This is a genomic window from Pseudomonas sp. PVC-3-1 (assembly GCF_057444315.1).
The window spans coordinates 1,424,893-1,482,563 of sequence record NZ_CM172023.1; the positions used below are offsets into that span (position 1 = coordinate 1,424,893).

The following is a 57,671-nucleotide window of genomic DNA, read 5'->3' on the forward strand; positions in this document are numbered from 1 at the left end:
CGCACCGCCAGCGATCAGCGGACCGACGAAGTTGAAGCTGGTGCCCTGGACGATCAAGAGGCCCGCGCCGAACGGCCCGAAGCGCTTGCACTGGACGAAGGTGGCGATGCCGGAAATCACCAGCGACATCGACACGATCAGGTTGGTATCGCGCGGCGAAACCCCCAGCGCCTGGCAGATCAGCAGGCCGGGGGTGACGATCGGCACGATGATCGCCAGCAGGTGCTGCAGCGCCGCCAGCAGGGCGATGGGCAGGGCGGGGCGGTCTTCCAGGCCGTAGACCAGGTCGGGCTGGTCCTTGGCGGCGGACGGGTTCTCGAGGGAGCTCATGGGCGGCGGTCCGGGAAAAAAGAGCGCGATTTTACTGGCCCACGGCGGGATCGCACAGTGCCATGAGGCAAGGAGGGATGAGTGGACTGGCGGAACTTGGCTGCGGCTCTGTCAGATACGCCCGGCTGTGGGCCTCGTCGGGCCGTAATTCGCTGAAATTTCAGCGCTGCATGGGAGAGCGATCTGAATGATGGCTTGAGCGGGCGTGGCTTCACTGCACTGCATCCGGCGCCAATGACGGTTCCGGCTCCATCCCAAGAAGGATTTAGCGATGAAGAAAGTGCAGAACGGTTTCACCCTGATCGAGTTGATGATTGTTGTGGCGATAATCGGAATCCTCGCCTCCGTTTCACTTCCGCTGTATTCCAACTACTCCTCGCGTTCCCACGCCGCTGCGGCGATCGCGGAGCTCTCCGGTGCGAAAACGTCGGTGGGCGTTTGCATTGCGGAGAGCGGAGGCAAGAAAGACTGCAATAGCGGCGAGTTCGGGATTCCTGCCAGCATTTCCACTGAAAACGTTTCCGGGTACTCCGTGGTGCAGGGTGTCATCGAGGTTACAACTAGTGCGACTGATGCTGGTGGCAACAATCTGAAAATGAAGATGACTCCGTCAGTGGACAAGGCAAACATTCAGTGGGATGTAGAGGGTACGATCTGCAATGAGGATCGTGGCATCAAGCCTGGCACCGGCGGCTGCGCCAAAGCGAAGGAGGGCTGATCAGAGTCTTCATCGAGCAGGAAAGGCCCGGCAGTTGCCGGGCCTTTTACATGCAGATCTCGGAGTCGCAGGAACCTGTAGGAGCGAGCTTGCTCGCGAACAGTGCTTGCCGGTGCCCCGAGGCTGGGCCGGTTCGCGAGCAAGCTCGCTCCTACGAAAAAGCGCCGCGATCCGAATAAAAAAGCCCGGCGTATGCCGGGCTTTTTCATGTCACCACAGGACTCAACCGTCCAGCAGCGCCTTGTCGCGCACCGCGCCCTTGTCGGCGCTGGTGGCCAGCAGGGCGTAGGCCTTCAGTGCGGTGCTCACCTTGCGCGCGCGCGGTTGAGCCGGCTTCCAGCCCTTCTTGTCCTGTTCGGCACGGCGGGCGGCCAGTTCTTCATCGCTCACCAGCAGGTTGATGCTGCGGTTGGGGATGTCGATCAGCACCTTGTCGCCGTCCTGCACCAGGCCGATGGCGCCGCCAGCGGCAGCTTCCGGCGAGGCGTGGCCGATGGACAGGCCCGAGGTGCCGCCAGAGAAGCGGCCGTCGGTGAGCAGGGCGCAGTCCTTGCCCAGACCCTTGGACTTCAGGTAGCTGGTCGGGTACAGCATTTCCTGCATGCCCGGGCCGCCTTTCGGGCCTTCGTAGCGGATGATCACGATGTCGCCCGGCTTCACTTCGTCGGCGAGGATGCCCTTCACGGCGCCGTCCTGGCTTTCGAAGATCTTCGCGCGGCCTTCGAAGACGTGGATGGATTCGTCCACGCCAGCGGTCTTCACCACGCAGCCATCGAGGGCGATGTTGCCGTACAGCACGGCGAGGCCGCCTTCCTGGGAGTAGGCGTGCTCGACGCTGCGGATGCAGCCTTCGGCGCGGTCATCGTCCAGGGTGTCCCAACGGGTGCTCTGGCTGAAGGCCACTTGCGTGGGGATGCCGGCAGGGCCGGCCTTGAAGAAGGTGTGGACCTTCTCGTCCTGGGTCTGGGTGATGTCCCACTCGGCGATGGCGTCGGCCATGCTCGGGCTGTGCACGGTCGGTACGTCGGTGTGCAGCAGGCCGCCACGGGCCAGTTCGCCGAGAATGGAGAAGATGCCACCGGCACGGTGCACGTCTTCCATGTGGTACTTCTGGATGTTCGGCGCGACCTTGCACAGCTGCGGTACCTTGCGCGACAGGCGATCGATGTCGCGCAGGTCGAAGGCGATCTCCGCCTCCTGGGCGGCGGCCAACAGGTGCAGGATGGTGTTGGTCGAGCCGCCCATGGCGATGTCCAGGGTCATGGCGTTCTCGAACGCCTTGAAGCTGGCGACATTGCGCGGCAGCACGGACTCGTCGCCTTCGCCGTAGTAGCGCTGGCACAGCTCGACGGCCAGGCGGCCGGCGCGCAGGAACAGCTGCTCGCGGTCGGCGTGGGTGGCCAGGGTCGAACCGTTGCCCGGCAGCGACAGGCCCAGGGCTTCAGTCAGACAGTTCATCGAGTTGGCGGTGAACATGCCGGAGCACGAACCGCAGGTCGGGCAGGCGCTGCGCTCGTACTCGGCGACTTTTTCGTCGGAGCAGGAGTCATCGGCGGCGACCACCATGGCGTCCACCAGGTCCAGGCCGTGGTTGGCCAGCTTGGTCTTGCCGGCTTCCATCGGGCCGCCGGAGACGAACACTACCGGGATATTCAGGCGCAGGGCGGCCATCAGCATGCCGGGGGTGATCTTGTCGCAGTTGGAGATGCAGACGATGGCGTCGGCGCAGTGGGCGTTGACCATGTATTCCACGGAGTCGGCGATGATCTCGCGCGACGGCAGGGAATAGAGCATACCGTCATGGCCCATGGCGATGCCGTCGTCCACGGCGATGGTGTTGAATTCCTTGGCCACGCCGCCGTGCTTTTCGATCTCGCGGGCGACCAGTTGGCCCAGGTCCTTCAGGTGCACGTGGCCGGGCACGAACTGGGTGAAGGAGTTGGCGATGGCGATGATCGGCTTCTTGAAGTCTTCGTCCTTCATCCCGGTGGCGCGCCACAGAGCACGGGCGCCGGCCATGTTGCGGCCATGGGTGGAGGTTTTCGAGCGGTAATCGGGCATGACAGGTTCCTGCGCATCAGGTCACGGTGGGAGTCGATCCGGGTCTTCTGTGCGGCGGCGTACAGCGGGTAGGGCTGGCCGGCGAGACCTTGAGCAGACTCTAAGTCGTATCGTGAGCGCGGTACGCACCGGATGCAAACAGCAGATGGCCTTGCATGGGCGAGGTCGGCACGGGGCGTGGCGGGGTCACCGCCTGCTCGGCCGGGGCTCACAGGCCCGCCGGGGGATAAATGGCAGGAATGGGCCCGATTCTACGCCGGCCCTTGCTGCCAGGGAAAGGCTGGCGGTCGGCGCGGGCCATAGACTTTCGCCGCGCTGGCGTGGTCAGAATGGCCATTGATGCGTCTTGGTCCCGTTCGTTGAAGGAGCAATCCATGAAAATCATCCCCATCGCACTGCTGGCCGCAGTCTTCGCCGGTAGCGTGCAGGCCTCGTCCGACGCGGCCTGGCAGGCGCAGGACAAGCAGCAGCGCGCGGCCTGCCTGGCGCTGAGTCATCTGCAGAACAAGCAGGTGCTGGGCGCGCCGGTGCTGTTCGACGACAGCGTTGGCTACACGGCGCTGATGATTGGTGGGACTTATGCGCAGAAGCACCTGAAGGGCAAGCCGGGCCGCGAGCTGTGCCTGTTCGAGCGCAAGACCGGCAAGGCGGTGATCAGCGAGGCGGATTCGCTGATGCCGATCAAGTGACGGGGTTATCCGCCAAACCCGCCGGCCGCTGGTAGCAGCCGGCTGATAAGGCGTTCCGCTTTAATCGCCCTGCGCCGAGAAAAGAAGAACGGGGCGCTTCCGTCAGGAGGCGCCCCGTTTTCCGTGCCGTTCAGCCTCAGCCGTTGGGCAGCAGGCGGACGGTCAGGCTCTTGATGTAGCGGGTTTCCGGGATCGCCAGGTGGACCGGGTGGTCCGGGCCCTGGCCGCCGCGCTCGAGCAGCTGGATGTTGCGGTCCAGGTGGCGGGCGCTGCCGAGCAGGATGTTCTGCAGGTCGTCCTCGGGCAGATGCATCGAGCAGGACGCGCTGACCAGCACGCCGTCCTTGGACAGCAGGCGCATGGCTTGTTCGTTGAGGCGGCGGTAGGCGGCTTCGCCGTTCTTCAGGTCCTTCTTGCGTTTGATGAAGGCGGGCGGGTCGGCAACGATCACATCGAAGCGCTCGTCGGCGGCCTTCAGCTCGCGCAGGGCATCGAACACGTCGCCTTCCACGCAGGCGACCTTCTCGGCCAGGCCGTTGAGGGTGGCGTTGCGCTCCACGCCATCAAGGGCGAAGCCGGAGGCATCGACACACATCACTTCGCTGGCGCCGAAGGCCGCGGCCTGGATGCCCCAGCCGCCGATGTAGCTGAACAGGTCGAGTACACGCTTGCCCTGCACATAGGGCTGCAGGCGGGCGCGGTTCATGCGGTGGTCGTAGAACCAGCCGGTCTTCTGACCGGCCAGTACAGGGGCCTCGAACTTGACGCCGTTCTCTTCCAGGGCGACCCATTCCGGGACTTCGCCGTAGGCGTTCTCGACGTAGCGCTCCAGGCCTTCGGCGTCACGGGCGCTGGAGTCGTTTTTCCACAGCACGGCGCTGGGCTTGAGCACTTGCAGGAGGGCGGCGAGCACGTCGTCGCGGTGCTTCTCCATGGTCGCCGAGGCGAGCTGGAGCACCAGCACGTCGCCGAAACGGTCCACTACCAGACCTGGGAGCAGGTCGGAGTCACCGTAGACCAGGCGATAGAAGGGCTTGTCGAACAGGCGGTCGCGCAGGCTAAGGGCGACGTTCAGGCGATGAACCAGCAGGGATTTGTCGAGAACGTGCTTGGTATCGCGGGAAATCAGACGGGCGCAGATGAGGTTGTTCGGGCTCATCGCGACGATGCCCAGCGGCTTGCCGTTGGCCATTTCGAGGATGGCCTGCTCGCCGGCGCCGAAACCGTTCAGCGGGGTGGCGGCGACGTCCACCTCGTTGCTGTAGACCCACAGGTGGCCGGCGCGCAGGCGGCGCTCGGCGTTGGCTTTCAGACGCAGGCTGGGCAGGGTCATGGGGAAGGCTCCGGCAAAAGAGCGGGATTATAGCGCAGCGGCGTGCGCCGCCGGAGCACGGCGCACGCGCTTTTGATCGGGTCAGGCGGCCAGGGTTTCGATCAGCTGCTTGTTGAAGGCGGGGATATCGTCGGGCTTGCGGCTGCTGATCAGATGCCCGTCCTTGACCACCTGGCGGTCGACCCAGTGGCCGCCGGCATTGTTGATGTCGTCCTTGAGCGAGTTCCAGCTGGTCAGGGTCTTGCCCTTCACCAGCCCCGCGGAGACCAGCAGCCAGGCGCCATGGCAGATCACCGCGATGGGTTTGTCGGCCTGGGCGGCCTTCTGCACGATTTCCTGGGCCTTGGGCAGGTTGCGGATCTGGTCGGCGTTGATCACCCCGCCCGGCAACAGGACGGCGTCGTACTCGTCGATACGGGCGGTTTCGAAGGTGCCGTCGACCTTGAAGCTGTCCGCGGGCTGGTCGTGGTTCCAGCCGCGCACCTTGTCCTTGCTGTCGGAGAGGATCTTCACCTTGGCGCCGGCCTTTTTCAGGGCGTCGCGGGGGCCGGTCAGCTCCACCTGCTCGAAACCGTCGGTGACCAGGATGGCAATGGTCTTGCCTTTGAGTGTCTGGCTCATGGCTTGTCTCCCATTTCTTCCGTTTGGGTGTAAAGGTTCCGACACAGTCGCCGATGAAAGTTCAATCAAAAGCAGTCCTTCCAGACGCCTCGGCTCTGGGTAAACTGTGCACCCTGTCAACTTTCATCAGCGCACCCATGTCCCAAGAACTCTCCGCCGAACAGATCCGTCAGGCCCTGCAGGGCATCAGCGTGCCGCCGCAGCCGCAGATCATGGTTGACCTGCAGATGGAGCAGTTCATGCCCAACCCGGACCTGAAGGCGATCGCCAAGCTGATCAGCCAGGACCCGGGGCTGTCCGGTGCACTGCTGAAGCTGGTGAACTCGCCGTTCTTCGGCCTGGCCAACCGCATCACCTCGATCCAGCGCGCGGTGAACCTGCTGGGTAGCCGCTCGGTGATCAACCTGATCAACGCCCAGTCGATCAAGGGCGAGATGACCGACGACACCATCGTCACCCTCAACCGCTTCTGGGACACCGCCCAGGACGTGGCCATGAGCTGCCTGACCCTGGCCAAGCGCATTGGCTACGAGTCGGTGGACGAGGCCTACGCGCTGGGGCTGTTCCACAACTGCGGCATCCCGCTGATGCTCAAGCGCTTTCCGCACTACATGTCGGTGCTGGAGGAGGCCTACGCCAGCGCGAGCGATGAGCGTCGCGTGGTGGACACCGAGAACCGCGTGCTGAACACCAACCATGCGGTGGTCGGCTACTTCACCGCGCGCTCCTGGCGCCTGCCTGAGCACGTCTGCGAGGCCATCGCCAACCATCACAACGCGCTGTCGATCTTCAGCGAGGACAACTGTCGCGATACCCAGCTGAAGAACCTGCTGGCGATCCTGAAGATGGCCGAACACATCTGCGGCTCCTACCGCGTGCTGGGCAACCAGGACGAGGACCACGAGTGGGAGAGCGTGCGCGCGCTGGTGCTGGATTACGTCGGGCTCAGCGAGTACGACTTCGAGAACCTCAAGGCGAGCATTCTCGAGTTGGGTGTGGGGCAAGGGACGTACTGACCTGCGACCCTGGAGCGGTGACTGGTCATCGCGGATAAATCCGCCTTACGCGGCGTGAGGCTCCCTTCTTTCGTGTAGGAGCGAGCTTGCTCGCGAACCGCTCAGCGCCGTAGCCACCGGGAAATCTGTTCGCGAGCAAGCTCGCTCCTACAAGGTGGGCAGAGCGCCGAATTAGCCTTCAGATATGAAAAAGCCGGGCATCTGCCCGGCTTTTTCGTTCAACGTCGGCGATCAGTCGAGCATGTCGCTGAAGCGCGCGTCCTTCTTGTAGGCAATGGTCTGGCTGAAGCCGGGGACCTGGATGCCCTGGTCGCTGATCTCGATGGATTGCTCGTCGATCATGTCGTTGCCGAAGTTGTAGATGATCTCGAAGCGGCCCTGGGTGGCGGCTTCGTCGTACTGCCGGGCGGCAGCACGAGTCGCTTCGCGGCGGCTCTGGTAGTCGGCGAAGGCAGCGTCGCCATGGCGCTTGCGCAGCATCTTCTCGGTGATGGCCGGCGACAGCAGTACGCCGGTGGCGTTGTTGCCGCCGAAGCCCTTGGAGTTGATGAAGCACACTTCCAGGTCGTCGCGGCGCACGTCGCTGTTGGACAGGGCGATATGGTCCTTGAAGACGTCGTCGGCGAAGGTGTCCACGGTCTTGATGCCGGGAATCACGCCGTAGCGGAAGGTGCCCAGGGCGGAGATCAGCTGGTCGGCGCTGGCGGTGGCCAGAGAGTGGCCGACGAAGGCTTTCACTGCGGTGACTGGCCAGCCTTCGATGCCGAAGGCGGTAGCGACGCGGTCGAGGATTTCCGATTCGGTGACGCGGTTGGCCGGGGTGCTGGAACCGTGTGCATGGACGAAGCTGTGCTGGCGCACGCTCTTCTCGCCAACGATCTGCGCGGCGGCGGCCACGGCTTTGGCCATGGTCAGGTAGTTGCCCGGGCCGGGAGCGGAGATGGACTTCTTGAAGCCGTCGGCGTTGATGAATACGTCCGGCACCGAACCGTGGATGTCGGCGCCCAGCTCCAGGGCCAGGGCGTCGTCCATCAGCACCACGTACTGCGCGGACTCGGCGAGGGAGAAGCCGCAGTTGTCGCCGAACGGGCGGCTGGCGCGGCGGAAGTCGACGTCGTCGCGGCCTTCGATCAGGCGGAGGCCTTCTTCGGTGGCCAGCGCGCCCATGGCGGCGTAGCCCTCGATGATCTCGGAGGTAATCGGCGCTTCGGCGTTGCCGACGATGGCCACGCGGGCCTGGCCGGTGGTGATGACGTCGATGCCTTTCTGCAGGTTGTACAGGAAGGTGGCGCAGGCGCCGGTGACGCTGCCGGTCATGCCGACACTGCCCAGTACGTAGGCGTTGATGAAGTCGGTGGGCATGCTGTTGAAGCCCAGCGGCAGCTGCTTGGCCGACACGCGATGGCCACGCAGGCGCGATTGCAGCAGGCCGCCGAAGCCGTTCTCGTCCAGCTGGCTCATGATGCTGCTGGAGAACACGGCAATTTCGTCAGGCTGCACGGCGTTGCAGATGGTCTTCCAGTCGATGCCGGTCGAGCGCACCGCGTCAGTCGCGGCAACTACGGACATCTGCAGGCCGCGCGGATGGAAGCGCGAGTTGTACAGCTCGCCCGGCTCGAAGCCGGTGGGCAGCTGGCCGGCGGACTTCACCGGCAGTGCGCGGTAGCTGTCGACCTTGAACTCGCAGCTGTCGTGCAGGGTAACGCGGACTTCGCCGCCTTCGAGTTCTTCCACCGACCAGTTGGCCGGCAGTGGCTCGGGCAGTTGCTTGCGCAGGGTGGTGAAGGTCACCGGGCCGCCGGCCGCGCTGACGGTCAGGCTCTTGTGGCAGTGCGCGGCGTCGACGTCGAGGTATTGCAGCTCGATGCGACGGATCAGGGTGGACTGGCGAATCTGCTGCCCGAAGCGCTGCTCGATGGCGGCGAGGTCGAGGCTGTTGCTGTCGGCGTCCTGGTACTGGCCATCGACGACCTTGACCAGTTTCATCATCACCGCGAGACCGGCGAGGGTTTCCTGGCGGGCGGCGCTCTCCATGGATTCGAGAACGGTGCGGCGGAACCCATGGTGGAAGGAACTGCGGCCTGCCGCGTTATATCCACCAAAACCAACGATGACCGGTAGTCGAGACATCTCTCGGAAACTCCTTCAGCAAGTGCATCTTGCGCACCGGACGACGGTGGCCCATGGAGGGGCAGCCCGGTGGCACAAAGCCAGGCGGTGGCTTCTAGTGATTCGGAATGCTTTAGCTGACGAGGATCATGACCGCCGAGTCACGCTCGCGCCAGGAATTGTCGGAAGAAGGCGACGAGTTTCCGGGCAGATCGTGCAGGAGTCTCCTAACGAAAACGGGAGCCTTGAGGGCTCCCGTTTCGATGTTGCCTTTGCTGAGCAGGGGCTTAGCGGTACTCGATGCCAGTCTTCTTGGTGCTGACACGTGTGCCGGATTTGCCCTGGGTAATGGCGACGATGTTTTCCAGCGAGCCGATCACCGCGTCCTTGCCGGTGGCGCGGGCAAATTCCATCGCGGCCATGACTTTCGGCCCCATGGAGCCGGCGGCGAAGCCGAGGCGCTCCAGTTCGTCCGGGTGAGCCTGGGCGATGGCTTTCTGGGTGGGTTTGCCCCAGTCGATGTAAGCCGCGTCCACGTCAGTGGCAATGATCAGGATGTCAGCCGACAGTTCCTGGGCCAGCAGCGAGGAGCACAGGTCCTTGTCGATCACCGCTTCGACGCCGGAGAGTTTCTTGCCGGATTCGTCGTACATGGTCGGGATGCCGCCGCCACCTGCGCAGATGACGATGGTGCCTTTCTCCAACAGCCACTTGACCGGGCGAATCTCGAAGATGCGCTTCGGGCGCGGGCTGGCGACTACACGACGGAACTTGTCGCCGTCCGGAGCGATGCTCCAGCCTTTCGCCTTGGCCAGGGCTTCGGCTTCTTCCTTCGAATAGACAGGGCCGATCGGCTTGGTCGGGTTCTGGAAGGCCGGGTCCTTGGCGTCCACTTCAACCTGGGTGAGGATGGTGGCGAACGGTACTTCGAACGGCAGCAGGTTGCCCATTTCCTGTTCGATCATGTAGCCGATCATGCCTTCGGTTTCGGCGCCGAGGACGTCCAGCGGATACGGGGCGACTTTCTCATAGGCTGCACCCTGCAGGGCGAGCAGGCCAACTTGCGGCCCGTTGCCGTGGGCGATCACCAGTTCGTTGCCGGGGGCGACCTTGGCGATCTGCTCGGCGGCGATCCGAACGTTCAGGCGTTGATTGTCAGCAGTCATGGGCTCGCCACGACGCAGCAGGGCATTACCGCCCAATGCGACGACGATACGCATATTCAGTACCTCCGAAAGAGTGGAAACGCCCCCGGACCGGCTCTCTGGCGCGGCCCGGGGGCGGCCCGGCATTACATGTCGGCGAGGGTCGAAACGAGGATTGCCTTGATGGTGTGCATGCGGTTTTCCGCTTGCTCGAAGGCAATGTTGTACGGGGATTCGAAGACGTCTTCGGTCACTTCGATGCCGTTCTTCAGGTTCGGGTACTTGGCGGCGATTTCCTTGCCGACCTTGGTCTCGCTGTTGTGGAAGGCGGGCAGGCAGTGCATGAACTTCACGCGCGGGTTGCCGGCGGCTTTCATCATGTCCATGTTGACCTGATAGGGCAGCAGTTCAGTGATGCGTTCGCCCCAGGCTTCCACCGGTTCACCCATGGAAACCCAGACATCGGTGTGGATGAAGTCCACGCCCTTGACGGCTTCTTTCGGGTCTTCGGTGATGGTCAGGCGGGCACCGCTTTCCTCGGCGAATTTCTTGCAGGCGGCGACGTGTTCGTCGGTCGGCCACAGCTCCTTCGGTGCGGCGATGCGTACGTCCATGCCCAGCTTGGCGCCGATCAGCAGCAGGGAGTTACCCATGTTGTTGCGGGCGTCGCCCAGGTAGGCGTAGCTGATGTCGTGCAGCGGTTTGTCGCTGTGCTCACGCATGGTCAGCACGTCGGCCAGCATCTGGGTCGGGTGGTACTCGTCGGTGAGGCCGTTGAACACCGGTACGCCGGCGTATTTGGCCAGTTCTTCGACGATTTCCTGCTTGAAGCCACGGTACTCGATGGCGTCATACATGCGGCCCAGTACGCGGGCGGTGTCCTTCATCGACTCCTTGTGGCCGATCTGCGAGGAGTTCGGGTCGATGTAGGTGACATTGGCGCCCTGGTCATAGGCGGCGACTTCGAAGGCGCAACGGGTGCGGGTCGAGGTCTTCTCGAAGATCAGCGCAATGTTGTTGCCTTTCAGGTGCTGTTGCTCGGTACCGGTGTACTTGGCGCGCTTCAGGTCGCGGGACAGGTCGAGCAGATAGCGCAACTCGCGAGTGCTGTGGTGCATCAGGCTGAGCAGGTTGCGGTTGTGCATATTGAAAGCCATGTTCGTTCTCCTTGTGGGATGGAATCTTGGCCTCGTCAGTACAGCTCGTGGCTGGCGGGGCGGGCGGCCCTGGCTATAGGGCCGCCTCTTCAGTACGTTGCGCTCTGTTGGGTGTAGCTGGTTTCTTAGTAATCGACCGGATCGCGGATGATCGGGCAGGTCATGCAGTGACCGCCGCCACGGCCCCGGCCCAGTTCGCCGGCGCTGATGGTGATGACTTCCACGCCAGCCTTGCGCAGCAGGGTATTGGTGTAGGTGTTGCGGTCATAACCGACTACCACGCCCGGCTCCAGGCAGACCACGTTGTTGCCGTCGTCCCACTGCTCGCGCTCGGCGGCGAAGCTGTTGCCGCCGGTTTCGACGACGCGCAGTTTCTTCAGGCCCAGGCTCTCGGCAACGACGGTCATGAAGTCCTTGTCTTCGCGCTGGACGTTGATGCCGTAGGGGCTCTTCTCGTCCGGGCGCAGGGTGAAGGCAACGATCTCTTTCACCACTTCCGGGAAGACGGTGACCAGGTCGCGGTCGCAGAAGGTGAAGACGGTGTCCAGGTGCATCGCGGCGCGGGACTTGGGCAGGCCGGCAACGATGACTTTCTCGGCAGCGCCTTTGGCGAACAGTGCCTGGGCAACCTGGCCGATGGCCTGGCGGGAGGAACGCTCACCCATACCGATCAGCACGACACCGTTGCCGATGGGCATGACGTCGCCGCCTTCGAGGGTGGACATGCCGTGATCCTTGTCCGGATCGCCGTACCAGACTTCGAATTCGGCGTTGGTGAATTCCGGGTGGAACTTGTAGATCGCGGTGGTCAGCAGGGTTTCCTGACGTCGCGCCGGCCAGTACATCGGGTTCAGGGTCACACCACCGTAGATCCAGCAGGTGGTGTCACGGGTGAACTGGGTGTTGGGCAGCGGCGGCAGCAGGAAGCTGGAGTGGCCCAGGTAGTCGCGGTACATCTTCAGCGCCTTGGCGCCTTCGCTTTCCGGGATGTCATCGGAAGCCACGCCGCCAATGAGGAACTCTGCCAGCTTGCGAGGCTCCAGGCTTTCGAGCCAGCCGCGCAGTTCCTGGGTCAGGCCCACGCCAACGCTGTCATTGGTGATCTTGCGATCGAGGATCCATTTGAGGGCTTCGGGGTTCTGGACGGTCTCGGTCAGCAGGTTGTGCATTTCGAGGACGTCGATGCCACGCTCGCGCATCTTGGTGACGAAGTCGAAGTGGTCGCGCTTCGCCTGATTCACCCAGATAACGTCGTCGAACAGCAACTCGTCGCAGTTGCTCGGGGTCAGGCGTTGATGGGCGAGTCCAGGCGAGCAGACCATCACTTTGCGTAGTTTGCCAGCTTCAGAATGGACGCCAAGTTTGGTTTTTTCCGTGCTCATGAGATGTCTCCAGGAGTTACAGAGTGAGGAAGCCGTCGTAGAGGCCATAGGCCGCGATCAGTGCACCGATCACGACTACTGCGAAGATGAGCTTCTCGACATTGGTGAAGATGGGTTGACCCACTTCGTGTTTCGCTTTGGCGAAGAGGATGACGCCGGGCGCGTACAGCAGCGCCGACAGCAGCAGGTACTTCAGGCCACCTGCATAGATCAGCCACACCGCGTAGAGAACCGAGATACCGGCGATGATCAGGTCTTTGGTGCGGTCAGCCGAGTCGGTCTCGTAGGTCTCGCCCTTGACTGCCAGCAGCAGGCCATAGGCTGCGGACCAGAAGTACGGGATGAGGATCATCGAGGTCGCCAGCAGCAGCATCTTGGTGTACGGGTCCATTTCGCCGTCGGCACTGCCGGAGGTGAAGAACACGATGACCAGGAAGACCTGCACGCAGATGTTGGTCAGCCAGAGGGCGTTGGCCGGCACCTGGTTGGCGTTCTCCTTGCGGAGGAACTCCGGCATGGTGTGGTCCTTGGCGGCGGCGAACATGATCTCGGCGCACAGCAGGACCCAGGAGAGCAGGGCACCCAGCAGGGAGATGAGCAGGCCGACGCTGATCAGGACCGCGCCCCAGTGGCCGACCACATGCTCCAGCACCAGCGCCATCGACGGGTTCTGCAGCTTGGCCAGTTCCGGCTGGGTCATCACGCCCATGGACAGCACGTTCACCAGTACCAGCAGCAGCAGGACGGTGATGAAGCCGATCACGGTGGCCTTACCGACGTCCGAACGTTTTTCCGCACGGGAGGAGAAGATGCTCGCGCCCTCGATGCCGATGAACACCCACACGGTGACCAGCATCATGTTGCGCACCTGGTTCATCACGCTGCCCAGGTCAGGATTGCTCTTGCCCCAGATGTCGGCGGTGAAGATGTCCAGCTTGAAGGCGAACAGGCAGATCAGGATGAACAGGAACAGCGGGACGATCTTCGCCACCGTGGTGATGGTGTTGATGAACGCCGCTTCCTTGATACCGCGCAGCACCAGGAAGTGCAGGGCCCACAAGAGGATCGACGCACAGACGATCGCCGCGACGGTGTCACCTTTGCCGAAGATCGGGAAGAAGTAGCCCAGGGTGCTGAACAGCAGGAGGAAGTAACCGACGTTGCCCAGCCAGGCGCTGATCCAATAACCCCAGGCCGAGGAGAAGCCCATGTAGTCACCGAAACCGGCCTTGGCGTAGGCGTACACACCACCGTCAAGTTGGGGTTTGCGGTTGGCCAGGGTCTGGAAGACGAAGGCCAGGGTCAGCATGCCGACCGCGGTGATGGCCCAACCGATGAGAATGGCGCCAACGTCTGCGCTGGCGGCCATGTTTTGCGGAAGGGAGAAAATGCCCCCCCCGATCATGGAGCCTACGACCAGGGCTGTCAGCGCGCCGAGTCGTAGTTTTTGGCTGCTTTCTTGCGACATTTAGGAATCTCCCTATAGGAAGTTGGAGAGTGGGGCTATTAGGCGCCTGTCCCCGGGGCTTGCCCCTGATTCAGGTCAATAGCTTGCTATCCAATGTATTGGGCAGTACTTCCTGCTCTGCCCACCCCGGATAAACCATAGGAGAGGTTTTGCATTAGCGCCCGATTTAGAGGGGATTTCGTGAAGATTTGAGCGCGGTTTCATGACCGCAGAATGGCAGTCGATTTTGCAGGCCCGCGGCGGGCGCGCCGTTGCGCTTGATTCACAGGTGCACGCAGGCACAGGACCGCTATGTAGGAAAGTCCTGAACGAAGGTGCGGAAGGTGAGAATTGGCCGGGGCAGGATCACTGCACCCGGCGATGCGCCTGTCGAATCGAAGGCACGAGATGGCAAGAAGCCCGAAGGACACCGCCGGGTTCGTGGCCCGGCGGGCGCGACGTGACGGGCACGCCGCGAGATGCGACGCACAAGGCAATCGCACCCGTGTCGCAGAGCAAGGTGTATGCCAGGGCTGAAGACTACGTCAGAGCGCTTTGTAGCGCTGTTCGCCCTTGGTCGCAGTAAAAGCCATCGGCGGATTTCTGCTCAGACGTCGCTGTCGTCGGCGGAATTTCCGCCGCTTCCGGAGAACAGCAGCCCGTGCTTGCGCAGTTTGTCGTGCAGGGTCTTGCGTGGCAGGCCCAGAGCTTCGGCCAGGCTGCGCAGGGAGTTGTGCGACCGGCTCATCTCGGCAGCGATCAAACTGCGCTCAAAGGACTCCACCTGTTCATTCAGCCCGGTGCCGGGAGCGATGCTCATGGCCTGGCCGTGGCGCTCATCCAGACCCAGGTCCAGTCCGAGGGCGTAGCGTTCCGCCGCGTTCTGCAGTTCGCGGACATTGCCCGGCCAGCCATGGGCCAATAATTGTGCACGTTGCGCCGAGTCCAGTGGGCGGGCGGTCAGGCCATGGCGTTCTGCACCGCGTTCAGCGAAGTGCCGGAACAACATCAGAATGTCATCACCGCGCTCGCGCAGTGGTGGAATGCGTACACTCGCGACGTTCAGGCGGTAATAGAGGTCGGCACGGAAGCGGCCTTCATCGGAGGCCAGGCGCAGGTCCTCCTTGGTCGCCGCGATGATGCGAATGTCCAGTGGGATGAGCTGGTTGGAGCCGAGGCGTTCGACAGTGCGTTCCTGCAACAGGCGCAGCAGCTTCACCTGCACGTCCAGGCTCATGCTCTCGATCTCATCGAGGAACAGAGTGCCGCCGTTGGCGAACTCGAACTTGCCGATGCGGCGTTTCTGCGCGCCGGTGAAGGCGCCCTGCTCATGGCCGAACAGCTCGCTCTCCACCACTGACTCGGCCAGTGCGCCGGCGTTGATCGCGACGAAGGGGCCGTTACGGCGGCTCGACAGGTCATGCAGGGCGCGGGCGACCACTTCCTTGCCGGAGCCGGTTTCACCCAGCACCAGCACGTCCGCCTGGATCGCCGCGAGCGACGCGACCTGCTGTTGCAGACGCTGCATCGGCGCGGACTGTCCAACCAGACGGCCACGGACTTCTTTCTGCTCGGTCAGCGCCAGACGCAGGCTGCGGTTTTCCAGTACCAGTCGGCGAACGTCCAGCGCGCGGCGCACGCTGTCGAGCAGGGCATCGCTGGGGAACGGCTTTTCGAGGAAGTCGTAGGCGCCCGAGCGCATGGCCTTCACCGCGAGCGGAACATCGCCGTGGCCGGTGACCAGAATCACCGGTAGTTCGGAGTCCTGCGCGTGCAGTTGTTCCAGCAACTGCAGGCCATCAATGCCGGGCATACGGATGTCGCTGACGATCACCCCCGGCCAGTCGCGGGCCTGTTGTGGGTCGATCTGCCGTGCATCGCCGAGTGCGACCACCTTGAAGCCAGCGAGGTCGAGGGTCTGGCAGAGCGCCTGGCGCAGGTGCGGATCATCATCGATCAGCAGCACCTGGGTGGTGGTGTCGAACGGCTCGGCCGAACTCATGCGCGGGTTTCCTCTTGCGGCGTCAGTGTCACGCCGGGGATGCCCGGCAACAGGTGCAATTGTACGAGAGCGCCGCCCTCGGGGTGGTTGCCGAATTCAAGATGCCCGCCCAATGTGCGCAGTAAGGTGTCGCATATGGCCAGGCCCAGCCCCAGGCCTTTCGCGCTGGTCTTGGTGGTGAAGAAGGGCTCACGGGCGTGGGCCAGGGCCTCTTGGGAGAAACCGGGGCCGTTGTCACGCAGGGACAGGATGATGCGTTCGGGCGTCTGCTCGGCAGTGAGCCAGATGCGACGAGGCAGGCCCTTCTCGGCCAGGGCATCGAGGGCGTTCGAGATCAGATTGGAAAGAATCTGCCGCAGGCGCGTCTCGCCGGCCTGCACCCAGATCGCGGCGTCGGGCAGATCGCGCAGCAGTTCCACGTTCATGGCCTGGCGGCGTTGGGCGACCAGAGCCAGAGCGTCATTGATCGCCGGCTGCAGTGCCACGTTTTCCGGTGCGCGCCGGGCGCCGCGGGCATAGGCCTTCAGGTGGCCGATGATCGAGGCCATGCGCCCGGTCAGTTCGCCGATCTGCACCAGATTGCCGCGGGCATCGTCGTAGCGCTCATGGTCGAGCAGTACACGCGCGTTGTCAGCGTAGCTGCGGATCGCCGCCAGCGGCTGGTTGAGTTCGTGACTGATGCTGGCGGACATGGTGCCCAGGGCGGTCAGCTTGCCGGCTTGCACCACTTCATCCTGGGCGTGCATGAGCTCGCGCTGCGCCTGCTCGCGGTTGCTGACTTCCTCCTGCAGCCGCGTGTTAGCGCCTTCCAACTCCTGGGTGCGTTCTTGCACACGCAGTTCCAGTTCGTGCTTGGCCTGCGCCTCGAGGGCAATTCGCTCCAGGTAGTGGCGGCGGCTGATAGTCAGTAGCGACAGCAAAAGAAGGAGCGCGACCAAGGTAGCCGCCCCGATCAGTACGACGCTGCGTACGGGCGCGTCGACCTGGCTGCGCGGGGTATAGATGCTCACCGTCCAGCCGGTCTCCGACAGATGGCGGCTCTGGCTGATCCAGCGCCGCTGGTCGATCTTCAGGGGAGCCGGGTGCAGCACGGGATAGGGAATGTTCTCGGCAATTTCGCGCTGCTTGGCAGGCGACAGCTCCTTGGCCGTGCGGAAACGCCATGCGTTGCTGGAAGAGAGGATGACGACGCCGTTGGAGTCCATCACCAGCAATTGCTCCGGGGTATTGCCCCAGAGCTGCTCCATATGCTCGAGGTCGACCTTCACCACCAGCACGCCGAGCAGTTTGCCGCCATCACGCACATCGCTGGCAAAGTAGTAACCGCGCCGCTTGGAGGTGGTGCCCAGGCCGAAGAACCGCCCCTGCCGGCCTTGCGTCGCCTCCTTATAGTAGGGGCGAAAGGCGAAGTTGCGGCCGACGAAGCTGTCCGGCTGATCCCAGTTGGAGGCGGCGTGGGTCATGCCATCTGCCTGGATCAGGTAGATGACATCGGCGCCGGTGCGCCCGCGGATGCGTTGCAGCTCGAGGTTGGCGGTGTTCTGCGCTGTTAGGCTCTCCGGCGCTTGCAGCGCGGCGCGCAGGGTGGGCAGTTCGCCGAGAATAGGTGGCAGGTCCTCGTAGCGGCGCAAGGTGCCCAGCAGGTTGGCGACGTAGAGGTCGAGGGTTTGCTGGTTTTGTTCGGCGAGTTGTTCGCTGTAGTAGCGCTCGGCGAGGTGGTGCAGCGGCCAGAGCAGTCCGCCCAACGGTAGGAGTATGAGAGCAAGCTGGCGCCAGCGAATGACTCGCATCACTGAGTTGATCGAAAGGCCGATAGGGCGAGCAAGGGATTCCGGTTTCTCACTGATCTAAATACCGTACAAGCCGCACCCGATACTGTCTATGTTAGGCCGCTTCTTTATGGAACGGAAGAGCTCTAAAACGAGCTCTCCAGCCTCTCATTGTTCAACTTGAATAGCGTTGCTGTGAATCTTTCGTTCGCTCCTGGGCTTCCAGCGAAGTATGGGAGACTCAAGGAGATACCAAGATGCGGCGGTAATAGCTAGCGTGAGTGAAAAAACAGAGATGGCAAGCATCGGAATTGGGTATGGAAGGCTTCCATAGAAACCAAGTATCTTGTCATTTCCACCGTACATCATTACGTAGATTATGGGGTAATGCCAAAGATAAAATCCATACGATACTCTTCCTAGCCATGCTAAAGGCTCGGTACTAAGGTTTGCTACAAGAAGTGATTTCTGATCGGAAATTACTTTTGATATCAATATCGCTGATGCGATAGAGACTGTTCCATATCCGTATTTTGTCAGGGAATAGTCAACGAGGCTTTGGTTGAATAGTATGGCTGTTAAATATGCCGAAGCTGGAAGCCAGAGTTTTCCGATTTTCCACAGATAAGTTGATGGAAGGCAAGCGAGGACTGCCCCAAGCAGCAATCCGTCCGCATGAGTATCGAAGCCGCTATACACTCTGGCCGCGCTGTAGCCAATGGTGAGAGCATAGAATCTCCACCATATTGCAATTGCAGCCAATATAATTATCAAGACCCATGTTCGCTTGGATGAAGTGGCCAGTAGCAAGGTGAGTAGCAGTGGCCACAAAAGATAGAATTGCTCTTCAATGGCGAGTGACCACGTATGGCCGGTGAGAACTGCGTCGTACCACTCGAAGGCCCGGTACCAATTCATGACATACAGTAGTGATGGTATGGTCTCTTGGAATGGGTCATTTTTCTTTATCAGCAGGCAGTAGGCGAGTACGGCTGCTAGCATGAGAATAAGGGCGGGATATAATCTTTTTGCTCGTCTTATGTAGAATGCAAGATAGTTTATGGTTCCATTCGCGGTCTGCTCGGCAAGTAGATTACGAGTAATGAGGAAGCCGCTGAGAACGAAAAATACTTCTACGCCGATATAGCCGCCATGGAATGATGTTACGCCGGTGTGATGGAAAAAGACTACTAGCACTGAAAGTGCCCGTAATCCGTCAAGCCCAAGTATCCGTTTGGTATTAAGTGCGCTAAGCATCGTAAGGTATCTGTAGCAGTCCTGAGAAAATGACTGCATTGTATGCAAATACTTACGATCAGGGTACCCTTCTCCGAGCGTAGGAGGGGGCGGCACCGGCGATGGGGCGACGCAATCCGCTTCCCTGTCCTCTATCTCCTGGGGTAAATACTGAGCGATTGCTGCTAGCCGTTGGTCGGCCAAGTTCTGCGGGGGAGACGTCCCCAGTAATTCAGGTAGTACCTCAACATGCTACACAGATGCCAGCGCAGGAAGCGAAGGCTTTTGCGGCTTTTCCGTTGGGCATCATGGATCGCTTGGGTATCGCTGCACTGCGCGATCTTGAGTTCTGCCTTCCAAAGACGGGCGCAAACATCTACATCTTCGTAATAAAGAAAGTAGGACTCGTCGAATCCTCTGACCGTGGCGTAGTCGAGTGAGTCGAACAACATGAACATTCCGCCGACCCAGTCCGGAAATATTGTGCCTTCTCCAGGTGCAATTTTGTAACGATGGCGATTCACGCCGAACGGGCGTAGAAATAACTCTTTGAGTTGCGGGAAGCGCCTGGCGCTGTCTTCGATCAAGCCATTTGGAGAGATGACCAAGGGCGCGATTAGACTGGAGTTTGTGCGTTTTATTTCACGCAGTAGAGTTGGGAATGGGTTCTCGGATAGAATAATATCCGGATTCAGTGGGCAGAAATAAGGCTGTTCGCAGTGTTGAAAGGCAGCATTATGATTGGCGCCAAAACCCCTAGGGCGGACGTTCTGAATCAAGACAATTCGACAGTCTGATGGGAGTACAAGGGGTTCGGGAACATTCAGCGTGATAATCAGCTGCGCTACTTCTTCTAGCTGAAGCAGGGATCTCACAAGTCTTTCAACCATTTCGCCGTGGGCATGGCTGATGATCGATATGGCAATCATGGGCTCGAAGGCGCTCCGCAAGTCGACGGTGTCCAAGAGAATCTCATGAGACGCTCGATTGCTTCAGCAGGCAGGTGCTGTCAAAACGGGTATGCCAGGAATTGGCCAGTACAAACTTAGCATGGAAGCCCTCTTTGTCGCGATACGCGAGGGCCTTGGATGCGAGCTCTGCTATGTCGCCAGTTGATTGACTGATGAATGTCCCTGGCTCGCTGGCTCTGTAGTTCATCTCACCGAAGGCGGTAGAAATGACCGGCAGGCCGGAAGCGCGATACTCGTAGTATTTTATCGGGTCAACCGAGGCAGTGAGCTCATTCCGGCTGAACGGAATGAGGCCAACATCGAAACTCCGGAGTGCCTGCATAGCCTCATCGTGATTGCAGGGCGGGAGCAATTGAACATTCTCGGGCAGGCGGTCGCTCGCCGGAGAGAAGTTGGGGCCAATCAGGCGGACGATATCCTTGGGCCTGCTCTTGGCAAGCTGAATGAGCCAGTTCCAGTCGAACCAGGATGCAATGGTCCCGACATAGCCGAACACGCGACTGTTGGTGCTGGCGTCAGGGTTTGGCGCATGCTGGAAGTGCGCGGGGTCCAGGCCGTTGGGTACCATGAGCAGGTCGTTTCTGTACTGGCTCCAATGCAACTTGAGCTGAGTGCTGGTGACCCATAGCTGATCGACTTGCCGGACGATCGTCTTCTCGCGGGCTGACATCGAGCGGCGGGAAATGCCTTTGTAGAACGCAGGGAATTCATCCATCGCGTCGTAGACCGAAGGAACTTGGTGCAAATGGTTTAGCACGGAGATCGCCAGTCGGCTCGGTTTGCCAATGACGACCAGCGCGTCGTTACCGCGGGTGAAGGCGTCAAGGCGAGAAAGCACGGGGCGCCAAAAAAAATCGTTGGCTCTTGCTATGCCCGGTAGCGGCTCTATCGGTAATGCTCGGGGCTTGAGCAATTCCAGCCAAGAGTAATGCTCCTGTGCCTCGCCTGGCATGGAGGCACTGGCCCGTATGAGATCGTTCAGTTGCGGCAGGCGGGTCGGATAAGGGTCCACCCAGAGCACCTGTCCCCCGGTGCGCAGGTGGAACCATTCCACGAACTTCTGCGGGCGCTGGGCAAAACTTGACCAAGGAACGGGGGACAGGTACACCAGACGCATCAGGCAAAATGCTCCCGAAGCACTTTCGCGATGCGTTCAGCGGCATGGCCGTCTCCATAGGGAGAGATACCGCGTGCCATGGCTTTATAAGCTTCCTCATCATCGAGCAGGCGCTGGGCTTCGTTGACGATTGGCTCGTAGTTCGGGCCTACCAGTTTCACGACGCCCTGTTCCACCGCTTCCGGGCGCTCAGTCTCATCCCGGAGGACGAGTACCGGCTTACCCAGTGCGGGAGCTTCTTCCTGCACGCCACCCGAGTCGGTCAGGATGAGGTAAGACTGCTTCATGGCAGCGACAAACGGCGCGTAGTCCAGCGGTTCGCACAGGATGAAGTTGGGAACCTCGCCGAGGAACTCATAGGCGACGTCTTTGACGTTCGGGTTGGGGTGTACGGGATAGAGGAACTGGACGTTCGGGTTGTTTTCCGCGAGCGTTTTAAGGGCTCGGCAGATATTGCGGAAGGGCTCTCCGAAGTTTTCCCGTCGATGCGATGTCACCATGACCAGGCGCTTGGTCGGGTCCAGCTCGATGCCCAGTTCCAGGGATTTTGCAGCGGTCTGCAGCAGAGCGTCGATGACGGTATTGCCCGTCACGAGGATTTCCGAATCGGAAATGCCTTCCTTCAACAGGTTCTGTCGCGACCCGTCCGTCGGCGCGAAATGCCAGCGGGCCAGTTTGCCGGCGATTACCCTGTTGGCCTCCTCGGGGAAGGGATTCTGCATATCCCAGGTGCGCAGACCGGCTTCCACATGTCCAACCGGGATACGGTGGTAGAAGCAGGCGAGCGCTGCGGTCATGACGGTAGTGGTGTCGCCCTGAACCAGGACGACATCAGGTTTTTCGGCCAGAAGCACATCGTCCAGGTCAAGGAGTAGGCGCGCTGTGAGGGTGGTCAGGGCCTGGTTGGGACGCATGATGTCGAGATCGATATCCGGCTCGATCTCGAAGAAGTCCAGCACCTGATCGAGAATGTGCCGGTGCTGCGCTGTCGCAAGCACACGTACCTCTGCCCAGGATTCGCTCTTCAGTGCGCGAATGACCGGAGCCATTTTGATCGCTTCGGGACGAGTTCCAACGACGCAAAGAATCTTTCTTTTTTCCATGAGGGACCTCTTGTTCAGCCTGCACAGTGCCCCGGCAGGCTCTCGATTCTTGAAAGATAGGCTTCTGCCCGGACATCCCAGCTATTGGCATCCGCCAATGCGCCAAGTCGGGCTTTAAAGTTAGAGTCGGTGCGAAGTTCCAGGGCGGCTTCGATGCAGCCCGCAATTTCCTGCGCGTCCGCGCCGGAAAATACCTCGCTGAAGGCAGTGCATTCGAGCATGTCGCTGGTTACCACCACCGGTTTCTCAAGCGCGAAATACTCAAATAGTTTGAGCGGCGAGGTGGAGCGCGCGATCTCACCCTTCATGAAGGGGATAAAGCACACGTCGAATTTGGCAGCGTAGGCTGGAAGGGCATCGTAACTCACCGGGCCGAGATACAGGGCATTGGGATGCTGGGGAAGGCGTGGCACGCACCCGCTGTAGTCGGGGCCGATGAATATGAATCCCTTGTTGGGCATCAGGAGGCATAGTTCATCGATCAACTCGTACCATAGCCAGGGAGCAATCGCCCCGAAGTAGCCAATGACGTGTTCATGGCGTGCGCGGAAGTCGAGAAACTTCTGCTTCAAGGCTCGAGAGGCATGCTCTTCATTGCGGTAATGTCGAGTGTCTACTCCATTGGGAATGCACAGGCTGCGCTGTTGGCCGCACTCCTGTGTTGCTTCTTCATGGAGCCGGCTGGCTGAGGATACGACGAGATCAGCGCGTGTGAATGCCGCATTTTTGAGCTCCTGCAGCCTGCGCAAATTCGCTTGCCCTCCGGAAATTGCCGCGTCGATGTGGTCGATATATTCATAACAGATGATATCCCCACTCGCGGCAACATTGAGATCCTTCGCGCTGGCAAAAAGCGAGGTGCTGTAGAAGCAGCGCACCGCCCCAGCGAAGGGTGCTGTGTCAGTGCTGGTAAGCCAGACGTTCTCTTCGACCTGTCGGAAGCCCGCGACACGGTCTCCTGTTGTCCTGTAAAGGACAAGGCACCCGAGGCGCCCCATGGCCAGGGCCATGTGATGTGGGCGCTGATAGAGCGTGATGTTCCAATCAAGGTTGGCCTCGAAAACGATCACCTGGCGGAATTGTTTCTCGCCAATTGCTGATTGGAACTCCTGCAGACTGAGACCGCTGGCGTCACTCTGGCCAAGCTTCCCCCCCAACCGAAGCCAGCGCACGAGACGATGCCTGAATCCATGCAGCCTGTTTCGCAGCACAGCTGGCATCGCCCAGAACACTCGCCTTGCAATGGCGTACAGATTGGAGCTGACGCTCACTTCGCCCCCGCCGCCAGTTTTGGATGGGATTTTGAGTCGGCCGCTACAGCGGGAAGGCCATTGATAATACGGCCAACCAATTGCACGTACTGTTGGTAAGAGTTCTTCCTGTCGAGGGCGGCGAGTTCTGCTGGGGACAGATCGGGTTTTACTGGATTCTCATAGCACTCGACCATCGCGGCAGCCAAGCGAGTGTCGAAGTCATCTCCTGACTTCATCTGCCAGATGGCGCCATCGTACTTGGCCATGTCAATTGCCGGTTTGACCAGTCTGACTCCAGGGTTGCTTTCGAAGGCGGAGGCGTGACCGACGTTGCTGGTGACGATGGGTAAATTCGCCACTAGAGCCTCCAACAAGGACAGTTGGCACCCTTCAAAGAAGGTCCCTGCAACGAAAGCGTCAGCCATTGCCAAGTATTCATGAATACTGGGAACCGAACCGCCGTACAGTGCTTTGCCTTGTAGTCCATTTTGCGAGATGTACCCCTGAATTTCCTCCAGAAGCTGTCCTTCGTATACAGGGCCAAGAATGATCAGTCTCACTTTCGGGTGTTTCTTGACCAGTTGTTTGAACGCTCTCAGAGTTGCGATGTGGTTCTTCTGGTGATTGATTGCGCCGACCTCGATGAAGACAAATTCATCATCCGCAAAACCAAAGTGACGCCGGCTCGATGCTCTCGCTGTGACCGGGTCAAAAGCATTGAAGCGCTCCACGTCAATACCATTGGCGATGACGACACACTTGTCAGCCGGAACACCAAGGCGAGCCACGCTGTAGCGCTTGACCTCTTCCGAAACAGCAATGAGAGTTGTTGTCAGACTAGCATCCTGAGTGAACTTTCTCCGGGCAGCATCGTCGAACCACATATAGATGTTATGTATGACCTGCAAGTAGGGAATATTATCGCTGTGGAAATGTTCGATGCCCAAGCTGCAATAGTGGCCCATGGCGACTTTCGGGTTGATATGCCGAATAAGCTCGCGGTGCGACGCAGCATCGTACGTTTGGCAGACAACAGTAAGGCCTCGTTGTTGAGCTTGCTGAACTGCCGCGCCCTGGTTGCCGAGAACGAGCAATGTGACACGATATCCGGCGTCTTCCAGAGTCTTATTCAGGTCGATGACGACATTTTCCAGCCCGCCGGCCTCGAAGTTCTCCACTTGTACCAGGACGTCGCACTCCGACGGCAAAGTCGCCGGCGGATTTATTGGGGCGACATTGGTTGCGGATACCGGGGCAGGCTGTTGTGGGCGAATGAATGGAAGGATCATTCCCCATGCCTGGCGCGAAAGTTTTCCCGCCATTGTCTGGGGTGGCAGCATGTGCCGTGCGCGAGCTAGAGCCTTGGCTTTCCAGTCGCCCGCGGAGCGACTGGCGATGAAATAGTCATAGATCTCATGCGCGCCCGAGTGGCGAATGAGCTTGAGCTGATCGTAGATGCGCAGGTTCTCCGCAGCCATCTGTGCGCGGTTTGCTTCGCTTGGGAGTTCCGAGGAAAGGAATTCGTTGAGCGTGATGTACTTCATGCCAAGCGACTTGAAGTCGCCTATATCCTCGCAGTCGACAATAGGGATTATCCCCATGGCGATGTATTCCACCAGTTTCGTAGGGCAGGCTACGCGGTTGACGATGATGTCTTCACGAAGAATGAATCCGTAGTGGCACTCCGTATAAAGCTTCATCAATTCCGAGTGGGCTTTCTTTTCCACGATTACTCGGCCAGCCATGTCATCTGGCAGCATGGCTTTGACTGTATCGGGCTCGGGGCAGTAGAAGCGGTGCTGGCAACGGTCGACGGTCTTGGCGATAGCATCGATCATCTTGGGCACTTGCTGCCATTTGTGCAGACCACCCGCGTACACCACCACAGGTTTCCCGTCGGCCAGCGGGCGGCTCTCGATATGCGGCTCGAAGCTCGGGAACATCGGGAACTCAACCGTTCTGGCTCGAAGCGTGTCACGGAACTTCTGCTGCAGATACTGCCGCATGGCGTTGGTCACGACGATTGCAAGCCCGGCCTTCTTCACAGCAAGTTGCTCGTGCTTATCGAACATAACGGCGCTGTAGAAGTCATTGTGCATACGGAATTCTTCAGGTACGACGCCATGAATATCGATGGCCTTCCTGATGAAAGGTACATGCATCAACAGCCCGAAACGGTTGTCTTGCATGCGCAGTACGCTATGGAAGTAAATCCTCCGGCAACGCAATGCGGTCGCGATAGCAAACAACCTAGCTACCCAGCGGTGCAGTGGGGTGCCGGTTACTCTCAAAACGATGACCCCGGCCTCCGGGCGATCGAACCAGACCCCGCGCCCGCGCAACTCTTCCGACTCGACGTAGATGCGCCAATGATTGGAGAACAGTCGGTCGACGATCTGGATGCGTTGGAAATACCCATCGCTCTGCCGTTCGGGATAGAAGTACCCGCCGAAGAAGACGATACCGTCGAACTTTCGTATGAACTCGACACCTTTTCGTGCCAGAGTCAACGCCCTCGACAGGCGACTTCTCGACTGGGACTCTTTGGCTGGGGCATAGCTGGTCGGCTCAGTAATATCGGCTTGAGTGGCGGCGTTGGCTGCCGTCTTGATGCTGGTAATATAGAAATGAATCGCAAAGTTGCATTCGACCCGCTCATGGATACCGTTTGCAATATAGGATAGCTTTTCCGATATTTTTTGGGCATGCACCTTATCGAGCTTTCGGGTTTTCAGCGCCTGAGCTGCTTCAACGATAATTTCAGACCATTGTCCAGCTAGGTCGCCATAAGAGCGCGCGTGCTCTGTTTTTCGCTTGAGTTCTTCTGGCGCATGCTCCGCACAGCTCTCCAGGGAATGGGAAAGGTTGGCGAACTCAGACTCGAAATGGTTGATCTGTCGAGCGATGTTCTTCTTGTGCCTTTCAAGAAATGCAATCTGTGCCGGAGACGCAGGAGCGTTCTTCAGTGCGAACTCAAGATCGCAGGCATAGGATACGATCGGCTTCTCTGAACGGCGCTGCCAGGTGATATTGTGCTTCTGCTCTAGGTATGTCTTATTTTTCTGAGCACTGTTGCTGAAATATTCATACTGGAGTTTTCCGAAGGATGCAGAGCCCCAGTGATGGATATATACGTCGCGAGCCAGATAAATAGAAAACCCGGCATCTCTGGCGCGCAGGCAGTAGTCATCATCCTCGAATCCTCCTGGGAAGAAGGTATCATCGAGCAGACCCAGTTTTTCGATGACTTTTCGGCTGAGCATGACACAGAAGAATGTGACATCAGCTTCGACCAGGTTGCCCTTCCATTCAGCGTGCCAGCGTTCAGCGAAGTCCTGCACTTGCAGATAGGGGGTCTCTGGAATGAGGATGCTATCCTGGTCTACGAAGTCTTTCAAATTTGCTTCGTAGTCAACCGGGATGCACTGCTCACCGTCAGCCCTATTGGTCGATGAGCTGATAATATCCTTCTTATAGGCGAGCATTCTATCGAGCCAATGATCGGTAACAATGACGTCACTGTTCAGCAGGCAGATATCGCTGATTTCCGGGTCCGCCATAAAGGCGGAAATGCCAATGTTGTTGCCGCCGGAGAATCCAAGGTTCTCCGGCTGCTCGATATATTGCCAGTCGGGGCCCATCTCTTGTTGATGGGCTTGCATGATTTCCCGGATTCGGCTTTGTTCGTTGAATTCAGAGGCGTTGTCGACAAGGATGAGTTTGTAGGGCGAAGCGTTGTGTGCTCGTCTTACACTTGCTAGTGTCGCTTTGACAGCGTCTGCCGCGTTGTATGAGACAATGACGATCCCGGTTTTTTTGGCGTAATTCATGTCTTGTTCCTTTTGACAACGCGACGAAGCAAGTGCATTAGTAAATCAGTTTTTGATTGCGGTAGTTTCCTGAATTCCTGGCATTCCAGCCCAAGTGCGACAGCCGTCTCTTGGGCCTCGCCCAGACTCTGGATTTCTGCTGTGAGTTCGGCAACACGATTATATTGTTGCTGCAATTCTGCAGCGAGCGACTCGATATGGGCATGTTGTCGCTGCAATTCCATGGCCAGCGCTTGGGTGTGTGCATTCTGGCGCTGTATTTCTTCGGCCATGTCCAGCGTATTAGAGTACTGGCGTTGCATCCCATCAGCCAGTTCTTGGGCATGGGCGTGCTGTCTCTGTACTTCTGAAGCCAGCTCCAGGCCATTGAGGTGCAGTCGTTGGACTTCCGCAGCCAGTTCCTGGCCATTGGACTGTTCTCGCTGGACTTCGTCAGCCAACTCCTGGCTAATGGAATGCTGTCGCTGAACTTCTGCGGCCAGCGCTTGGCTGTTGGAGGACTGCCGTTGCACTTCCGCTGCCAACTCGAGACCATTGGAGTGCTGCCGCTGGATCTCTGCCGCAAGCTCCTGTCCATTGCTGTATTGCAGTTTCACCTCCTCCGCCAATGCGTTGGAGTTGGATTGCTGTTCACGGACTTCCGCTACGAGCGACTGGGCGTGAGATTGCTGCCGTTGGATCTCTGAAAGAAGTTCTTGAATGTAGGTTTGCTGTCGCTGAACTTCTGCGCTGAGCCCCTGAGCATACGTCTGCTGCTGCTCCGCTACCTTGGCAATATTCTCGGCATTGGATTGCTGCTGCTGGACCTCCAGCGCCAGCGTCTGGGCATTGGCATGCTGGCGTTGGACTTCCTCGGCGAGTGCCTGGGCATTGGAGTGCTGCTGTTTGACTTCCTCGGCAAGTGCCAAGGAGTTCTCGAATTGGTGTTTTACCTCGGCTGTCAGACGGATGACTTCTGCATCTTTCTCTGACAAGAGTATAGAGAGTGAGTCCAGTGACTCTTCGATGTCTCGAATCCGGCTGTCACGTGCATTCACCTGGCGCTCATAGAATCCCTGACTTTCCTGTTGAAAGAGCCCGGGCTTCAGTTCGGCTTCATGAAGAGCATGAAGCATGTAGCCGGCGCGCGACGCCTTGTCCATCAACTGAGCCATTTCCGAGAAACCGAACGGAAGAGGGGCTTTAGGGTCGCCAATGATGTTCAGCCAGGGGCCGGAGGCAAGCCGTACGGCTTCGTTGACCGCCCTCTGCAAATAGACCTTGGCCTGTTCGCTGTCGTGCTGGCTGATCGATAAGGTGGCAAGCCAGAAGTAAGCGTCCAGGGTCTTGTTGCCCAGAAGAGGGCTGAATGCGGTGACGTCCTTGGCAGCGCATGCTTCATAGAATGCAACTGCTTCCTGGTAGCGCCCTGCGGATCTTGCTACTTCGGCGCTGGCGTAGAGCAGTGACACCTGCCATCTCAGTTGATGAGGCGACGGGTTCTGAATCGAACAATACTGCTGGGATCGCTCTTGCAGGAGCCTCTGCACTTCTGCTGAGTGCTCACCGGACTCCAGCAAGCCATAAATGCGTCCGCATAGAGCGGCGCCGTAATCCACGGAAAGCGGGTCTGCCGACTTCAGGACCTGATCCTGCAGTGAGGCGAGCAGGTGATGGGAGTTTGCTCGCATGCCGCGCGCGACTATCGAACGCAGCAGCCAAGGGTTCTGATAATCCCTGCAGAACGCTGATACGTGGAAGTCGGGTGAGTCCGGTGTGTTCCAGAAGTTCTCGGTGTAGGGTACATCTGCATGGGCGACGGGATCAGCCATGCCTAGGATAATGATCCATTCTCCATCTTGCGATAGTGGACGATCCGGCGGGACCTCTACCCAACTGCGTGGCGAGAAATGGCAGCGCATGGCGCCGCCGGCCGTTTGCAGGAAGCCCTTCTCCAAGAGGAAATGGTCGCCACATTCGGATACCAAGCGATCCCAAGTATAGACGTGGAGGTGATGCGGGTTAGGGTCTTTGCCTGTTTCGTCCGCCCAATTATTCGGGGCGCAAACCATGATCCGCCCGGATGGCCGAAGTACCCTTTTCAGTTGCTGAAGATAGGCCTCGGGTTCGGGAACGTGTTCGATGGTCTCGAAAGCCGTAATGAAGTCAATGCTGTTATCTGGGATGTTTTCCAGTGCCTGGGCATCGCCCACCAGGAAGTCTAGCTTTCCCGGCTGACCGTAATGGGCGTTGGCGTAATCGATGCCGAAATCACTTAGATCGACGCCTATCACGGACTCAGCGGGAGAGGAGGCGTACAACAGATGGCTTCCGTAACCCAGTCCACATGCGACGTCGAGCACTCGGTCACCGGGACGTACATATTCCGCCGCTTTCTGGTAGCGAATACAGTGGGCATCGCTACGTCTGCCAGTTTCGCGCAGCATATCGGTATGCAGCAGCCGCTCTTCTTCGAGGACAGTCAGATCGAAGTCGCGCAGCGCTTCGTCCGGTACTTTCTCGAGAAGCACGAAGATGTGCGCCCCGTCTTCGTTCAGGGACTCGTACGGGTTGGCGCGGTAGTACAGAGGGTGCTTACGAAAGCCGGCTTCAAAGCACCGCAGCTCCCACCACGCTCGTTGTGGCGGCGAGGCTTCTGCGCCCGTGCCGGCCGGAAGTCGGAGGAACACATAGCGTGAGCTGACGCGTCGAACTTCCTTGAGTGCTCTGGAAAGTTTCTCCGGAGATAAGGCACCTAGGCTCTCGATGGATACGACTGTCTCGAAATAATTATCCGGAAAGGGAAGTGCCAGGATGTCACCACTGAAGCACCGCTCCGGCGTAATCCCGGTCTTGGCGTTGTTGCGTAGCAACCCATAGGCATCAACCCCGCTTTCCAGCAGTTCAGGCAACAGTTGTGCGTGGAGAGTGTCCAGAGCCAGGGTCTGGCCATTGCCGCAACACTCTCGAATGAGCCGGGCCAGCCAGCTAGACCCCGCTGCGTCGCGAATTGCAGCTTTCAGATCTCGTTCGCCGGCCTCTTGATCGGCGGGGTTCGGCTGATCGTTCATTGCCAGGTCGCCTCCATACGCAAATCAGAGAGACCGCCAAAGAAGTACTCGTCTTGGCGCATCAGCGTCTGGAAGAAGGCAGCCTCATCCTTCCAGTGAAGAATACGCTGGCCCATGTAGTCAGGAGTCTCTTCGAAACTGACCGCTGCCTGGATTTCATACAGGTTAGGCCCCAGGATGGAGTCGCAATTCAACCAGACGTCGAATTCCTCGCCCCTTTTTATCTCGCGCTTCCAGAAGAGATCGCCGTCGCGGGCCCCAGACAGGATCTGCATATCCTGGTTGAGGGTGCCCCAGGAGTAGATCTTGATACCTTCCCGGTTGCGCAGGCGTATGGACACGTTGATGCGATCCGACTTGATAGTCGATCGACAGGTCACACGGATCCGAATCTGGTCGCCAGGATAGAAAACAGCACAGGGCTCATCGTTGCCATCGAACGTTTTCACCGAGGCGATCTGGATACCGCCGTCGCCGAACGAAATGTTGTCGGAGCGTCCTGTTAGGGGTGGTGCTGATACTTCTGCAGGCTCGACTGGTTGCTCTTGTTCCGGGGCTGCCTCCGGTTCGGGTTCTGCGACCGCTACTTCTTCTTCCTGCTCAGGGATCAGGCTTGCGAAGTAGGCAGATTCCTCTTCGTGCAGAAGCTTTCGATAGGCGAGCAGAATCTGGGAGGAGGCCCCCTGGATGATTTCCTTGCCACCTTTGAGCAGGATGGCTCGATGGGTCAGTGTCCGGACGGATTCCTGATCGTGGGAGACGAATAGCAGGGTCACACCATCGGCGAGCAATTTCTCGATGCGCGAGAAGCAGCGCTTCTGAAACAGCGCATCACCAACCGCCAGCGCCTCGTCGACGATGAGAATGTCCGGATCAATCTGTACCTGAACCGCGAATGCAAGCCGGACCAGCATGCCGCTGGAGTAGGTCTTGACTGGCTGATCGAGGTATTCCCCGATATCTGCAAATGCCGCGATTTTGTCGAAGCGCTCGTTAACCTCTTCTCGGCTCATGCCCAGCAGCATGGCATTGAGGTAGACGTTCTCGCGCCCAGTGAAATCTGGGTTGAAACCCGAGCCGAGCTCCAGCAGAGCAGCGACTCGACCACGAGTGGTTACGCTTCCTACCGTAGGGGAAAGGGTGCCGGTGATCAATTGAAGAAGCGTACTCTTGCCGCTACCGTTCCTGCCAACAATGCCGAAGGATTCCCCTTTCTTGATCTCGAAGGAGATGTCCCGCAGTGCCCAATGCTCTTTGAAGTAGGTTGAGGGCTGCATGTTGAGCCCCCGTTGCATCGGCGGAATAATGAACTGTTTCAGTCGGTCTCGTGGCGACGCGTAGATTTCGTAGCGCTTTCCGAGCCCGTCGACTTTAATCGAGCATTCATCAGAGGACATCGGCGAATCCTTTTCTTGTTTTCTGGAACCAGGCAAAGCCTGCCCAAGCAAATATGGCTGAGGCAATGGTCTGAATTGCCCAGTGCTCCCAACTGATCGACTGTTTCCAGACGAGCACGCCACGTGCCTGTTCGATCAGGAATGTCAGAGGGTTGAGCTGGAAAGCGAGGTGCATGTTTTCCGGAAGCGCGCTTATTGGGAAGAAGACCGGAGAGAGCAGCATCAAGGCCGGAATGATGGCGCCGACGATTTGGCTGACATCGCGAAGGTAGACGCCCAGTGAAGCCAGAATCCAGACGAGGCCCAGGGTCAGCAGCAGCAACGGGATCAGCACCAGCGGCAAATAGAGCACTTCGATTGCTGGCGTGCCGAAGAAGATGAAATAGAAGAGCAGCCAGACTGCCAGGCTGGCGAGAAAATGAAAGCCAGCGGCGCCCACCAGCACGAACGAAAGGGTCTCCAGAGGAAAGACAACTTTCTTGACGTAGTTGGGGTTGCCGATGATGAGCGTTGGTGCGCGTCCAACGCACTCAGCGAAGAAGTTGAAGATCAGTAGGCCCGAAAAAAGAATGAGGGCGAACTCGGTCTTGGAGTCGGTGCCACCCGGCCAGCGGGCCTTGAATACGGTACTGAAAAAGAACGTGTAGACCGTCAACATCAAGACTGGGTTGAAAAGAGACCATAGGGTGCCAAACAGCGACCCCTTGTAGCGTCCGATAACTTCCCGCTTGATCAGCGCGAGGATGAGCCCGCGGTTTTTCCAGTAGCCGGAGCAGAGCTGTATCGGGGAGATCGAGGCCATTTGCATCAGAAGTAAACCTCGGCCGACTCGAAATCTACCCCACGGGAGTCCTTGTCTGACAACTGTGGCTGATAGTCGATTGGCCACTCAATGTTCAGCGTCGGATCATCCCAGCGAATGCAGCGCTCATGCTCCGGCGAGTAGTAGTCGGTGGTTTTGTAAAGGAACTCCGCGGAATCCGAGAGCACGACGAACCCGTGGGCGAACCCTTCTGGAACCCATAGCTGGTGCTTGTTCTCGGCACTCAACAGAGCTCCGACCCATTGTCCGAACGTCGCTGAGGAGCGACGCAGATCGACGGCTACGTCAAATACCGAGCCGCTCACGACGCGGACGAGTTTTCCCTGAGAGTTCTGGATCTGGTAATGCAGGCCGCGCAGCACGCCCTTTACTGAGCGCGAGTGATTGTCCTGAACAAAGTTGATCGACTTGCCAACGACCTGTTCGAAGAGTTGTTGGTTGAAGCTTTCGAAGAAAAAACCGCGATCATCGCCAAAGACTTTCGGCTCGACCAATACGACTTCCGGAATTTCAAGGCGGGTGGTTTTCATCAGTAAACGGTCTCGACCAGCAGGCGTTTCAGGTATTGGCCATATCCATTTTTCGCGAGCGGGGTCGCCAGTGCATTCAACTGCTCGGCGCTGATCCACTTTTGGCGAAAGGCGATTTCCTCTGGGCAAGCGACTTTCAGGCCTTGCCGATTTTCCAGAGTGGCAATGAAGTGACTCGCCTCGAGTAGCGAGTCATGCGTTCCAGTGTCCAACCAGGCGTATCCGCGGCCCATGATTTCCACGGAAAGAGCGCCACGCTCAAGGTAGATCCTGTTTACGTCGGTGATTTCCAGTTCGCCCCGCGCGGACGGCTGAATGCTCTTGGCAATATCGACGACCTCGTTGTCGTAGAAGTAGAGGCCGGTAACTGCATAGCTTGACTTGGGTTGTCTGGGCTTTTCTTCCAGGCTGATGGCTGTGCCATTGTTGTCGAACTCCACGACGCCATAACGTTCAGGGTCGTGCACGTGATAGGCAAACACCGTCGCGCCGGATGGGCGGCGCCTAGCACTGGTCAGGAGTTCCTGAAAGTCATGACCGTGATAGATGTTGTCACCTAGCACCAGGGCGCAGGTTTCATTGCCAATGAACTTCTCGCCTATCAGGAACGCTTGTGCCAGCCCGTCGGGGGACGGCTGGACGGCGTACTGCAGGTTCAGCCCCCACTGACTGCCATCTCCCAGCAATTGCTCGAAGCGTGGGGTGTCCTGCGGTGTCGAGATCACTAGGATGTCGCGGATACCTGCGAGCATGAGGGTGCTCAGCGGGTAGTAAATCATCGGTTTGTCGTATACCGGCAGCAGTTGCTTGGAAATGGCGAGCGTTGCCGGATGCAGACGAGTGCCTGACCCGCCGGCAAGAATAATTCCCTTACGATTCATACAATTCCCTGATCCACCAATTCTTTGATCATTCGGCTCACGTGATACTTCCAGTCCGGAAGTGTCAGATTGAATGTCCGTTGCAGTTTCTCATTCGCAAGTCGCGAATTCGCGGGACGCCGGGCTGGAAGTGGGTAGTCAGCCGTTGTAATGGGACTGATCCGATCGGTTGTCGCCTGCAGTTCGAGGCCGTGGCGTGCGGCCTCGGCTACGACAAACTGTGCATATCGGTGCCAACTGGTTTCGCCGCTGGCGACCAAGTGGTACGTGCCACTGGCGCATTGTGCCAGTTGGAGGTCCCGCGCCAGTCGTTGCAGCATCTGCGCGGTGACATCGGCAATCAGTTCTGCGCTGGTTGGAGCGCCGAACTGGTCAGCGATGACGCGTAACTCCTGGCGCTCCTTGGCCAGGCGCAGCATGGTCCTGGCGAAGTTCATACCGCGGGACGCATAGACCCAGCTAGTGCGAAGAATGAGATGACGGCAGCCGCTGTTGCGAATGGCTATCTCGCCTTCAAGCTTCGTCCGCCCATAGACGCTGAGTGGGCCCGTGGGGGCCGCTTCGTCGATAGGTTCGTCGCCACTGCCATCAAACACATAGTCCGTGGAGTAATGAACAAGCCAGGCCCGGAGATCAGCTGCCGAGTTGGCCAGCGCTTCCACGGCGTCAGTATTGATGCGTTGGGCGCTCCTTGCGTCACTCTCAGCATTGTCTACGGCCGTGTACGCGCCTGCGTTGACGATGACGGTGGGGCGTTCGCTGGCGATAAGTCGCTGGAGACCGTCAATGTCGGAAAGGTCTGCGCGTTGTCGATTGCATACGATCAGGTCGCCCAAGATGGAAAGGGATCGCTGCAGTTCCCAACCGACCTGGCCGTCTGCACCCAGAAGTAAAATCTTGTTCATGTGTATTGCTTGCCTACCCACTCGCGATATGCGCCGCTGGTGACATTGCTGACCCAGTTCTGGTTGTCCAGGTACCAGCACACAGTCTTGCGGATCCCTGTTTCGAAGGTTTCAGCTGGTCGCCAGCCAAGCTCACGCTCGAGTCGGGTTGCGTCAATCGCATAGCGCCGATCATGGCCTGGCCGGTCTTTGACGAAAGTGATCTGTTCGCGGTAACTCCGTCCGTCGGCGCGAGGCTGCTCCTGGTCGAGGATGTCGCAAAGCGTGTGGACCACATCGATATTGGCCTTCTCGTTCCACCCGCCCACGTTGTAGGTCTCGCCGAGCTCTCCAGCCTCCAGAACGCGGCGAATGGCCGTGCAATGATCCTTCACGTAAAGCCAGTCTCGAACCTGCTGTCCGTCGCCATAGATCGGCAGCGGCTTGCCCGAGAGTGCATTGTGGATGATCAGCGGAATGAGCTTCTCGGGGAAGTGATAGGGGCCGTAGTTGTTGGAGCAGTTGGTGGTCAGGACCGGCAGACCGTAGGTGTGGTGATAGGCGCGCACCAAGTGGTCGGACGCTGCCTTGGATGCGGAGTAGGGGCTGTTGGGCTCGTATTTATTGCTCTCGCGGAAAGCTGGGTCGGCGGGTGAGAGCGAGCCATAGACCTCGTCGGTAGAAACGTGCAAGAAGCGGAAACCCTGCTTTTCGGCCTCCGACAGTTGGCTCCAGTAGGACCGAATGGCCTCCAACAAGCGGAAAGTGCCGACGATATTGGTCTGAATGAAGTCTTCCGGACCGTGGATCGAGCGATCCACGTGGGATTCGGCGGCGAAGTTTAGTACCGCGCGTGGTTTGTACTCCACCAGTAGGCGCGAGACCAGTGCGCCATCGCCAATGTCGCCGTGAACGAATACGTGACGTGGGTCGTCGTCCAGGCTGGCGAGATTCTCCCGGTTTCCTGCGTACGTCAGCTTGTCGAGACTTATGACCTGTTCGTCATGGCTGGCCAGCCAGTCAAGCACAAAGTTGGCGCCGATGAAGCCGGCGCTACCAGTAACGAGGATCGTCATGAAGTCAGTCCTTTCGAGTTAATTGCCAATCGCGGATGTTCTGTCCGGTTCGCGCTCAATTCCCAGCGGAGCGTCCGACTCCATGGGTACAAGCTCGCGCCATTCTTGAGTAGAGGCACTGGTGGCAGGAAGTAGGCGGTAGAGATGTGCGCGGTAGGTCGCTGCCCGGCAGAGGGTAAGCGATGACGGCATTGGCGCACCACGACTGGCGACGAAGTGCTGTTGGGGGCTGCACGACATTTCGAGGTGTTGAGTGGTGGGGGAAGCCCTGTTTGCGCTTGTTCATCGATATCGCGAGTAGTGGCATCGGACGAGGCTGAGGAGCCTTGTCTGCGGCGGATCCATCCAGTGAGTACTTTTCCATTCATTGTGGAGCCTGCTGATTGCGCTGGTTTGAGGCGCAAAGAACAGGAGGCAAGGCGAAGATTATATGCGTCGGCGAAGGCACTTAAAACTGTGAGTTGGTGCAGGGACGTAATCCCTAGGCTCGCAATAGACCTGATTGCGGTGCAAATGTTCGGGACGTCGTCGACGCGCTGAACAAAAAAGGCCTGCGCTGAGGCAGGCCTTGGGGGGAGGGGTGGTGCCGGCACCAGGAATCGAACCCGGGACCTACTGATTACAAGTCAGTTGCTCTACCAGCTGAGCTATACCGGCAAGGAGGATCGTCATTATAGTGATGCGATCTGAAGTGTAAACCTTAGATTTTTCAGTGTGATGCAGATTGTGGGGTAGGGCTTTCACTCAATCGCTCGGGATTTTCGGCTTGACGCGGAGCGGTTACGCCACGGTGGCGATTGTCCAGAGCCTATTCTGCACGGAGCGCGCGAAGACGAATCGGCGCTCTTCGCGTAATGCGGCCCGAGGTGAGCGTCAGCTGGCGTAGCCGTCAGGATTGTGGTGTTGCCAGTTCCATGCATCTCTGCACATGGCATCCAGGTCTCGCTTGGCTTCCCAGCCAAGATGCCGTTTGGCGGAGTCGGGGTTGGCATAGCAGGCTGCAATGTCACCGGGACGGCGATTGGCGAACTGATAGGGGATGGTTTTCCCTGCGGCTCGCCCGAATGCGTCGATGAGTTGCAGTACGCTGTAGCCGCTCCCGGTCCCGAGGTTCAGCTCCAGGCATTGCGGTTGGCTCAGATTCTGGAGCGCCTTGACATGCCCCTCGGCGAGATCCATGACATGGATGTAGTCACGTATACCGGTGCCATCCGGGGTGGGGTAGTCATTCCCCCAGACTTGCAGTACCTCGCGCCGGCCGACGGCAACCTGAGCGACGAAGGGCATGAGATTGTTGGGGACTCCGAGGGGGTTCTCTCCGAGTTGCCCGCTTTCGTGTGCGCCCACGGGATTGAAATAGCGGAGTATCGATACATGCCATTTCGGATCGGATCGATACAGATCGCGCAGTATGTCCTCGATCATCAGCTTGGTGCGACCGTAAGGGTTGGTCGCCGAAAGGGGGTGATTCTCGTCCAGCGGAAGGTATTGTGGATCACCATAAACCGTGGCCGAGGAGCTGAATACCAGGCTGTAGATGCCAACCTCAGCCATGGCTTCGAGCAATCGGAGTGTACCTATTACGTTGTTGTCGAAGTACAGCAGCGGCTTGGCGGTGGATTCTCCGACGGCTTTCAGGCCAGCCAGGTGGATGACCGAATTGCAGTGCTGGTCCAGCAGTGCCCTTTCCAGAAGCTCCTTGTCGCGGATATCTCCCCTTACGCAGGCGACAGTCTTCCCCGTGAGTGCTTCGATGCGGCCGATGACATTTGGGTTGCTGTTGCTGAAGTTGTCGTAAACGACAACTTCAAATCCTGCGTTGAGTAGGGAAACACAGGTATGCGAGCCGATGTAACCGGCTCCGCCGGTCAGAAGGACCTTTTTCATCGTTCTTCCATTAATTTCATTTTGACACCAGAGGGGGTGTTCATGACCTTCGCACGACTCCCTGTGACAAGTCATTCCTCAGCAAAGAGAGTTTGTCTGGAAACGAGGGCTAATGCACTCTTTGTCGTCAGAGGTGGAAAAATGCCCCGAAGCTCAATGCCCGCCCGCGGCAGCAGCGCCGGCCTTTGCGCCGAAGGGGGGCTTCGCCAGGCAGATGACCACCAGCATGGCGAGGAACAGCCAGCCGAGCAGGGTGAAGTAGTCGATGGTGGAGATCATGTAGGCCTGGCTCTCTACCATGCGTTCCAGCAGCGCAGCGCTGTGCTGGCCGGGGCCGCCAAGCTGTTCGACGGTGGCGCGGGTGGCCGGGTCGTACTGGCTGAGGTTCTCGGTCAGGTAGGCGTGGTGCATGGTGGCGCGGCGGTTCCAGATCCAGGTGGTCAGGGATGCGGCGAAGCTGCCGGCGAGGGTCCGCAGGAAGGTCGCAAGACCAGAGCCGTCGGCGATCTGGTCGGGCGGGAGGTCCGAAAGCAGAATGCTCAGTATCGGCATGAAGAAGAATGCCACGCCCAACCCCATGAACAGCTGCACCAGGGCGATGTGCATATAGTCGACTTCAGTGGTGAAGTCGGCGCGCATGAAGCAGGTCGCGGCCATTGCCAGGAAAGCCAGTCCTGCCAGCAGGCGCAGGTCGAAATTATTCGCATAGCGGCCGACGAGCGGCGAGAGGAACACCGGCAGGATGCCGATCGGTGCTGCCGCCAGGCCCGCCCAGGTCGCGGTGTAGCCCATCTGGGTCTGCAGCCACTGGGGCAGGAGCAGGTTCATGCCGAAGAAGCCGGCGTAGCCGCCGACCAGCGCCAGTGTTCCAACGGTGAAGTTGCGGTGTACGAACAGTCGCAGATTGACGATCGGGTGCTTGTCGGTCAGTTCCCAGATTACGAAGAGTGCCAGGGCGATCACGGCGATCACCGTGCCGCCGATGATGAAGCCGGATTCGAACCAGTCCAGGTCGTTGCCCTTGTCGAGCACGATCTGCAGGGCGCCGACGCCGATCACCAGCATCGCCAGGCCCATGTAATCCATGGGCGCGTGCTTGATCACCACCGGACGCGCGCGCAGCTGTTGGTAGACCACCATGGCGGCGAACAGGCCGATGGGCACGTTGATGAAAAAGATCCATGGCCAGCTGTAGCTGTCGGTGATCCAGCCGCCGAGGATCGGCCCGGCAATGGGCGCGACCACCGTCACCATCGCCAGCAGTGCCAGTGCCATCCCCCTTTTCGCCGGGGGGTAGATGGAGATCAGCAGGGTCTGGGTGATTGGGTAGAGCGGGCCGGCGACGAAGCCCTGGATGGCGCGGAAGCCCACCAGCATGCCCATCTGCTGCGCGACGCCGCAAAGGAACGAGGCGATCACGAAGAGCAGGGTGGCGGCGATGAAAAGCTTCACCTCACCGACCTTGCGGCTCAGCCAGCCGGTCAGCGGCAGGGCGATGGCGTTGCTCACTGCGAAGGAGGTGATGACCCAGGTGCCCTGCTCGGAGCTCACCCCGAGGTTGCCGGAGATGGTCGGCAGGGCGACGTTGGCGATAGTGGTGTCCAGCACCTGCATGAAGGTCGCCAGCGACAGGCCGATGGTGGCCATGACCAGGCTGGGTGGGCTGAAACTGCTGCTGTTGGGCTGGCTCATGACGGCGGTCGGATCAGCGCTGCGCAGTGCGGTGGCTGGCGTCGGCCAGGTTGGCCTGGATCAGCTTCTCGATCAGTTGGTCGGCCGAGGCCAGTTGCTCCTGGTACACGTCAGTGGAGAACACCGCCTCGTGCGGGGGCTGCTGGGCGAGCGCAGGGCCGCTCTGGTCGTGCAGGCTGACGTTGACGTCCATCGACAGGCCGATGCGCAGCGGATTCTTCGCCAGCTCCTCGGCGTTGATGCGAATGCGCACGGGCACGCGCTGGACGATCTTGATCCAGTTGCCGGTGGCGTTCTGCGCCGGCAGCAGGGAGAAGGCGCTGCCGGTGCCGACGCCGAGGCTGTCGACGGTGCCGGAGTACTTCACTTCACTGCCGTAGAGGTCGGAGCGGATATCCACTGGCTGGCCGATGCGCATGTGCTTGAGCTGGGTTTCCTTGAAGTTGGCGTCGATCCACACCTGGTCCAGCGGGATTACCGCCATCAGCGCGGCGCCCGGCTGCACGCGCTGGCCAACCTGTACGGTGCGCTTGGCGACGTAGCCGGTGACCGGCGCGATGATCACTGCGCGGGCATCGTCCAGGTAGGACTGGCGCAGCTTGGCGGCGGCGGCTTTGACGTCCGGGTGCGAGGCGATCACGGTGTCGTCGACCAGCGCGCGGTTGGTGTCCAGTTGCTGCTCGGAGGTGGTCAGCGAGCTGCGTGCGGTGTCCAGGGCGTCGCGGGCGTGGGCCAGTTCTTCCTGGGAGATGGCCCCGTCGCTGGCCAGGTGTTGGCGGCGCTTGAAGTCGGCTTCGGCCTTGGTCAGAGCGACTTTCTTCGCGGCCACATCGGCCTTGTAGCCATCGACGTTGCTGAACAGCCCGCGCACCTGGCGCACGGTACGCGCGAGGTTTGCTTCAGCCTGCTGCAGGGCGATGTCGGCGTCGCTGGGGTCAAACTTTACGAGCACCTGGCCCTTGTGCACCAGGTCGCCGTCGTCGGCGCCGATGCTGACCACGGTGCCGGTGATCTGCGGGGTGATCTGCACGACGTTGCCGTTCACGTAGGCATCGTCGGTGTCCTCGTGCCAGCGGCCGTAGAGGATTTCCCAGGCGACGCTGGCGAGGCCGGCCAGGATGACGACGGCGAGCAGGATCAGCAGCCAGCGCTTGCGCTTGGGATTGCTGGTGGGGGTTTCTTGCGTAGCGGTGCTCATGTCGGGTGCCTCGTTCAGTGCGCGGCGGCCACGTTCGCCTGGGCGAGCGGGGCGGGAGTGGAATTGGTGTCGGGCTGGTAGCCACCGCCCAGGGCCTGGATCAGTTGCACCGAGAGGTCTATGCGCTGGGCGTCCAGGCTGGCCAGTTGGCGCTCGGCGATGAGCAGTTGTTGCTGCACGCTGAGGGCGTCGAGGTAGTTGCCGACGCCTTCGCCGTAGCGGCGCATGGCCAGGTCGAAGTTGGATTTGGCGATGTCACGGGCATCGCGCTGGTCGTCGATCTGCTGCTCCAGCGAGCGGAGCTTGCCAAGGTCATCGGTGACCTCGCCGAGGGCGTTGACCAGGGTCTTGTTGTACTGGGCGACGGCCAGGTCGTAGTCGGCATCCTTGCCCGCAAGGTTGGCGCGCAGGCGGCCGCCGTCGAAGATCGGCAGGGAGATCGCCGGGGCGACCTGGAAGAATCGGCTCGGCGCCTTCAGCACGTCGCTGGTGTGCATCGCAGCCAAGCCGACCATCGCACCCAGGTTCACGTTGGGATAGAACTCGGTCTTCGCTGAATCGATGCTTTTCGACGCCGCCTCGACTCGCCAGCGCGCGGCGACGATGTCCGGGCGACGGCCCAGCAGTTCGGCCGGCAGGTTTGACGGCAGGCCCAGCGCGCCCGGCTTGAGCACCTGCGGGCGTTGCAGCTCCTGGCCCCGGTCCGGGCCCTGGCCGAGCAGAACGGCGAGGGCGATGCGGTCGCTGGCGATGTCCTGTTCCGCCGCCGCCAATTGCTGCTTGGCGCTGGCGACCTGGGTTTGCGTTTGTTGCAGCTGAACCTTGCTGTCCAGGCCGGCGTCCATTCGCTTCTGGCTGAGCTGGAAGAGATGCTGCGAGCGGTCCAGTTCGTCGCGTGCCAGGTCACGGGCGACAAAGGCGTGGGCCAGTTCGCTGTAGGCGCGGGCGACGTTGGTGGAGAGTGTGATCGATGCAGCCTGGCGGTCGACTTCAGCAGCGTTGGCCTGGCCGAGGGCGGCTTCCCAGGCGTCGCGCTGGCCGCCCCAGAGGTCGAGGTCGTAGCTGAAACTCATCGACAGGTATTTCACCGCCGAATAGCGGCCGCCCGTCGGTGCCGGCAGGACGCTTTCCGGTGCGCGGATGCCGGCGTAGCTGGCGGTGCCTTTCACGCTGGGCATGCGCTCGGCGTCCTGCGCTTGGGCGGCGGCGGTGGCCTGGCGTGCGCGGGCGCTGGCGATTTCCAGGTCAGGCGTGCCTTGCAGGGCTTCGCTGATCAGGCTGTCCAGTTGCGGGTCGCCCAGGCTGCTCCACCAGTGCTCGCTGGGCCAGGCGGCGGGCGACAGGGGCGCGCCGTCAAGGCTGACGCCGGCCTTCAGGGCGGCGGGATCGACGGCCTTGCCGCTGGTGGTGAGCCCGGAGTAGCTGACGCAACCGGACACGCCCAGCAGAGCGGCGAACACGGCGGCCGGCAGCAGGGCGAGGCGCAGGTGGTTCATGTTCATTTCTCCTGCGCCGCGCAATGGGCGGCGGCGCCGTGGGCGCGCAGGATCTTGTCGAGCAGGCCGGTGAGGGTCTGCAGTTCGTCGCGGGAGAGGCCGCCGACCAGCTCGTTCATGGCGGCAGCGGCGATGCGTGGTGCTTCGTCGTTTACCGCCTGCCCGGCGCTACTGAGGCTCAGACGCACACTGCGGCGGTCGTTCTGGCAGGGTTCGCGGACCAGCAGATCCTTGCGCGCGAGGCGGTCGAGCATGCGCGTCATGGAGCCGCTGTCGATGGACAGTTCACGGCACAGCTCGGCCGGGGTGTTGGCGCGGTCGTTACCGATGAAGAACAGCACCTTGAACTGCGCGGCAGTGATGTCCAGGTGCGCCAGGTGCTTGTCCAGCAGGCGATCCTTGAGGATGGCGGTGGCGCCCAGCAACTGGCCGATGGAGCCTTTGAATGGAAAATCCGCGACGTCGTAGTGATTCATGTCAAAACAGATAGCTGCTTAGGCAGTGAAATGTTTCGAAATGATACTGCCTAGGCAGCGATTGACAAGGTTCGATTGTCGCGATTGCGCAACAATCCGTTCGACGAAGCGCCATTGGATCGGGAATAACAACAGGTATGGCTGATTTCCTACGACCTTGGCGGTGCTTTATGCACAACGGCCGAAGCTTTAGGGCGCAAATCGCATATGAGATGTGATAGCAATCACTTATTTGCGTAAGTTTCTGTTTTTAAAGGATTAAATTTATATGTACAGAAAATGACCAGATCGCAGCGAGGCGGTCTGGGCGGTAAGGAAGGGGGTGTTTTTCCAGGGTTACGAACAGAGTTATCCACAGGTCCTGTGGGTGAAGCTCTGGAACGCCCGTCTCAGGTGCGTTCGGCCAGTAGCAGCAGGTTTCTCGGGGTCATTCGGGGGGCGCAGAAGGCGCCCAGGGTGGTGCGATAGCCCTGCTCCTCAAGGAATAACGCGCGGTCCAGCAGCAACCAGAGCTCCATGGGGCGGCGGAACAGTCCGCGCACCAGTTCCAGGTTGCGGACTTGCGCCAGGCGCTGCCAACCCCGTACTTCCAGTGCTTGCCAGTCCAACTCGGCGGGCAGGTTTAGCCCTTTGAGTGCGGCGAGGGCGCGGCAATAGTCGGCAAAGGGCTTGTCCAGCCAGGTCGGCGATACGGAGGGGGTGGGCAGGTAGTCGGCACTGCCACGGATCTGCCGTTGCAGCAGATCGAACGCCAACCGCCGCGCCATCGAGCCGTCGCGCTGGCGCCGCACCCGCGCACCGGCGGTCACGGTTTCTGCCAATGGCAGGCGCAGGTCGTCCCGGGAGAGCACCAGGGCAGAACTTTGCGCGGCGTGCGAAAGCGGCTGGTAGTGCTCGCTATCGATACGGTTATAGCAGCAGGGCGCCACTGCCAGTTGGCGACAGCCATGGGCGCTGGCGAGCTGCAGCAGGCGCACGTGCAGATCGCCGCAGGCGTGCAGGGCGAGGGCGGTGTGGCCGGCCTGCAAATGCTCGTGTACGTCCGGCGCAAGTACGTCCTGCTGGCGATGTTGGGCGCGAAGTTGAAGTCGGTCGCTCAGGCGTTGACCTTCCTCCACCAGGGTGTTGTCGAACTCCAGGCTCAGCAGTGGCTTGCCATCGCGGGCCAGCAGGCGGCCGAGATGACCCTTGCCGGCACACCAGTCGAGCCACTGTTGCGGCGCTTCTGCGAACTCCAGGCGGCTGGCAAAGGCTTCGATCTGCTGCCACTTGCGGCCGGGAACATCGACGGTCAGCAGGTTCGGCAGTTTGCCCAGAGGTCTTGCCGGGAGTTCGCCGACGGCTGCCAGTCGTGCGGCCGTGGAGGCGAGTGCGGGGAACGGCGCAGGGGCACCGAGTTGCTCGGGCGCGTTGTGCATTGCTTCGGCGTCTTCGAGGCTGCGGCTGCGTAGCCAAGTGGCCAGTTCAGGGTGGTCGCGCTCCCAGGGCAGCTCCAGCGCCGTGAAGGGTTTCGGCCGCCATAGCGCCTGATGTTCCAGTAGAAAGCCGTCCAGTGCCTGGAAGCGCTGGAGCAGATCGGAGCCGGTCAGGGGAGTGTCGTTCGGGAGCACGATGCGAAGCGGGAGAAAGCCACGGGGCGCGCATTATAGCGGCCCCGTGGGCGAGCGGCGCGCCGGTCAGCGGCCTTGCATGGAGTCCACCTTCAGCCAGTGTTCCAGCAGCCGGAAGATGCGGGTCAGCAACAGGGTGATGACCAGGTAGAACACCCCGGCGAGGCAGAAGAACAGCATGGCCTCGTAGGTGCGTGCGATGATGGTGCGGGTCATGCCCATGATGTCGAACAGGGTCACGGTGTAGACCACGGCGCTGGCCTTGAGCATGAGGATTACCTCGTTGCTGTAGGCCGGCATGGCGATGCGCGCAGCGCGCGGCAGGATGATGTGGAACAGTGCCTGGCGGCGGGACATGCCCAGCGCGCGGGCCGCCTCCACTTCACCCACCGGGATGGCGTGGATCGCCCCGCGCAGGATCTCGGCAATGTAGGCCGCGGTGTGCAGTGTCATGGTCAGCAGCGCGCACCAGTAGGGATCGCGCAGGTACGGCCAGAGCGGCCCCTTGCGCACACTCTCGAACTGGGCAAAACCGTAGTAGACGATGAACAGCTGCAGCAGCAGCGGCGTGCCACGGAAGAAGAAAATGTAGGCGTAGGGCACTGCGCGCACATACCAGTGTCGTGAGGCGCGGGCGATACCCAATGGTACGGCCAGGCACAAGCCGGCGACCACGGCGATGGCCAGCAGCTCCAGGGTCAGGGTGGCGCCCTGGAGCATCTTCGGCATCCATTTGAGGATTAGCTCGAGATCGGTCATAGCTCGTTCCTCACGAAGCCGCGGCCGGCGCGACGCTCAAGTACGTGCAGGGCGGCCATGATGAAGACGGTCAGGCCCAGGTAGATGAAGGCCGCGGTCATGTAGAAGGTGAAGGGTTCCTTGGTCGCGTTCGAGGCGACCTGGGCCTTGCGCATGATCTCGTCGAGGGTGATGAGCGAGACCAGTGCGGTGTCCTTCAGAAGAATCAGATAGAGGTTGCCCAGGCCCGGCAGTGCCACGCGCCACACCTGCGGCAGGACGATGCGCCAGAAGATGCGCGGGGCGGAGAGGCCCAGCGCCTGACCGGCCTCGCGGTGGCCCTTGGGAATCGCCAGCAGCGCGCCACGGAAGACTTCAGTGGCATAGGCGCCAAAGCACAGGCCCAGCGCGCAGGTGCCGGCGGCGAAGGGCGAGAGGGCGAATTCGGGATAGCCGAACAGGTCACCGATGGCGTTCAGCCCGGCCACGGTGCCGAAGTAGATCATCAGTACCCAGAGCGTCTCGGGTACGCCGCGCACCACGGTGGTGTAGAACCCGCCGAGCATGCGCAGGAAGCTGTTCTTCGAGGTCTTGGCGACGGCGCCGAGCAGGCCGAGGATCAGTCCCACGCAGACTGCGGCGAGCGAAAGCTTGAGCGTCATCCAGGTGCCGGCGATCAACTGATCGCCAAAGCCGTGCAGGTCGAAAATCATGGGGAGTCACGCCTGAAGGCGCGCGCCGCCCGGCGAGGGGCGGCGCGGCACGTGCATCAGTAGATGCTGAAGGGGAAGTACTTGTCGTTGATCTTCTTGTAGGTACCGTCGTCGACGATTTCCTTCAGAGCGGCGTTCAGCTTGTCACGCAGCGGGTCGCCCTTGCGCACGGCGATGCCGATCTTGTCGTTGTCGAATACCGGCTCGCCCTTGAATTCGAAGTCCTTGCCGGCGTCGCTCTTCAGCCAGTCGTACTGCACGAACTTGTCGGCCAGTACGCCATCGAGGCGGCCCGAGGACAGGTCGAGGTAGGCGTTTTCCTGGGTGTCGTACAGCTTGATGGTGACGGTGTCGGACATGTTGTCCTCGAGCCAGGTACCGGCGATGGTCGCACGTTGGGCACCGATCACCTTGCCTTTCAGGTAGCCCTTGTCGGTCTTGAAGTCGGTCGACTTGGGCGCCACGAACTGCAGCTTGTTGGTGTAGTAGGGGTTGGTGAAGTCGACTGCCTGCTTGCGTTCGTCGGTGATCGACATGGACGCGACGATGAAGTCGAACTTCTTGGCGTTCAGGGCCGGGATGATGCCGTCCCAGTCGGAGGTGACGACGTCGCACTCGGTCTTCATCTTGGCGCACAGCGCCTTGCCGATTTCGATATCGAAACCGACGACCTGGCCGCTGGCGTCGATGCCGTTGAAGGGCGGGTAGGCGCCTTCGGTACCGATGCGCAGTTTGTCTGCGGCGATGGCCTGGCTCCCCAGTGCGAAGGTGGCCGCGATAGCCAGAACGATCTTCTTATAGTTGTTCATGCAGTGATGCTCCGTTAGCGGTGGCTGGACATGAATTGTTTACAGCGTGCCGATTGCGGGTTGTCAAATACCTGCTGCGGCGGTCCCTGCTCTTCTACCAGGCCCTGGTGGAGGAACACCACCTCGCTGGAGACCTGGCGGGCAAAGTTCATTTCATGGGTCACCAGCAGCATGGTGCGACCCTCATCGGCGAGCGCGCGGATAACGTTAAGCACTTCCTGGACCATTTCCGGGTCCAGTGCCGAAGTCGGCTCGTCGAAGAGGATGACCTTGGGCTGCATCGCCAGGGTGCGGGCGATGGCGGCGCGTTGCTGCTGACCACCGGAAAGCTGCGCGGGGAAGCTGTGGCGCTTGTCGGAGATGCCGACCTTGGCCAGCAGGGCCTCGGCGATCTCGGTGGCTTCAGCGCGGGTCTTGCCCAGCACACGGCGCGGCGCCTCGATGATGTTGTCGAGGATGCTCATGTGCGGCCAGAGATTGAAGTTCTGGAAGACGAAGCCCAGTTCGCTGCGCAGACGGTTGATCTGCTTGTTATCCGAGGCGACCAGCGAGCCGTCCTTGGTTTTCTTCAGCTTGAGCTCTTCACCGGCGACCAGGATCTGGCCCTGGTGCGGGTTCTCCAGCAGGTTGATGCAGCGCAGGAACGTGGATTTACCGGAACCGGAGGAGCCGAGAATGGAAATCACATCGCCGTCGCGGGCGGTCAGGGAAATGCCTTTGAGCACTTCCAGGTCACCGTAACGCTTGTGCAGGTTACGGATTTCCAGTGCGGGTATGGCCGTGGCCATTGGGGGCTCCTCTATTGTTATTCGGACGCTTTCGCAGCAGGTCACTGCAGAATCGGGGCCATCCTGGCGAGGGCAACCTAACACGCACTCCGGAGTGCGCCAAGCGCCCATCGGCCGCGGTCGTCGGCTGCAGTGGCAAGTTGTCGCATTGCCGCTCGGCGTTGTCGCCTGGGCTGAACTAGCCGCGCCGGATCGGGGCGTCGGCTGATGGCGCGGGGGCGGGGGCGGGATAGTGCCAGTTTAGACCGGCCAGTAAAAGTCCGGCGGCCTCTGGGGCCGCCGGTTCGGGTTACTGCATCATCTGCCGTAGCTGCGGGCTGGGGTCTTCGATCGCTTCGGCGGGTGTGATGTCGTCCTGGGACTCGGGCGGCTGGCTGGCCATCAGGTTCGGATGCCCGGACAGGCGCGGGATCGGCAGGGGCTTGGCGTCCGCCAGGCCCGTGCCGCCAGCCTCGGTCGCATTGATCGAGGATTTGCGCGGCTGAGTCAGCACGTGGAAGTCGGTGATCTCGATGATGCCCTTGCCTTCGGCGAGCAGGTGGAAAGAGAACGCCTTGCGCGCTTCCTCGTTGTCGAAACCAAAGGTCACTTCCAGCGGCTGGTTGCGTTTGACCAGCGGGAATTCCGGCATCTGGATGGGTACCGGCTTTTCGAACGAGCGCGTCTTGAGCGTCACTTTCGCCCCATTGGCGTCCATTTGGATCGCACGGATCTTCAGGCGCACCGTTGTATGGGTATTGGCCGGAAACTCCAGGTACTGCGCGCCGATCAGGTTGTCGGTGTACTCGTTGTCGATCTGCGGCTTCAGGCGGATGCGTTCCTTGGTCGCGAACTGGTATTCGCGGGCCGACTGCGCCTTGGTCACCGACTGGTCGAGGATGTCCGCGCGGGCGGTCATCAGGCGAGCATCGCGGCCACTGTAGCGCCCGACGAACTTGGCGCTGTCGGCGATGAAGCCGTCACTCTGGTAGCGCCGGCAGACCTGCTGGAAGTCGCACTCGGTGAAGTTGCCCTTGCCGTCGTGATAACGCTGCATGCCGTTGGTGAACGACACCATCTCGCGGCCTGCGCTGTATTCGCGGAACAGCGAGCGGCCGGCGATATCCTGCGGGGCCTTGATGGCGAAGTAGTCGAGCACCGAGGACTCCAGGTCGACATGGCCGTAGACGCCGGCCTTGACCGGCGGCAGCGCGGCCTGTTCCGGTGCAAGGATCAGGTTCAGGCCCCAGGCCGAGGCAAGACGCACGTTATCGATGCCGTGGGACTCATCGGAGGTGACGATCACCAGGGTGTCCTTGAGCACGCCTTTTTCTTCCAGGCCCTTGAGGAAGGCATCGACGGCGTCGTCCAGGTAGGCGACCGCCGCCTGGCGCGGTGTCGGGTACTTGGCCAGGTATTCCGGCGTTGCCGAATACGGCTGGTGGGTGCCAACGGTGAGCAGGGTGAGCATCCACGGCTGCTTCTTCTGGCGCAGTTGGCCGACGTAGTCCAGTGCGCCTTCGAAGAAGGCCTTGTCGTCCATGCCCCAGGCGAACTCCAGGTAGGGCCTCTTCTTGAACCAGTCGCGGCCCAGGGTCTTGTCGAAGCCCATGGCCGGCATGACCTTGTCCTTGGCCATGAAGCGCAGCCCGGCGCCTTGCAGGAAGTGGGTGCTGAAGCCGGCCTGGTGCATCTGCGCCGGCAGGCATTCCGCAGCGCGGGTCGGGTTGCCCAACAGTTCGACGCCCTTGGGCGTGCCGTTGTCCAGCTTGCTGTAGTCGCCGCAGAGCATGGCGTAGAGGCCGCGAATGGTCTGGTGGCTGTGCACCACGTAGTCCGGCGTGGTCATGGCGCGCTCGGCCCAGGTGCTCAGGCGCGGCATCATCGATTCTTCGTAGCTGCTGCTCAGCGCGGCGCGGTTGGTGGCGACATAGGCGCCGGGGATACCTTCCATGGCGATGATCAGGACGTTCTTCGCCTGGCCGCGGCCGGCCAGCAGCGGGGTGCCGTTGAGGTCGTGCTGGGTCAGACCGGTGACGTCCGGGCGGACTTCCGGCAGGTCGCGGTCGCGCCAGTCCTGGTAGGCCATCTCGCCACTGGTGACGGCGCGGGAGGCGAGCTGGTGCGGCAGGTTGAACTGCTTCCACATCTCCGCGTCGCTGGGCTGGAAGTACTGCACGCCAGCGTGGGCGGCCAGCAGCGCGGCGGGCACGGCATAGGCATAGCGCGGCAGTGCCTTCTCGCGGCGGCGCCAGAGCAGGGCGCAAAGCAGGATGCCGGCACCGATCAGGATCGCCAGGTGCAGGTGGTTGAGACCGCCGCCCTCGGTAGAGTTGGCGACGAAGGTCGGGTCGGCGAGGAAGTGCAGGTCTTCCGGCGCGGGCATGCGGCCCACGGCGCTGACCAGCTCGGCGGTGCCGATCACCGACAGCGCCCAGACCAGCATCACCGGGATGGCGATGAACAGCCGTCGGTTGTGCAACACAACGACCAGCAGCGTGCCGAGCGCGAGGTCCGACAGGTAGCCCAGCGGGGAGCCCCAGCCAAGGCTATAGCGGCCGATTACCGGCACCAGCAGGAAGAGGGCAGACAGGGAAACCAGGTTGCCCCGGGAATTCCACCAGCTTATGAGTTTGCGCACAGTGACTCCGCTACGAAACATCGAATCCCGGAGGGTATCTCACTGAACTGAGAGAATCGTCCGGATGGTCATGATTCTGAAAGATCGATGTGCTATGTGCCAGTAGACACTGTAGTTCGGCAAACATTCGACACGAATCGTGCGAGCGGCCCGGGGCGGGGGAGTGACTTGTGCTGACTTGCGCGGGCGGAAACGAAAAAGCCCCTGAAATCTCGCGATTTCAGGGGCTTTCGGAAGGCTTGGTGCCCAGGGACGGAATCGAACCGCCGACACGGGGATTTTCAATCCCCTGCTCTACCAACTGAGCTACCTGGGCAACGTGGCGCGCATTAAAAGGGTTTTCGGAAGGGGTGTCAAGCGTGCCGCGAAAAAATTTTTCAAATAATACCGAAGCTTACGCGCTGGGCGGGACGTAGCCCTCGGCCTGCGCGTATTCCTCGCCGGACAGGAACTTGTCCATCTCGGCGGTGAGGAACTTGCGATCCTCGGCATTCATCATGTTCAGGCGACGCTCGTTGATCAGCATGGTCTGGTGCTTCTGCCATTCGTCCCAGGCTTTCTTCGAGACGTGCTCGTAGATGTCCTGGCCCTTGGCTCCGGGATAGGGTGCGCGATCGAGGCCGGGCAGCTCTTCTTTGTATTTGCGGCACATCACCAGTCGGGTCATGACATTTCTCCTGCATTCAACACGTCGGCGGCTCGTTTGAGCAGCTTCTTCACCGGGGCGGCAAGGCCGAGCCGCGGCGGGGTGGCGAGGTTATACCAGAGCCAGTCGGCCTCGGCCACGGCGGGGGCTGCGTCCTCGACGCGCACCAGCCAGGGCTCGATGGCCAGTTGGAAGTGACTGAAGGTGTGGGTCAGGCCGGGCAACTCGCGACGCTCGCCCAGGCGCAGCGCGTGGCGCTGGGCCAGCGGGTCGAGGGCGGCCAGGTCGTCCAATTCGGGGAAGCTCCACAGGCCGCCCCAGAGGCCGGTCGACGGACGGCGATAGAGCAGGATGTCGCCCTCGCGGTTCGCCAGTATCGGCATCAGCGTGCGTTTCTGCGGCAGCGCCTTGCGCGGCTTGGAGACCGGGAAATCGGTCTCGCGGCCGAGGAAGTGCGCGCGACAGCCCTCGCGCAGCGGGCAGAGCAGGCAGCTCGGCTTGCTGCGGGTGCAGAGCGTGGCGCCCAGGTCCATCATCGCCTGGGTGTAGTGGTTGACCCGTTCGTGCGGCGTAAAGCGCTCGGCGACCTCCCACAACTGCTTTGCCACCCTGGGCTCGCCCGGATAGCCGTCGCAGGCGATGTAGCGAGCGAGCACACGTTTGACGTTGCCGTCGAGGATTGGCGCGCGCAGGCCCATGGAGATGCTGGCGATGGCGCCGGCGGTGGAGCGGCCGATGCCGGGCAGCTCGGCGAGCTGTTCGACGTCGCGAGGGAATTCTCCGCCGTGCTGCTCCATCACTGTCTTCGCGGTCTTGTGCAGGTTGCGGGCGCGAGTGTAGTAGCCCAGGCCCGTCCATAGGTGCAGCACTTCGTCTTCCGGCGCGTTGGCGAGGTCAGCCACCGTCGGCAGCGCCGCCATGAAGCGGTCGTAGTAGCCCATCACGGTGCTGACCTGCGTCTGCTGCAGCATGATTTCCGAGACCCACACCCGGTAGGGCGTGATGTTCTGCTGCCAGGGCAGGTCATGGCGGCCGTGGCTGTCGAACCAGTCGAGCACGGCTGAATTGAAGCTTTGTGGGGTCACTTCTTGAACAGCCCTTTGAGTGCGTCTTTGAGTTCGGGACTGACCTTGTCGCCGAGCTTCTCTTCAAGTTTCTGGTTCAGCCGGTCCCCGGCCAACCGTGCGGCGATCTTGCCGATCCCGTCCTTGTCCAGGCGGCAGGCCTTGGCGCCCAGTTCCAGCGGGCCGCGGCAGCGCAGCGGCCATTCGATGCCGACATAGCGCTTGTTCACTTCACAGGCCGGGTCGGGCATGTCGCTCTTGTCGCCTTCGATGGTCACGCCGACGCGGTAGTCCATGCCCAGCACGCGCAGGTCGATGTCGCCGTCGGCCTTGACGGTCAGGCCGGGAATGCTGGCCTTGAGGTCCGGGTTGCTGGCCACGCCGTTGCGGAAGGTCAGGTTACCCTGCAGCTCGCGGAACGGCGTGTCCTTGCCGCCATGCTCGGCGGTCAGCGACTTGCGGTTGAGCGTGGCGATGCCCTGGCACAGCTGCTGTTCCAGGTTGGCATTGAGCAGCACGCCCTGGGTCAGGACGAAGCGCGCGGTGCCGTTGAGGTTGTCGATCCAGGCCTTTTGGCTGTTGCCCTGGGTGGTGATGTCGGCGTCGAGGTCCAGCAGGCCCTTCACCGGTGGTTTCTCGCCCTGGGATTCGAGCAGGCGCTCCACCGGTACGTCGGCGATGTGTTTCTTCGCCTGCAGGGTCGGTACGTCCTGACGCACGTCGAGCGTGGCAGAGGCGTTGAACTTGCCGTCGTAGAGCTCGCCGCGCAGATCATCGAGGTTGAGCAGGCCGCCCTGGCCACGCAGCTTGAGCACGGCATTGTCGATGGGTAGCTTGTCCAGGGTCAGTTGACCGAGGTTCAAGCCGGCGTCCAGGTCCAGCGTGCGCAGTCGGGCGATGGGCAGCAGCGGGGTGTCGCTCCACGCCTGCTGGGTCGGCTGGCTGGGCAGCGGGGTATCGCCCTGAATGGCGTTCTGCTCGGTGCTGGCGACTTCTGCCTTGCGCGCGCTGTTGCTGGCTTCCTGGGCTTTCTTGACCTTGGCCGGCAGGTAGCGGTCCAGGTTCAGCTTGTCGCCGGCCAGTTGGGCGCGAATCGCCTGTTTGCTGAAGTCGGCGATCCCAAGGTTGCCGCTGAAGGTGCTGTCGTCCAGCTTCAGCTTGATGTCGTTCAAGGTCAGGCTGTTGCGGGTGCCGCTGACGCGGGTGGCCAGCTCCAGCCTGGTCAGGGTGGTGGCGTCGGCCATTTCCGGCAACGTCTGGCCGATGCCTTCGAGGAATTCACGCAGGTTGAACGGTGCCAGCGACAGGCCGCCATCGAACTTGGGTTCCTTGTCCAGCTCGCGGGCCTTGATTTCGCCGAGGGCGCGCAGTTGATTGACGGTGACCTTCAGGCCATTCCACTCGGCAACCTGGGCTGCCTGGTCGAGTACCAGCTGGCCCTGGGCGCTGTAGTTGGCGGTCTTGCCCTGGAACTGGTCGCCGGAAACTTCGCCGGAGAGCTTGGCGTCTTCGAGCTGGTAGCGCTTGAGCGCGCGGTCGAAGCGCAGGTTGCCGGTCAACTCGGTGCGGGCGCGGATCACCGGCTGGTTGCTGCCCAGGTAGGCGTTGAGCTTGATCGGGATGTTGCTGCCTTCGCGGATGGCGCCGGTAGTGAGCTCGATGCCTTCGACGCTGTAGTTCTTGCCGCTCTGGGCGTCGGCGTAGTCGATGCGGGCGTTCTTCACGCTCAGGCTATCGATGTCCAGCTTCATGGCCTGGTGGGACTGCTGCGCGTCGGCCTTGGCCTGAGCGCTCGGCGCAGGCGCCGGTTGCGCGGCGGGCGGCGTTCCATTGGCGGGCTGAAGGGGCTTGCCGATGCTCTCCCAGTTGCCGACGCCGTTCTTGTCCTTGTTCAGGGACAAGGTCAGGCCTTCGACGCGGATGTCGCTCATCTGCACTTCCTTGCGCAGCAGCGGCAGCACGCGCACGGACATGGCCAGCAGTTGCGCGTCGGCGAACGGCTTGTCCGGCACCTGCAGGCTCGCCACGCTGGTGTCGTGCAGCTCCAGGCCCAGCCAGGGGAACAGACTCCAGCCGATATCGCCCTTGAGGTTCAGCTCGAGATTGGCCTTTTCCCGGGCGAGCTGGCGGATCTCGTCCTTGTAGTCGTTCGGGTCGAAGAAGTGGGTCAGCACGAAGCCGGCGGCGACGATGAGCAGCAGCAGGACCAGGGCAATGATGCCGATGATTTTGCCGAACGCTTTCATGGACGGATCCTTGTTCAGGCGGCGGGTGGAATAGCGGGGAAGTATACCAATGACGCAGCGGCGCCCCAGCCCGCGAAGGCGAGCGCACGTGCTGCGGGTTTGAGCGGGGTGCTGGCCTGCGGTTCCCGACGATTGCGGAATCAGGCCGGCTGCAGCGTCAGGCCGAGATGTTCCGCAAACTGCGCAGCCTGGGGTTGATCTCCCGGGGCGGTCAGGCGTAGCGCGGCGCCTTGCAGGACGGCCAGGCGTTGCGCCTCTCCTAGCAGCCGGCGGGCCACGCCGCGGTTGCGGGTGACTTGGCGCACGCAGAGGCGCGAGAGCAGCCAGGTGTCGCCATCACGCTCGATCCAGGCCGCGCCCAGCAGGCGATCGTTGAAGCGGCCGGTGAATAGTCGGCCCTCGGCCAGTCCGAGTTCGACCAGGTGCCGGGCATCGTTGAAGGGCGCCAGTAGCCACTGCGGCGCATCGGCGTAGATCTTCAGCAGGTCCTGGTGGTCCTGGTCACTGGGCTGGGTCAGGTGCTGGACGACGACGGGCATGGGCAATCCTCGAAAGGCGAGCCGCGCAGTGTAGGACCATCGGCCAGCGCCGACCACCGCCCATAGCCGCGCGGCGCCCGGCGCGCCTATAATGCCGCCCCTTCTTATAATTACGTGCAGTGTTAGCTGTGGAGCTGGTGATGGCCGAACGCAAGGCATCCGTCGCGCGCGACACCCTGGAAACCCAGATCAAGGTTTCCATCGACCTGGATGGAACGGGCAAGGCCCGCTTCGATACCGGGGTTCCCTTCCTCGAGCACATGATGGACCAGATCGCCCGGCACGGCCTGATCGACCTGGACATCGAGTGCAAGGGCGACCTGCATATCGACGACCACCATACCGTCGAAGACATCGGCATCACCCTCGGCCAGGCCTTCGCCAAGGCCATCGGCGACAAAAAGGGCATCCGCCGCTACGGCCACGCCTACGTGCCGCTGGACGAGGCGCTGTCGCGCGTAGTCATCGACTTCTCGGGCCGCCCCGGCCTGCAGATGCACGTGCCGTTCACCCGCGCCAGTGTTGGCGGCTTCGACGTGGACCTGTTCATGGAGTTCTTCCAGGGCTTCGTCAACCACGCCAACGTCACCCTGCACATCGACAATCTGCGCGGGCACAACACCCACCACCAGATCGAGACCGTGTTCAAGGCCTTCGGCCGCGCGCTGCGCATGGCCATCGAGCTGGACGAGCGCATGGCCGGCCAGATGCCGTCCACCAAAGGGTGCCTGTAATGCAGACGGTAGCCGTCATCGACTACGGCATGGGCAACCTGCACTCGGTGTCCAAGGCGCTCGAGCGCGTTGGCGCCGGGCGCGTGCTGGTGACCAGTGATGCCAACGTGATCCGCGAGGCGGATCGCGTGGTGTTCCCCGGCGTCGGCGCGATCCGCGACTGCATGGCCGAAATCAAGCGCCTGGGCTTCGACAGCCTGGTGCGCGAGGTCAGCCAGGACCGCCCGTTCCTCGGCATCTGCGTCGGCATGCAGGCGCTGCTGGAGCACAGCGAAGAGAACGACGGCGTCGACTGTATCGGCCTGTTTCCCGGCAAGGTGCGCTTCTTCGGCAAGGACCTGCACGAGGACGGCGAACACCTGAAGGTGCCGCACATGGGCTGGAACGAAGTGGCGCAGAGCGTGGATCACCCGCTCTGGCACGACATCCCGGAGCGCGCGCGCTTCTACTTCGTGCACAGCTATTACATCGAGGCTGGCAACCCACGCCAGGTGGTCGGTCGCGGCCATTACGGCGTTGACTTTGCCGCCGCGCTGGCCGATGGCTCGCGCTTCGCCGTGCAGTTCCACCCGGAGAAGAGCCATACCCACGGCCTGCAGCTGCTGCAGAACTTCGCCGCCTGGGACGGGCGCTGGTAAGCCATGGCCCGCCAGAAGGACAAGCCCGCGATCCTCGAACTCGATGGCGCCCAGCGCCAGAGTGCGGCGCGGGCCATCCAGCGTTTTCTCGAAGATCGCTTCGAGCTGGACGTGGGTTCCTTCGAGGCCGAAGAGGCGCTGGATTTCTTCATGCGCGAGTTCGGCCCACTGTTCTACAACAAGGCGATCTTCGACGTGCAATCTCACCTGAAAGACCGGTTCGAGAGCATCGAAAGCGACTTGTGGGCGCTCGAGAAGAGCTGACCCGACCCCATTCATCTTTGGATTCGAGCAGGTTCAACCCATGCTGATCATCCCCGCAATCGATCTGAAAGACGGCGCCTGTGTGCGCCTGCGCCAGGGCCTGATGGAAGACGCCACCGTCTTCTCCGACGACCCGGTGTCCATGGCCGCCAAATGGGTGGAGGGTGGTTGCCGCCGTCTGCACCTGGTGGACCTGAATGGCGCCTTCGAAGGCAAGCCGGTCAACGGTGAAGTGGTCACAGCCATTGCCAAGCGCTACCCGACCCTGCCGATCCAGATCGGTGGCGGCATCCGTTCGCTGGAAACCATCGAACACTACGTTCGCGCTGGCGTCAGCTACGTGATCATCGGCACCAAGGCGGTCAAGCAGCCGGAATTCGTCGCCGAAGCGTGCAAGGCATTCCCGGGCAAGGTCATCGTCGGCCTGGATGCGAAAGACGGCTTCGTCGCCACCGACGGCTGGGCCGAGGTGAGCGAAGTGCAGGTGATCGACCTGGCCAAGCGTTTCGAGGCCGACGGCGTCTCCGCCATCGTCTACACCGACATCGCGAAGGACGGCATGATGCAGGGCTGCAACGTCGAAGCTACTGCGGCCCTGGCCAACGCCACGCGCATCCCGGTGATCGCTTCGGGCGGCATCCACAACCTGGGTGATATCCAGAAGCTGCTGGACGCCCGCACCCCGGGCATCGTCGGCGCCATCACCGGCCGCGCGATCTACGAAGGCACCCTGGACGTCGCCGAGGCCCAGGCACTGTGCGACGCCTTCAAGGGCTGAGCTGAACCACGGGAAGCACTGACATGACCCTGGCTAAACGCATCATTCCCTGCCTCGACGTGGACAACGGCCGCGTGGTGAAGGGCGTCAAGTTCGAGAACATCCGTGACGCCGGCGACCCGGTGGAAATCGCCCGCCGCTACGACGAGCAGGGCGCGGACGAGATCACCTTCCTCGACATCACCGCCAGCGTCGATGGCCGCGACACGACCCTGCATACCGTGGAGCGCATGGCCAGCCAGGTGTTCATCCCACTGACCGTGGGCGGCGGCGTCAGGACGGTGCAGGACATTCGCAACCTGCTCAATGCCGGTGCGGACAAGGTCTCGATCAACACCGCCGCGGTATTCACCCCGGAATTCGTCGGCGAAGCCGCCGCGCGTTTCGGCTCGCAGTGCATCGTGGTCGCCATCGACGCCAAGAAAGTGTCGGGTCCCGGCGAGGCCCCGCGCTGGGAAATCTTCACCCACGGCGGCCGCAAGCCTACCGGGCTCGATGCTGTGGAGTGGGCGAAGAAGATGGAAGGCCTGGGCGCCGGTGAAATCCTCCTGACCAGCATGGACCAGGACGGCGTGAAGAGCGGCTACGACCTGGGCGTCACCCGCGCCATCAGCGAAGCCGTGGGCGTTCCGGTGATCGCTTCGGGCGGTGTCGGCAATCTGGAGCACCTGGCGGCCGGCATTATCGAGGGTAAGGCCGACGCGGTTCTCGCGGCGAGCATCTTCCACTTCGGCGAGTACAGCGTGCCGGAGGCCAAGGCCTATCTGGCCAGCCGCGGCATCGTCGTGCGCTGATCCCTTCCGGG

The 57,671-nt window shown here is 61.1% G+C and carries 47 protein-coding genes and 2 tRNA genes (1 of these 49 running past the window's edge); 8 read left to right on the forward strand and 41 right to left on the reverse strand.

Features of this window, described 5'->3' with window-relative positions:
• A protein-coding gene (locus AC2T4A_RS06715) for a nucleobase:cation symporter-2 family protein (RefSeq protein WP_478377713.1) crosses the window boundary here: on the reverse strand, nt 1-330 show its 5' end (the start). It extends 1,062 nt beyond the left edge of the window; only the first 330 of its 1,392 coding nucleotides appear in the window; it begins with the start codon at nt 328-330; its stop codon lies off the left edge, out of view.
• A 271-nt stretch (nt 331-601) separates the two neighbouring features.
• Here AC2T4A_RS06715 and AC2T4A_RS06720 point away from each other — a divergent pair, with 271 nt between their 5' ends.
• The gene (locus AC2T4A_RS06720) at nt 602-1,048 is read left to right on the forward strand and encodes a pilin (RefSeq protein ID WP_486742954.1); all 447 of its coding nucleotides are present in this window, start codon (nt 602-604) and stop codon (nt 1,046-1,048) included.
• 222 nt (nt 1,049-1,270) lie between these two features.
• Here the strand turns inward: AC2T4A_RS06720 and ilvD are convergent, their stop codons facing one another.
• Nucleotides 1,271-3,109: a dihydroxy-acid dehydratase gene (gene ilvD / locus AC2T4A_RS06725; protein WP_486742955.1), complete on the reverse strand. Its 1,839-nt coding sequence runs from the start codon at nt 3,107-3,109 to the stop codon at nt 1,271-1,273.
• Nucleotides 3,110-3,483: 374 nt separating this feature from the next.
• On the opposite strand from ilvD, the gene AC2T4A_RS06730 reads away from it, so the two are divergent.
• Nucleotides 3,484-3,798, forward strand: coding sequence for a hypothetical protein (locus AC2T4A_RS06730; protein WP_416749017.1), 315 nt, complete (start codon nt 3,484-3,486; stop codon nt 3,796-3,798).
• Between the two features lie 136 nt (nt 3,799-3,934).
• On the opposite strand, the gene AC2T4A_RS06735 is transcribed toward AC2T4A_RS06730, so the two are convergent.
• Both AC2T4A_RS06735 and AC2T4A_RS06740 read right to left on the reverse strand, forming a co-directional pair.
• Nucleotides 3,935-5,131, reverse strand: coding sequence for a class I SAM-dependent rRNA methyltransferase (locus AC2T4A_RS06735; RefSeq protein WP_486742956.1), 1,197 nt, complete (start codon nt 5,129-5,131; stop codon nt 3,935-3,937).
• Nucleotides 5,132-5,212: 81 nt separating this feature from the next.
• Nucleotides 5,213-5,752, reverse strand: coding sequence for a type 1 glutamine amidotransferase domain-containing protein (locus tag AC2T4A_RS06740; RefSeq protein ID WP_416749019.1), 540 nt, complete (start codon nt 5,750-5,752; stop codon nt 5,213-5,215).
• Nucleotides 5,753-5,943: 191 nt separating this feature from the next.
• Here AC2T4A_RS06740 and AC2T4A_RS06745 point away from each other — a divergent pair, with 191 nt between their 5' ends.
• Nucleotides 5,944-6,768, forward strand: coding sequence for an HDOD domain-containing protein (locus AC2T4A_RS06745; protein WP_478377752.1), 825 nt, complete (start codon nt 5,944-5,946; stop codon nt 6,766-6,768).
• Nucleotides 6,769-6,999: 231 nt separating this feature from the next.
• On the opposite strand, the gene AC2T4A_RS06750 is transcribed toward AC2T4A_RS06745, so the two are convergent.
• The 37 genes from AC2T4A_RS06750 to AC2T4A_RS06930 form a co-directional block, all read right to left on the reverse strand.
• Nucleotides 7,000-8,898 carry a beta-ketoacyl synthase gene (locus AC2T4A_RS06750; protein WP_478377716.1) on the reverse strand — a complete coding sequence of 633 codons (1,899 nt, stop codon included), beginning with the start codon at nt 8,896-8,898 and terminating at the stop codon, nt 7,000-7,002.
• Between the two features lie 266 nt (nt 8,899-9,164).
• Nucleotides 9,165-10,097 carry a carbamate kinase gene (gene arcC / locus AC2T4A_RS06755; RefSeq protein WP_416749023.1) on the reverse strand — a complete coding sequence of 311 codons (933 nt, stop codon included), beginning with the start codon at nt 10,095-10,097 and terminating at the stop codon, nt 9,165-9,167.
• Between the two features lie 71 nt (nt 10,098-10,168).
• Nucleotides 10,169-11,179 (reverse strand): ornithine carbamoyltransferase, encoded by a 1,011-nt coding sequence (locus tag AC2T4A_RS06760; RefSeq protein WP_416749025.1) that lies wholly within the window; start codon nt 11,177-11,179, stop codon nt 10,169-10,171.
• A gap of 125 nt (nt 11,180-11,304) precedes the next feature.
• Complete coding sequence (arcA, locus tag AC2T4A_RS06765; RefSeq protein ID WP_205338016.1) at nt 11,305-12,561, reverse strand: arginine deiminase; 1,257 nt, start codon at nt 12,559-12,561, stop codon at nt 11,305-11,307.
• Nucleotides 12,562-12,577: 16 nt separating this feature from the next.
• Nucleotides 12,578-14,029, reverse strand: a complete 1,452-nt coding sequence (gene arcD, locus AC2T4A_RS06770) for an arginine-ornithine antiporter (protein WP_416749028.1) — start codon at nt 14,027-14,029, stop codon at nt 12,578-12,580.
• A 586-nt stretch (nt 14,030-14,615) separates the two neighbouring features.
• Nucleotides 14,616-16,010, reverse strand: a complete 1,395-nt coding sequence (locus AC2T4A_RS06775) for a sigma-54-dependent transcriptional regulator (protein ID WP_486742957.1) — start codon at nt 16,008-16,010, stop codon at nt 14,616-14,618.
• Complete coding sequence (locus AC2T4A_RS06780) at nt 16,007-17,800, reverse strand: sensor histidine kinase (RefSeq protein ID WP_486742958.1); 1,794 nt, start codon at nt 17,798-17,800, stop codon at nt 16,007-16,009. The genes AC2T4A_RS06775 and AC2T4A_RS06780 overlap by 4 nt, the downstream gene beginning before the upstream one ends.
• Before the next feature lie 147 nt (nt 17,801-17,947).
• The gene (locus AC2T4A_RS06785; RefSeq protein WP_486742959.1) at nt 17,948-19,036 is read right to left on the reverse strand and encodes an acyltransferase family protein; all 1,089 of its coding nucleotides are present in this window, start codon (nt 19,034-19,036) and stop codon (nt 17,948-17,950) included.
• Between the two features lie 164 nt (nt 19,037-19,200).
• Nucleotides 19,201-19,980, reverse strand: a complete 780-nt coding sequence (locus tag AC2T4A_RS06790) for a glycosyltransferase family 2 protein (RefSeq protein WP_478377720.1) — start codon at nt 19,978-19,980, stop codon at nt 19,201-19,203.
• 7 nt (nt 19,981-19,987) lie between these two features.
• Nucleotides 19,988-21,103 carry a glycosyltransferase family protein gene (locus AC2T4A_RS06795; protein WP_478377721.1) on the reverse strand — a complete coding sequence of 372 codons (1,116 nt, stop codon included), beginning with the start codon at nt 21,101-21,103 and terminating at the stop codon, nt 19,988-19,990.
• Nucleotides 21,103-22,206, reverse strand: coding sequence for a non-hydrolyzing UDP-N-acetylglucosamine 2-epimerase (wecB, locus tag AC2T4A_RS06800; protein ID WP_478377722.1), 1,104 nt, complete (start codon nt 22,204-22,206; stop codon nt 21,103-21,105). Before wecB ends, AC2T4A_RS06795 begins: the two co-directional genes overlap by 1 nt.
• A gap of 14 nt (nt 22,207-22,220) precedes the next feature.
• The gene (locus AC2T4A_RS06805; protein WP_486742960.1) at nt 22,221-23,477 is read right to left on the reverse strand and encodes a glycosyltransferase family protein; all 1,257 of its coding nucleotides are present in this window, start codon (nt 23,475-23,477) and stop codon (nt 22,221-22,223) included.
• Nucleotides 23,474-27,289, reverse strand: coding sequence for a glycosyltransferase (locus AC2T4A_RS06810; protein WP_478377724.1), 3,816 nt, complete (start codon nt 27,287-27,289; stop codon nt 23,474-23,476). The genes AC2T4A_RS06805 and AC2T4A_RS06810 overlap by 4 nt, the downstream gene beginning before the upstream one ends.
• The gene (locus tag AC2T4A_RS06815; RefSeq protein ID WP_478377725.1) at nt 27,286-30,339 is read right to left on the reverse strand and encodes a class I SAM-dependent methyltransferase; all 3,054 of its coding nucleotides are present in this window, start codon (nt 30,337-30,339) and stop codon (nt 27,286-27,288) included. The genes AC2T4A_RS06810 and AC2T4A_RS06815 overlap by 4 nt, the downstream gene beginning before the upstream one ends.
• On the reverse strand, nt 30,336-31,736 hold the full coding sequence (locus AC2T4A_RS06820; protein WP_478377726.1) for an ABC transporter ATP-binding protein: 1,401 nt from the start codon (nt 31,734-31,736) through the stop codon (nt 30,336-30,338). Before AC2T4A_RS06820 ends, AC2T4A_RS06815 begins: the two co-directional genes overlap by 4 nt.
• Nucleotides 31,726-32,544, reverse strand: a complete 819-nt coding sequence (locus AC2T4A_RS06825; protein WP_478377727.1) for an ABC transporter permease — start codon at nt 32,542-32,544, stop codon at nt 31,726-31,728. Before AC2T4A_RS06825 ends, AC2T4A_RS06820 begins: the two co-directional genes overlap by 11 nt.
• Nucleotides 32,544-33,089 (reverse strand): dTDP-4-dehydrorhamnose 3,5-epimerase, encoded by a 546-nt coding sequence (gene rfbC / locus AC2T4A_RS06830; protein WP_478377728.1) that lies wholly within the window; start codon nt 33,087-33,089, stop codon nt 32,544-32,546. The genes AC2T4A_RS06825 and rfbC overlap by 1 nt, the downstream gene beginning before the upstream one ends.
• A complete protein-coding gene (gene rfbA / locus AC2T4A_RS06835; RefSeq protein WP_478377729.1) occupies nt 33,089-33,970 on the reverse strand; it encodes a glucose-1-phosphate thymidylyltransferase RfbA in 882 nt (293 codons plus the stop codon). The genes rfbC and rfbA overlap by 1 nt, the downstream gene beginning before the upstream one ends.
• Nucleotides 33,967-34,875: a dTDP-4-dehydrorhamnose reductase gene (rfbD, locus tag AC2T4A_RS06840; protein WP_478377730.1), complete on the reverse strand. Its 909-nt coding sequence runs from the start codon at nt 34,873-34,875 to the stop codon at nt 33,967-33,969. Before rfbD ends, rfbA begins: the two co-directional genes overlap by 4 nt.
• Nucleotides 34,872-35,930, reverse strand: a complete 1,059-nt coding sequence (rfbB, locus tag AC2T4A_RS06845; RefSeq protein ID WP_478377731.1) for a dTDP-glucose 4,6-dehydratase — start codon at nt 35,928-35,930, stop codon at nt 34,872-34,874. Before rfbB ends, rfbD begins: the two co-directional genes overlap by 4 nt.
• A gap of 581 nt (nt 35,931-36,511) precedes the next feature.
• A tRNA-Thr gene (locus tag AC2T4A_RS06850) sits at nt 36,512-36,587 on the reverse strand.
• 216 nt (nt 36,588-36,803) lie between these two features.
• On the reverse strand, nt 36,804-37,817 hold the full coding sequence (gene galE / locus AC2T4A_RS06855) for a UDP-glucose 4-epimerase GalE (RefSeq protein WP_478377732.1): 1,014 nt from the start codon (nt 37,815-37,817) through the stop codon (nt 36,804-36,806).
• Nucleotides 37,818-37,970: 153 nt separating this feature from the next.
• Nucleotides 37,971-39,509 carry a DHA2 family efflux MFS transporter permease subunit gene (locus tag AC2T4A_RS06860; protein WP_486742961.1) on the reverse strand — a complete coding sequence of 513 codons (1,539 nt, stop codon included), beginning with the start codon at nt 39,507-39,509 and terminating at the stop codon, nt 37,971-37,973.
• Nucleotides 39,510-39,522: 13 nt separating this feature from the next.
• Nucleotides 39,523-40,707: an EmrA/EmrK family multidrug efflux transporter periplasmic adaptor subunit gene (locus tag AC2T4A_RS06865; protein ID WP_486742962.1), complete on the reverse strand. Its 1,185-nt coding sequence runs from the start codon at nt 40,705-40,707 to the stop codon at nt 39,523-39,525.
• 14 nt (nt 40,708-40,721) lie between these two features.
• Nucleotides 40,722-42,209, reverse strand: coding sequence for an efflux transporter outer membrane subunit (locus AC2T4A_RS06870; RefSeq protein ID WP_486742963.1), 1,488 nt, complete (start codon nt 42,207-42,209; stop codon nt 40,722-40,724).
• A complete protein-coding gene (locus AC2T4A_RS06875) occupies nt 42,206-42,679 on the reverse strand; it encodes a MarR family winged helix-turn-helix transcriptional regulator (RefSeq protein ID WP_416749062.1) in 474 nt (157 codons plus the stop codon). Before AC2T4A_RS06875 ends, AC2T4A_RS06870 begins: the two co-directional genes overlap by 4 nt.
• A gap of 389 nt (nt 42,680-43,068) precedes the next feature.
• Entirely contained in the window at nt 43,069-44,289 is a 1,221-nt protein-coding gene (locus tag AC2T4A_RS06880; protein ID WP_478377736.1) for a methyltransferase, read from the reverse strand.
• A gap of 66 nt (nt 44,290-44,355) precedes the next feature.
• Nucleotides 44,356-45,048, reverse strand: a complete 693-nt coding sequence (locus tag AC2T4A_RS06885) for an ABC transporter permease (protein ID WP_416749066.1) — start codon at nt 45,046-45,048, stop codon at nt 44,356-44,358.
• A complete protein-coding gene (locus AC2T4A_RS06890) occupies nt 45,045-45,740 on the reverse strand; it encodes an ABC transporter permease (protein WP_416749068.1) in 696 nt (231 codons plus the stop codon). Before AC2T4A_RS06890 ends, AC2T4A_RS06885 begins: the two co-directional genes overlap by 4 nt.
• A gap of 56 nt (nt 45,741-45,796) precedes the next feature.
• Entirely contained in the window at nt 45,797-46,549 is a 753-nt protein-coding gene (locus AC2T4A_RS06895; protein ID WP_138523706.1) for an ABC transporter substrate-binding protein, read from the reverse strand.
• A 14-nt stretch (nt 46,550-46,563) separates the two neighbouring features.
• On the reverse strand, nt 46,564-47,337 hold the full coding sequence (locus AC2T4A_RS06900; protein ID WP_192433090.1) for an ABC transporter ATP-binding protein: 774 nt from the start codon (nt 47,335-47,337) through the stop codon (nt 46,564-46,566).
• Between the two features lie 289 nt (nt 47,338-47,626).
• Nucleotides 47,627-49,957 (reverse strand): LTA synthase family protein, encoded by a 2,331-nt coding sequence (locus AC2T4A_RS06905; protein WP_486742964.1) that lies wholly within the window; start codon nt 49,955-49,957, stop codon nt 47,627-47,629.
• 240 nt (nt 49,958-50,197) lie between these two features.
• Nucleotides 50,198-50,273 (reverse strand) — tRNA-Phe (locus AC2T4A_RS06910).
• Between the two features lie 78 nt (nt 50,274-50,351).
• Entirely contained in the window at nt 50,352-50,624 is a 273-nt protein-coding gene (locus AC2T4A_RS06915; RefSeq protein ID WP_015479334.1) for an oxidative damage protection protein, read from the reverse strand.
• Nucleotides 50,621-51,688, reverse strand: coding sequence for an A/G-specific adenine glycosylase (gene mutY, locus AC2T4A_RS06920; RefSeq protein ID WP_416749086.1), 1,068 nt, complete (start codon nt 51,686-51,688; stop codon nt 50,621-50,623). The genes AC2T4A_RS06915 and mutY overlap by 4 nt, the downstream gene beginning before the upstream one ends.
• Nucleotides 51,685-53,913 carry an AsmA family protein gene (locus AC2T4A_RS06925; RefSeq protein WP_486742965.1) on the reverse strand — a complete coding sequence of 743 codons (2,229 nt, stop codon included), beginning with the start codon at nt 53,911-53,913 and terminating at the stop codon, nt 51,685-51,687. Before AC2T4A_RS06925 ends, mutY begins: the two co-directional genes overlap by 4 nt.
• 140 nt (nt 53,914-54,053) lie before the next feature.
• The gene (locus AC2T4A_RS06930; protein ID WP_486742966.1) at nt 54,054-54,452 is read right to left on the reverse strand and encodes an acetyl-CoA sensor PanZ family protein; all 399 of its coding nucleotides are present in this window, start codon (nt 54,450-54,452) and stop codon (nt 54,054-54,056) included.
• A 140-nt stretch (nt 54,453-54,592) separates the two neighbouring features.
• Here AC2T4A_RS06930 and hisB point away from each other — a divergent pair, with 140 nt between their 5' ends.
• Genes hisB through hisF form a run of 5 tightly spaced genes read left to right on the forward strand, consistent with a single transcriptional unit; the run spans nt 54,593 to nt 57,660 of the window.
• The gene (gene hisB / locus AC2T4A_RS06935) at nt 54,593-55,186 is read left to right on the forward strand and encodes an imidazoleglycerol-phosphate dehydratase HisB (RefSeq protein WP_015479330.1); all 594 of its coding nucleotides are present in this window, start codon (nt 54,593-54,595) and stop codon (nt 55,184-55,186) included.
• Entirely contained in the window at nt 55,186-55,824 is a 639-nt protein-coding gene (gene hisH / locus AC2T4A_RS06940; protein ID WP_416749093.1) for an imidazole glycerol phosphate synthase subunit HisH, read from the forward strand. Before hisB ends, hisH begins: the two co-directional genes overlap by 1 nt.
• 3 nt (nt 55,825-55,827) lie before the next feature.
• Nucleotides 55,828-56,088, forward strand: coding sequence for a DUF2164 domain-containing protein (locus AC2T4A_RS06945; RefSeq protein WP_015479328.1), 261 nt, complete (start codon nt 55,828-55,830; stop codon nt 56,086-56,088).
• 40 nt (nt 56,089-56,128) lie between these two features.
• Nucleotides 56,129-56,866, forward strand: coding sequence for a 1-(5-phosphoribosyl)-5-[(5-phosphoribosylamino)methylideneamino]imidazole-4-carboxamide isomerase (gene hisA / locus AC2T4A_RS06950; RefSeq protein ID WP_486742967.1), 738 nt, complete (start codon nt 56,129-56,131; stop codon nt 56,864-56,866).
• A 23-nt stretch (nt 56,867-56,889) separates the two neighbouring features.
• The gene (gene hisF / locus AC2T4A_RS06955) at nt 56,890-57,660 is read left to right on the forward strand and encodes an imidazole glycerol phosphate synthase subunit HisF (protein WP_045215782.1); all 771 of its coding nucleotides are present in this window, start codon (nt 56,890-56,892) and stop codon (nt 57,658-57,660) included.
• Nucleotides 57,661-57,671 lie beyond the last annotated feature (11 nt).

Excerpts from the sequence above, each read along its gene's own strand:
- AC2T4A_RS06860 (WP_486742961.1), bottom strand. The coding sequence starts at position 39,509 with ATGAGCCAGCCCAACAGCAGCAGTTTCAGCCCACCCAGCCTGGTCATG.
- rfbC (WP_478377728.1), bottom strand. The coding sequence starts at position 33,089 with ATGAAAACCACCCGCCTTGAAATTCCGGAAGTCGTATTGGTCGAGCCG.
- AC2T4A_RS06875 (WP_416749062.1), bottom strand. The coding sequence starts at position 42,679 with ATGAATCACTACGACGTCGCGGATTTTCCATTCAAAGGCTCCATCGGC.
- AC2T4A_RS06735 (WP_486742956.1), bottom strand. The coding sequence starts at position 5,131 with ATGACCCTGCCCAGCCTGCGTCTGAAAGCCAACGCCGAGCGCCGCCTG.
- wecB (WP_478377722.1), bottom strand. The coding sequence starts at position 22,206 with ATGGAAAAAAGAAAGATTCTTTGCGTCGTTGGAACTCGTCCCGAAGCG.
- arcA (WP_205338016.1), bottom strand. The coding sequence starts at position 12,561 with ATGAGCACGGAAAAAACCAAACTTGGCGTCCATTCTGAAGCTGGCAAA.
- rfbA (WP_478377729.1), bottom strand. The coding sequence starts at position 33,970 with ATGAATCGTAAGGGAATTATTCTTGCCGGCGGGTCAGGCACTCGTCTG.
- AC2T4A_RS06870 (WP_486742963.1), bottom strand. The coding sequence starts at position 42,209 with ATGAACATGAACCACCTGCGCCTCGCCCTGCTGCCGGCCGCCGTGTTC.
- rfbB (WP_478377731.1), bottom strand. The coding sequence starts at position 35,930 with ATGACGATCCTCGTTACTGGTAGCGCCGGCTTCATCGGCGCCAACTTT.
- AC2T4A_RS06945 (WP_015479328.1), top strand. The coding sequence starts at position 55,828 with ATGGCCCGCCAGAAGGACAAGCCCGCGATCCTCGAACTCGATGGCGCC.
- AC2T4A_RS06795 (WP_478377721.1), bottom strand. The coding sequence starts at position 21,103 with ATGCGTCTGGTGTACCTGTCCCCCGTTCCTTGGTCAAGTTTTGCCCAG.
- AC2T4A_RS06720 (WP_486742954.1), top strand. The coding sequence starts at position 602 with ATGAAGAAAGTGCAGAACGGTTTCACCCTGATCGAGTTGATGATTGTT.
- AC2T4A_RS06890 (WP_416749068.1), bottom strand. The coding sequence starts at position 45,740 with ATGATTTTCGACCTGCACGGCTTTGGCGATCAGTTGATCGCCGGCACC.
- ilvD (WP_486742955.1), bottom strand. The coding sequence starts at position 3,109 with ATGCCCGATTACCGCTCGAAAACCTCCACCCATGGCCGCAACATGGCC.
- hisH (WP_416749093.1), top strand. The coding sequence starts at position 55,186 with ATGCAGACGGTAGCCGTCATCGACTACGGCATGGGCAACCTGCACTCG.
- AC2T4A_RS06740 (WP_416749019.1), bottom strand. The coding sequence starts at position 5,752 with ATGAGCCAGACACTCAAAGGCAAGACCATTGCCATCCTGGTCACCGAC.
- AC2T4A_RS06825 (WP_478377727.1), bottom strand. The coding sequence starts at position 32,544 with ATGCAAATGGCCTCGATCTCCCCGATACAGCTCTGCTCCGGCTACTGG.
- AC2T4A_RS06810 (WP_478377724.1), bottom strand. The coding sequence starts at position 27,289 with ATGAATTACGCCAAAAAAACCGGGATCGTCATTGTCTCATACAACGCG.
- AC2T4A_RS06730 (WP_416749017.1), top strand. The coding sequence starts at position 3,484 with ATGAAAATCATCCCCATCGCACTGCTGGCCGCAGTCTTCGCCGGTAGC.
- AC2T4A_RS06785 (WP_486742959.1), bottom strand. The coding sequence starts at position 19,036 with ATGCTTAGCGCACTTAATACCAAACGGATACTTGGGCTTGACGGATTA.
- AC2T4A_RS06780 (WP_486742958.1), bottom strand. The coding sequence starts at position 17,800 with ATGCGAGTCATTCGCTGGCGCCAGCTTGCTCTCATACTCCTACCGTTG.
- AC2T4A_RS06885 (WP_416749066.1), bottom strand. The coding sequence starts at position 45,048 with ATGACCGATCTCGAGCTAATCCTCAAATGGATGCCGAAGATGCTCCAG.
- galE (WP_478377732.1), bottom strand. The coding sequence starts at position 37,817 with ATGAAAAAGGTCCTTCTGACCGGCGGAGCCGGTTACATCGGCTCGCAT.
- arcC (WP_416749023.1), bottom strand. The coding sequence starts at position 10,097 with ATGCGTATCGTCGTCGCATTGGGCGGTAATGCCCTGCTGCGTCGTGGC.
- AC2T4A_RS06900 (WP_192433090.1), bottom strand. The coding sequence starts at position 47,337 with ATGGCCACGGCCATACCCGCACTGGAAATCCGTAACCTGCACAAGCGT.
- arcD (WP_416749028.1), bottom strand. The coding sequence starts at position 14,029 with ATGTCGCAAGAAAGCAGCCAAAAACTACGACTCGGCGCGCTGACAGCC.
- AC2T4A_RS06895 (WP_138523706.1), bottom strand. The coding sequence starts at position 46,549 with ATGAACAACTATAAGAAGATCGTTCTGGCTATCGCGGCCACCTTCGCA.
- AC2T4A_RS06925 (WP_486742965.1), bottom strand. The coding sequence starts at position 53,913 with ATGAAAGCGTTCGGCAAAATCATCGGCATCATTGCCCTGGTCCTGCTG.
- AC2T4A_RS06820 (WP_478377726.1), bottom strand. The coding sequence starts at position 31,736 with ATGTCCTCTGATGAATGCTCGATTAAAGTCGACGGGCTCGGAAAGCGC.
- AC2T4A_RS06815 (WP_478377725.1), bottom strand. The coding sequence starts at position 30,339 with ATGAACGATCAGCCGAACCCCGCCGATCAAGAGGCCGGCGAACGAGAT.
- hisA (WP_486742967.1), top strand. The coding sequence starts at position 56,129 with ATGCTGATCATCCCCGCAATCGATCTGAAAGACGGCGCCTGTGTGCGC.
- hisF (WP_045215782.1), top strand. The coding sequence starts at position 56,890 with ATGACCCTGGCTAAACGCATCATTCCCTGCCTCGACGTGGACAACGGC.
- AC2T4A_RS06760 (WP_416749025.1), bottom strand. The coding sequence starts at position 11,179 with ATGGCTTTCAATATGCACAACCGCAACCTGCTCAGCCTGATGCACCAC.
- AC2T4A_RS06930 (WP_486742966.1), bottom strand. The coding sequence starts at position 54,452 with ATGCCCGTCGTCGTCCAGCACCTGACCCAGCCCAGTGACCAGGACCAC.
- AC2T4A_RS06775 (WP_486742957.1), bottom strand. The coding sequence starts at position 16,010 with ATGAGTTCGGCCGAGCCGTTCGACACCACCACCCAGGTGCTGCTGATC.
- AC2T4A_RS06865 (WP_486742962.1), bottom strand. The coding sequence starts at position 40,707 with ATGAGCACCGCTACGCAAGAAACCCCCACCAGCAATCCCAAGCGCAAG.
- AC2T4A_RS06915 (WP_015479334.1), bottom strand. The coding sequence starts at position 50,624 with ATGACCCGACTGGTGATGTGCCGCAAATACAAAGAAGAGCTGCCCGGC.
- AC2T4A_RS06750 (WP_478377716.1), bottom strand. The coding sequence starts at position 8,898 with ATGTCTCGACTACCGGTCATCGTTGGTTTTGGTGGATATAACGCGGCA.
- rfbD (WP_478377730.1), bottom strand. The coding sequence starts at position 34,875 with ATGAACAAGATTTTACTTCTGGGTGCAGACGGCCAGGTCGGTTGGGAA.
- hisB (WP_015479330.1), top strand. The coding sequence starts at position 54,593 with ATGGCCGAACGCAAGGCATCCGTCGCGCGCGACACCCTGGAAACCCAG.